Here is a 57671-nt window from a genome sequence, read left to right as displayed (position 1 = left end):
CAGGCATCAACTATTTCAATCGGCTGAACGACGGACGTCGTATATGGCTGGACGGAGAGATCGTTCCCGATATCCGTCTTCATCCCGCTTTTCGCGGTACCGTGCAATCGGTGTCGGCCCTCATGGCGCGGCAAGACGATCCGGCGTCAGAAGAGCTGCTGACGTTTCGCACAGACACGGGAACGAAAGCGAATATTGCTTATCTGATACCGGAAACGAGAGAGGATTTGTTCCGGCGGAGTCGCGGACTTAAGCTATGGTCCGACGCCACATTCGGCGTCATGAGCCGCGTGGGAGGCTTTTATCGCTCTCAGTTAACGGCGTGGTATATCGCTCGCGATCTTATTAAGGAAGAGCAGCCCTATTTTCCGCAAAAAATAGCTGACTATTACGCGTACGTCCGTGACAACGACCTGCTGCTGACAGCTGCCGGGCACGACCCGCAAGTCGACAGGACGAAGCTGGCCCATGAGCTGGGCGATTTGTACACGGCGCTGCGCATCGTTGGAGAGAACGAAGAAGGCATTATCGTCCGCGGGGCCAAAATGATTGCGACCGGCGCTCCGTACATGGATGAGATTGTCGTTTCGCCGCATAGCAAAAAGACGGGCGACGAGCAGCGGTATGCGGTAATGTTTGCGATTCCGGCGAGCCATCCCGGAGTCCATCTTATTTGCCGGGAATCGTTCGCTTCCGAACGGGAGGAGGATCACCCGCTCAGCTCGCATTTCGACGAGATGGATGCGGTGCTCGTCTTCGACGACGCGCTAATTCCATGGGAGCGGGTATTCATTAAAGACGACCCTGACGCCATCTGGAAGATTCGTTCCGACCGGATGGTCGGCGCGCTCAGCTTGCACGAAAATATTGTACGGCTTGTCAGCAAGCTGGAATTTACGGCCGCGGTCGGCAGCGAGCTGGCCGAATCTATCGGCATCAAGGCGTTCGCCCATGTCCGCGAGAAGCTGGCTGAGCTTTATTTTCAGCTCGAGTCGGTGAAGGCGCTGCTGTTGTCAGCGGAGCATCGGGCAAGCTTGCATCCTTTAGGCGTATGGGAACCTGCGCTCGAGCCGATCTTGACGGCAAAAAATTTGGGCAACCGTTACTATCCGCGGTCGCTGGAAATTTTGCAGCAGCTGTCCGGAGCGGGCATGCTGCAGGTGCCTTCGACAATTGCCGAGCTGCGCGGCCCGCTTGCTGAACAGCTGAAGAGGGCGTACAGGGGAGCAGACCGGGATGCGGAAGAGCGGGTGAAACTGCTCAAGCTGGCATGGGAATTGGTCGGCAGCCGACTTGGCGCAAGACATGAGCTGTACGAACGGTTTTACGCCGGCGATCCGGTGCGCACGTACGCGGGGCAATACGTCGAGTACGATAAGCGTCAGCTGCTGGAACGGGTTGCGGCAAGAACGACATGAGCGCCCGGAGCGCTCTCCGGCGTTCGCTTCGATTAGTGATAGTTACGGCAGCCGCCGTCTGGCTGGCGTTATGGTTCGCCGCAGGAAGCAGCTATGCCCACTCTTCGTTGACCGATGCATCCCCCGCGCCTGACAGCCGTCTTGCGGCGGCTCCGCAGGAAATCGTATTGACGTTCAACGAGCGGGTGGAGGATAAGGGTTACGCCGTACAGATCTACAATGATCAAGGGCGGCCGGTCTCGCAGGAAAAAGCGGTTTTGGACAGCGGACGCCGCTCGCTTCGTCTGCCGCTGCCGCAGCTGGCAGACGGAAGCTATACCGTTACATATCGTCTGCTCTCGGCGGATGGGCACCCCATTCGGGCGTCCTACGTGTTCGCCGTGGGCGAAGCATCGGAAAGTCGGCTTGGCTACGCTTCCGCTTCTAGGCTGCACGAGGAGCATGATCTCGCTCAAAACATGCCGTATTGGATCGTTCGCGGCCTCTATTTTGCCGGATTGCTGTCTGTTACCGGCTGGCTTGGCCTGCAAGTCTACGCGCCCGGCGCTGTGGCTCGCGATCCGTTACGCTATCGGCGGGTTGCCAAGCTGCTGATCGGCTTTCATTTGGCCGCTTTACTGCTGCTGGCATGGTCGGATTTCGGCAAATTGAGCGAGGGGCTGGCGCAAGAAAGTTTGAAGGATATGTTGCTCGGCACTTCGATCGGATTGTCTTACGCTCTTGCTTTGCCATTTGCATTAGCGGGATGGCTAACGATCGGAAGGGGCAGAGTCGTAATCACGGTCTGGATCATTGCCGTCTTTGCAGCCAAAGGCTTGAACGGGCATGCAATGGGATTTGCGGTTCCGTCCGTCACTTATGCGCTGGACATTGCGCATTTGGCCGCAGCTAGCGTCTGGGCGGGCGTTTTGCTTGCCTTTGCCATCATTGGTCCGAAACGGCTGGCGGAAAATCCGCACGCTGCCGAGAGCGGACCTGCCGCTGATGGAAAAACGGCTCCGGCTTTGCAGCTGTCGCGCGCCGCGCTGTTTGCCATCGCCGTGCTTTCCGTTACAGGCGTCGCCACTGCGGCGCTCTATACGAACGGCTTTCACCGTCTGCCGGAATCGCAATGGGGTCAGCTGATGCTCGCCAAAACGGCCGCAGTGCTGCTCGTATTGGCGACGGGCGCGGCTATTAGACGAACGCTGCGGAAACGGACGTTTCGCCGAAAGTCTCCTTGGCTGCTGTTCGATCTTGGACTGCTTGCGGCAATCGTTGGCATAACCGCTATTCTGACTTATTTGAATCCGCTGGCGGTTTCCGGCCCGCTCTTTTGGCACGAAAATGTGAAAGGCCTGCATATTGCGGCAATTATTACGCCGAATAAGGCGGGGGAAAACAATCAGTTTAACGTGTCGATCGGAGGAGGCGGTCAAGGAGGAGGGACGAAGTCGACAGCTGCCGCTCCAAGAAGTGTCACGCTTCGATTGGAGTCCGCTGATCGCCCGGATATTGCTCCGATCGACGTGCCGTTAAAGAGTGTGCCGTCGAATGGCAGTCCGGCGAGCCTGTACGATTTCCATTACAGCTCGGAAGGAAGCTATTTGTCGCTGCCGGGAAAATGGAGGCTGGAGGTGCGGGTGCTGGACGGCAAGCTGAACGAATTCACAACATCAACTGTTTTTTATAGTGAACCAAAAAAATAAAGGGGGAGTCCGAGATGGCGAAATACAGGGCGGGCGCCGCGCTTTTCGCAGCGTTTTTTCTTCTGCTGCTTGCGGGAAGAGCGGAAGCCCATGTAACCGTCTCACCGCAAGAGACGACGCAAGGAGCTTACGAGGTGTTTACAGTGCGGGTACCGACGGAAAAAGCGTCGGCAACGACGAAAGTGGAGCTGATTTTTCCGGAAGGCGTCGAGATCAGCCGCGTACAGCCGCTGGCCGGCTGGCAGTATGCGTTCCAAACCGAAGCGGGAGGCGGCGGAAAGACGTCCATTGTTTGGACGGCGGATGGACCGGGATTGGTCGAGGGCGAATTCGGCGAATTCAAGCTGCAGGGCAAAGTGGCGGATAACGCCAAAGAACTTGTGTGGAAGGCAGTACAGACGTATGCGGATGGATCAGTTGTCGAATGGGCGGGCGGCCGCGAGTCGGAAACGCCGTCATCGGTGACGGTGGTGTCTAAAGGAACGGGTGATGGGCATGCGGCTTCGGGGCATCATGCGCCGGCTGTAACGAGCAGCGGCGGAGCTGAGGGTGGCGTTTCGGTGAGCCTGTTTGCTGCTCCTGCTTTTTACGTCGCGTTAGCCGCGCTGGCAGCCGGACTTGTCGCGTTGTCGATTTCGCTTCGGCGCACTAAACGCGTGGCCTAAAACCTATTTTTTCGATGAGAATAATAAGTATAAAAATGAGGAGTGAAGAACCATGAAAAGCTTTAAAAAATGGAATGCCCGCTTGTCTAAAACGGCCGCCGTGCTGGCGCTGACCGTTGCTCTGTCCGCTTGCGGAGGTTCTCCTAATACCGGCAAAGGAGACGTTGCTTCAGGCTCCGGCCAATCAGGCTCGGAGAAGGCGGAGGTCGTCGAATTCAAGTACCCGGATAACCCGGGCTTCGATCTTGTTTATTTGGCTGACCAGCTCGGCTATTTTGACGGCACGAACACAAAGCCGAAATACGTCGGCAAAGTGGCGGCCCCGCAAATTATTCCGCTCGTTGGCACCGGCGACATAGATTTCGGCTCGCGGATGGTGCCGCTCGTCATCTCGGCCATTGCCAGCGGCGCGGATATTAAAGTCGTTTCCGCAGGCGGCAAAACGCTGGAGGAAGCGCCGCATATGAAATATTTTGTGCGCAATGACGGCAGTATCAAGGAGCCTAAGGATCTCGAAGGAAAGACGATCGGCTTCAACAGCTTTGGCGCTTGCGCCGAGTTCGTCTCGAAGAAGTGGTTTAAAGAGCATGGCGTCGATATAAGCAAAATTAATTTCCTTGTCGTTCCCGACGACAAGCAAGAGCAAACGCTGGAGCAGGGCGGCATCGATCTTGCGATCATTCATGCGCCATTCTCGGGCAAAGCGCAAGCGAACGAGAAACTGCTGAAGCTTTGGAGCGATTACGATCTCGACGGCGGTCTCGGCGGCATGGCGCCGTACAGCGTAAACGGCAAGTTTGCGAAGGAGCACCCGGAAGCGGTCAAAGATTTCGTAACGGCGATCGCCAAAACGGCTAACTGGGTTAACGACAATCCGGAAGAAGCGAAGGAGATCATTGCGAAAAGAATCGGCATCGATGTGAAATATGTCGACCGTTTCGCCTATGTCGACGATTTGATCATAACGGAGGAGCCAATCCAATACTACATCGACATTTTGGAGGAGTACGATAAAATCCCGAAAGGCAAAGTGACGGTCAAGGATGTTTACACCAACCAGTTCAACGAGTTTGCAGCGCCGAAGTCAGCGCATGCGGATAACACCAAAGACGGCGACGGCTCGGCCGCATAAGACAGGCACGCCGTTTGTAGGAGAGGAGAAGCGATTGTATGAACAAGGTTACCGGATGGACGAAAAAAGCGGTTGACCGCAGTCTGGCTATTCTATTGTTTTTTGTCGTCTGGGAGCTGCTGCCCCGGCTCGGCATCGTGAACCCCGCTTATTTAAGCCCGCCGTCGGACGTCGTTGTCGCGATCGGCAAGCTGATCGGCACCGGCGAGTTGTGGAAGCACGTGGCGGCCAGTCTGCAGCGTTCTTTGAGCGGCTTGCTGCTGGCGATTGTCTCAGGTACGCTGCTTGGCTTGCTGCTCGGCTGGTTCAAACGGTTCGAAGCGATTCTCGATCCGCTGCTGCAGCTGGCCCGGCAAGTATCGGCATTTGCGCTGTTTCCCGTATTTATTTTGTTTCTCGGCATCGGCGAGTCTTCGAAAACGGCTATTATTTTCTGGGCCTCATTCTGGCCGATCTTGCTCAATACAGTGAGCGGCGTTAAGCATGTCGAGAAGCTGCTGATTGATTCCGCCCGGTCGATGGGCGGCTCGCAATGGTTTCTGTTTTTCCGCGTCATCTTGCCAGCGGCAGCTCCAAGCATTTTTACCGGCATTCGTCTTGGGGGCGCATACTGCATCACGGCGCTCGTCGCAGCGGAAATGATCGGCTCATCGGCGGGACTCGGGTTTTATATTTTGAATTCCCAAGAAATCTTCCAAATTCCAGCGATGTATGCCGGCATTATTTTGCTCGCTATTCTAGGCCTCCTGCTCAATTACGTCCTTGCGTTGATCGAATCACGGTTTACGCGCTGGCGGAAAGGGCTGTCCAATAACGGTTGACGGCATGAGCGATACACGGAAGCGGAGGATAGGGCTGTTGTTGCCGATTTTATCGCTTTTGCTTGCCGCTATGCTTGTCTTGCAGAGCTGCGGGAAGGAAACCGCAGATTCTACCGCAGCTGTTGTCCGTCAATCGGCGGAGCCGGGCAAACTGAGGATCGGTTACAGCGGCAACAGCGCCTTAATTGGGCTGAAAGCTCGCGGCAGTCTGGAGCAAAAGCTGGCGGCGGCGCCGGCAGGCAAGGAGGTTGCCGTCGAATGGCGAGCCTTTCCCGACGAAGCGTCGCTGTTCCGGGCGGCGGAGGAGGGCCGCGTCGATATCGGCGCGGTCGGCGGCGCCGTTCCCGCGTTTCTGCACAGGGACGCAGCGCCGCTCGTCTACCTGGCTGTGGAGCCGGCCAACCCGGCGGCTTATGCAATCGTGACGCCTCTTGACTCGGATATTTTCGAGCTTGCCGATTTGAAAGGAAGGCGCGTTGCCTATGCTCCTTTTACGAATGAGCATGCTCTGCTGCTCACGGCGCTGGAGACGGCCGGTTTGAAGTCTTCGGACGTGAAGGGCGAGCAGATCGTACCTGCTGATATCTACAGCTCCATCTCGGCGAGGAAAGCAGATGTCTGGGTTGTCGGTGAGCCTGAGTTGAGCCGGATCGAAGCACTCGGCATCCGTGTCGTAGCGGACGGATCGATTGCTCCATCGCAACGCGATATTTACTTGACGACTCCTGAAAGCTTAGAAGGTCGGGAGGAGCTGTTCGCGTTGGCTCTGGACGAAATAAGCGCATACGACGATTGGGTGGGAGAGCAATTTCACGATGCAGCAGAACTGTTGTTTCTGCAAACCGGTATTTTGCATGCCGAGTGGCTCGCTTCCTTCGAGCGCAAGCCGTACGGCACGGCCCCTTTGCTTGAAGGGATCGTAAAGCAGGAGCAGGCGGCGGCGAACGAGATTGCGAGACTTGGAGGAAGAAAGCACGCAGTCGATATTGGAAGCTTTATTCGTTGAATTATTACAATCCAAGTGTAATTGTCAACGAATGGACGTTTGCTCGGAGCTTCTGCCTGTTTGTCTGTCTGTCTGTCTGTCTGTCTGTCTGTCTGTCTGTCTGTCTGTCTGTCTGGGCGGGCTCTGGGTTTTGATGCCATACTTTCAGGGGCAGTCTCAAAAGGGAAGCACGGAACGAGAAATCCTCCATAAAGCAAGTAAACATCCTGTCTCGCGTTTTATGTGGGGCGGGATGTTTATTTAGGGACAATAGTAAACGCAAAATTTCTTAAATCAGACTAGCTTTGATCGGACTGACCTGATTCATAACTCGTTCGGTTGCACCCACGAGCTGGAATAACTGCCTATCAGCATTTATTGCTTCAATTTTGACTGAATGAAGGGTAGATAACTGCTTTTTTGCAGTTATTCCAAGCCCACTTCTGACATTTGCGTTCATACCTCGGTCAATAACTGCCTTTTAGCATTTATTTGCTCCGTTTGGATTGGAAGAGTGAAAAATAACTGCCTTTTTGCAGTTAATCTTTTGAGAAAGTGAGATTTCGTAATAATCGTGCCAGCTTTACGTGCAGTGGCGGACAAGCTACGACTGTTTTTTTCAAAATGGTATAACATACTTTTGAGCCGGCCTGAACTCATCGAGCGCTGGAAGCTGTACGGTGCGCGGTCTGCTTGAAAATCGGGGCGACACACAGTTTTCGCATGACAAACGACCCTATATCCGGTATGATGAGCAATGACATTTAATAGAATATAAGTAGGAACAGGTGCCGACGATGCCGTTTCATAACATCGGTTCGGTTAAAAGGGAAGCGGGTGAAAATCCCGCGCGGTCCCGCCGCTGTAAAAGAAGAGTCCTTGTCAGAAATGCCACTGGGAAACCGGGAAGGCTGCAAGGGCGATGACGCTTGAGCCAGAAGACCTGCCTGTTTCCGAATACCATCATTCTACGAGCGATAGGAGGGTGTTTATTGGCATGCGCGCGCTTATTAAAGCCGCCCGTTCAACTAAACCTGTCGATTTCGATCGAGAGGTTTTTATTTTTTTTAGTTATAGGAAAGGGAGTTTAAGAGATGATTAAAAAACGTTTGCTATCTTGGCTGCTGATTGTAGCCGTCTTCATGTCTTTATTTTCAACTAATTTATCCGTATCGTTCGCCAACGCGGGCAGCGGGGCTCCAGAAGGATACGTCACCGTTTCGGTAGAGAAATTCACGCTGGGGCAAGGGTACATACAGGAACCGATTAAGGTTCCTTATTTTGCAGATGACAACGGAGCCTCAATTATTACTAGAGTGCTTGGCGCAGGCAATTACAAAAACACAGGAACAATCGATAGTGCTTTTTATTTATCGAGAGTAAAGGATTCAGACGGTACGCCGACGATTCCTCCTTTTATTCTTGATTTATTTAGCAATTACGGAGAGGTCTTAGGTAATAAAAATGACAGCGATTGGCTGGGTGAATTCGACTATACAAGCATGTCCGGTTGGGTGTACACCGTAAACCATGAGTTCGTCCCTTATGGATTCTCTGACTATATACCGGCAAATGGCGACGTTATTCGGACTCAGTTTACAGTCATTGGCTGGGGAGAGGATATTGGCAGTCCTTGGGGCAGCATTCAGCTTTCCGATAAAAGCGGGCTGACAGCGGCAGTTGCAGAAATAAACAGCTCGCCGGATAAAGCCGCGTTGCTGTCTCATACGGCCGTAAATGCGGCCTATGCTAACGCTTATAACGTATTAAAGGAACACGGTAACTCGCAAAGCGCAGTAGACGACGCGTTAGCAGCACTCCGCGGCGCCTTGGCGATAGCAGCCGATACGGAAGCGCCTGTTATCGCAGTTGACGGTCTAGTTCACAACGCTAAGGTAACGTCGGCTGATTTGAATTTTGGCGTCACCGCAACCGATAATGTGAGCGGAACCGTTGCCGTTGCAGTAACGCTGAACGGCCAGCCATTGACGGCTGCTAACGGTCGTTATAGCGCGCAACTGACTTCTGGAGATAACTTTATTTCGGTAACGGCCGTTGACGATGCCGGCAACCGAGCGGAGCAAACGTTTCGGGTCGTATATGAGGTAAAGCAGCTGACAGCAGTCGAGCAGCATTTGGCGGACAGTCTGAATTATCTTGTAAGAACGGTACCGAATCCGAAATTTGGATCAATCGGCGGGGAATGGGCGGTACTCTCGCTGGCTAGAGCAGGATACCCAGTTCCAGCAGGCTACTATGAGAAGTACTACGATAATATTGGTTTGTCGGTTGAGACGCTGATGAGCAAAAATGGCGGGAAGCTAGATCCAACCAAAGGAACGGAACATTCTCGTTTGATCGTGGCGCTTGCTTCAATCGGCAAAAATATCCACGATGTTGCAGGCTACGATATCAGCAATGCGCTTGGCGATTATAATTACGTAATTAAGCAAGGAATAAACGGTCCGGTCTGGGCATTGATCTCTCTGAACACACGAGACTACACTTTCCCAATCAATCCGGGCGCTGCCGTGCAGGCCAGCAGAGAAGCCTATATTTCTCGTATTTTAGAACTCGAGGTAAAAAAAGATACAGTCAATGCGGGAGGCTGGGGATTCAGTGTAATAAATCCCGATGTGGATTTGACGGGAATGACGATCCAATCGCTCGCTCCATACTACAACAGCAATGCACAGGTAAAAGCTGCAGTAGATCGCGCATTAGTGTGGCTGGAAAATACCTACCAAACAAAAGGTTATACCAGCAGCGAGAGTACCGCTCAAGTGATTGTCGCCTTAACGGCGCTCGGAATTAATCCTCACACCGATTCGAGATTCGTAAAGAACGGCAACTCGCTTATTGACGATTTGATGAAATATGCTGTACCGCAAGGCGGATTCAAACATGATTTAACTAGAGCAATTGATGGAATGGCTACCGAACAAGGAACGTATGCGCTTGTTGCATACGACCGTTTCTTGAAAGGTAAGACGTCGCTGTACAATATGTCCGATGTGACGGATTGGCCGACACCAACGCCAACGCCAACACCAACACCAACACCAACACCAACGCCAACACCGACACCGACGCCGACACCTGATCCGTCGGGGAAACATTATGTGAAGCTTTCGGTCGATAAGCTATCGATTGGGAAGGGCTATGTTGTTCCTACGCTGCGCGTCGAGTTGAAGCAAAGCGATACAGCATGGAGTTTATTGAAGCGTGTCCTGGACGAGAGTCAGATCACTTATCAAGAAACATCCTCCAATCAACATTCGTATTTGAAATCTATCGATGGCGACGGCGAATTTGATCATGGGCCGAATAGCGGATGGATGTATAGCTTGAATGGAATCTTCCCTGCAAGCAGTGCAGACCTGCAAGTGTTAAAAGACGGGGATGTTTTGCAGTGGCGCTATACGAAAGATTTTGGCAAAGATATCGGCAGTGATGACGATAGCGTCACGCTGCTTCCAGGCAACGATACGCAAGTCGTTATCCCTAACGACGGTCGTGCGTATCGTATTCCGCTGACGGCGTCGACAGATACAGGCAAAACATTAGGTATAGAAATACCGGCTAACTACCCGGAAACAGTATTTGTCGATCTGCTCCAAGGTACGGAAGTGCCTGGTATTGAGGCGTCAAAAGGCAGTACAACGGCTTTCATCCCGCAAGGGACAAAAATAACGGCAGGAAGCGGAAGCTCCATCGAGCTGCTGTCGAACGTCGTGATCGATTCTGTTCTTTCTGCGAAAATAGCGGCTATTGTTCCTCAACAAAAAGAGCTTCAAAGCGTCCTGCTCGCTTTCGCGATGGGAAGCGAGAATCGCGTGCAGTTCAGCGAATTCGTGACGCTTAAGTTTACAGGAATGAGCGGTAAAGACGCAGCCTACGTAGAGAACGGCGCAGCACATTCAATTGCGAAATTTGCGAGCGACGCAGCCGGCCGGGCGAGCGGCAACAGCGAATATGCCTATGACGACGGCAATGACCTGATCGTCAAAACGAACCATTTTACCGATTATATCGTCTACTTGGCAAATACCAAGGCAACACCAACGCCTACACCGTCACCGACGCCGGCAACGGGGACGAATCAATTCGTTTCATACTCTATCGACAAGAAAACGATTAATAAAGGGTACGTGCTGTCTCCTACTCAAGTGGAAATACGGGATGGAGACACGGTCTGGATGATACTAAAACGTATCTTGGACGAAAAGAAGATCGCTTTCGACTACTCCTTTAGCGAAGAATATAATAGCGTCTACATCAAATCCATCGCTGGTGACGGAGAGTTTGACCACGGTTCCGGCAGCGGATGGATGTATAACGTAAACGGCAAATATCCAGGTTTCGGCGCAAGCTTGTACACGCTGAAGGATGGCGACAAAGTCGAATGGCGTTATACGACGGATCTAGGGGTAGACTTAGGCGTCGATCCGAGCGGCTGGGAAACGCCAGGCCAAGATATTGCAACCAACCCTGGGGACAAAAACCCAGTCATTACGGTGCCAAAAGAAACGAAGAGCGACTACGTTCTCAACGCAACGAAGGATCTTGCCGACAAAGAAAGCGTGACGATCCAAATTCCTTCCGAAGTGAAGGCGAAAGTAGTTGTTAACGTGAAAGATGTAGCGGGGGCACTACCACAGCTCAATATTGTAAAAGGCAGCTTGTCTGCTTCCTTTGCTAAAGGGACAGCATTGAAATCCGGTCCGACCGGGCTGGAGTTCTTCACGGCTTTGGACCTGAAGGACGAGAAGCTTCAAGCGCAAATTAAAGCATCGCTTGCGAATAAAACTGAGCTGAAAGCCGTCAACCAATCGTTTGTTCTCGGCAATTCAGCCTCACCGGCAGTTCTGAGCGAGCCAATCACCGTTATGATAAATGGCGGGAAAGGCCAGCTTCCAGGCATCGTACTGAACGGCACGTTCACGCCGATCAAAATTTACGATTCCGAGGAGCAGGGCGCTAAAGCAGTGAAAGACAGCGATAAGCAAATTTATGCTTACGTTAAAGACAATCACTTGATGATTCGCACGAACTACTTGGGCGCAATCGTGACCTATACGGTGAATGAAGCGAAACAGCCGATCCGCTATTCGGATGCCGCTTCGATCTCGGCATGGGCGCAAGCCTCTATCGACCGGGCGTCCGAGCTCGGATTCGTCCAAGGCAGTGAGGGCAAATTTAAGCCAAAATCGTCCGTAACGAGAGCCGAGTTTGCTAAAATGCTGACGTCGGTATTGAATATTTCGACGACCGGCCAGACTGCGAGCTATGCGGACGTTGCATCCGGCGATTGGTACTATCCTTACGTCAATGCCGTTTCCAGCGCAGGCTACATGAAAGGCTACAACGGAAAGTTCGATCCGAACGCCGGCATTACTCGCGAGCAGATGGCTTCGACGATTTCCAGAGCGCTTCATCTGCAAGCCAATCAGCCTAACGAGCCGCTGCTCGATATGGGCGCGGTTTCGGCCTGGGCGAAAGCGGACGTTGCGTCAATTGTCGCCTCGCAGCTGATGCAGGGCGATCAGAATCGTTTCCGTCCGCAAGGTACGGTAACGAGAGAGATGGCGGCTGTCGTAGCGATGCGGGCTTACGATTTCGGGCAGGGGAACACTCCTGCCCCAACAGCGACGCCAACGCCATCACCAACACCGTCGTCGACACCATCGCCGACACCGACACCAACAGCGGCGCCAACGCAATCATCATCGCCGACGCCAGCGCCGATTGACGCTAAGCATGCGGAGGCTCAATCGCAGATTAAGAAAACAACGGCTTTCCTTCAATCAGCCGTTTCGAATCCGGTGATCGCGAGCGTTGGCGGCGAATGGACGGTCTTCGGACTCGCTCGTTCGGGAGCGAGTGTTCCGACGGCCTATTGGAACAAGTACTACAGCAACGTCGAGAAAGAGCTCAAGGAAAAGCAAGGAAAGCTGCATCATGTGAAATATACCGAGTACGACCGGGTTATTCTTGCGCTTACAGCGATCGGCAAAGAAGTCGACAATGTTGCTGGCTATAATCTGACGGAGCCGCTGGCCGATTTCGATACGGTAATCAAGCAAGGAATTAATGGTCCGATCTTTGCGCTTATTGCGCTGGACAGCAAATCGTACGACATTCCGGCTGCGAAAGCCGGCGTTAAAACGCAAACGACAAGAGAACGGCTGATCGACTTTATTTTGAACCGCGAAGTTGAAGGAGGCGGCTGGGCGCTGGGCGAGAAGCCGACGGCAGCCGATCCGGACGTTACGGCAATGGCGATCCAGTCTTTTGCACCCTACTACGGAAAGAACGAGAAAGTAAAAGCAGCAGTGGATCGCGGCCTTGCTTGGCTTTCCAAAGTACAAAAAACGGATGGCGGGTACGTAAGTGGCGGGGCTGCCAACTCCGAAAGCTCAGCGCAGGTTGTCGTCGCCTTGACGAGTCTCGGCATCGATCCGCATACGGACGCTAGGTTCGTGAAAAATGGCCGCTCGGTCATCGACGCGCTCCTTAGCTACGCTTCCGATAAAGGCGGCTTCTATCACATTCTCTCTGGAGGATCGGACAACGGCGGAGCCAAACCGGGCGAGGTCGATTTGATGGCGACGGATCAAGCGCTATACGCTTTGGTTGCTTACGATCGGTTCAAAAGCGGGAAAACCAGACTTTATGATATAACAGACGTCGTCAAGCAGTAGAATAGAGCGCAAAGCAAGGGTGGAAAGCTGCCCTTGCTTTGCTGTTTTCATGAAGAAAGGAGACGACATGAGTAAAATAAATAAAAAATGGCTGGCAGCCGTCGTTATTGCAGCCGTCCTGGCCATTGCTTTTTTCTGGGGCGGAAATAACGGGAAACCTTCTCAGCCGCCGGCAGGAGATGGAACGCCAGTCGCCGCAGTGTCGGATACGCCGCAGCCAACAGGAGATGCGGCTTCTGCCGCGTCGGAGACTCCGCCTGCCGTTTCCGAAAAGGAACCAGAAGCAGACATAGAAACGACTACACCGCCTTCTGAAACTCCGTCACCGTCTCCAAGCGACGATGGTTCGGCCAACGATCCAACTGATGATCCGGGCACCCCTTCCGCTAAACCGGGAACGGACGGAACGAAGGAGGCCATTGGAAAGCCGTCTCCTACGCCGAAACCGGAGCAGAAGGAGAGGCCGGCCGAAGGCAAACCGGCTCAACCGACCGACAAGCCGTCGAAGTCCGACGGCAGCGGCTCCAAAGGGAAGGATAAATATCAGACCGATCCGATTCCGGAAGGTAAACCGAAGCCGGTAGAGTGGCAGGATACCAAAGTTGATAAAAAGAAAAAGCTGACGGCAACGCTTTCCGTCTCGGCTGCGTCGATTCTCGATCATATGGATCAGTTCAATAAAGATAAGCTGGAGGTGCTGCCGGAAGACGGCATCATCTACAAGACGCAAAAGGTAACGTTTTACGAAGGCGAGTCCGTGTTCGACGTGCTGCTGCGCGAGATGAAAAAGAACAAGATTCACATGGAGTTCGAGATGACGCCGATCTATAACAGCAACTATATCGAAGGCATTAACAATATATACGAGTTCGATTGCGGCGAGTTGAGCGGCTGGATGTTCAAAGTGAACGGATGGTTTCCGAATTACGGCAGCAGCCGCTATGCGCTGAAGGACGGCGACGTTATCGAGTGGGTGTACACTTGCGATTTGGGGCGCGATGTCGGCGGCTATGTGGCGTCAGGGGGATAACAGATGAAAAGAGACAGTTTTTCGTCCTATCACCCCCTCGTCAATTTTGTTTATTTTGGGGCCATGCTGGCGTCTGCGATGATATTTATGCACCCGGTTTTGCAAGCTTTGTCGCTGATAAGCGCGCTTGCCTATTCGATTTTACTAAAAGGAAAAAAAGCGGCGGTCTTCGCACTCCTCTATATGCTTCCTTTATTTATCGTCATGGCGGTCGCGAATCCGGTGTTTAATCATGCGGGAGTGACCATTTTGTTTTATTTGAAGAATGGCAATCCGGTCACGCTGGAATCGATATTGTACGGAATTGCATCAGCATGTATGTTCATTACCGTGCTCATCTGGTTCTCTTGCTATAACGCGGTGATGACTTCGGATAAGTTTATTTATTTGTTCGGAAAAATGATTCCGGCGCTTTCGCTCATCCTGTCTATGGCGCTGCGATTTGTGCCTCGGTACATCGAGCAGATCAAAAACATTTCCAAAGCTCAGCGAAGCATCGGACGCCACCCGTCGCAAGGAAATCCGCTTCAGCGGGCGAAAAACGCGATGAAAATCGTTTCGATTATGACGACCTGGGCGCTTGAGAACGCGATCGAGACGGCCGATTCGATGAAAGCGAGAGGTTATGGACTGCCAGGGCGCACCAGCTTTTCTTTGTACCGGTTCGACAATCGGGATCGGATTGGTATGGCTGCGATGCTCGGCCTGCTGGCGGTTGTGCTCACGGGAGCGGCGTACGGTGAAAACTCGGCGCGCTATTTTCCATCGATTAAAATGGCTGATACAACGATGTTCAGCGCGGTTTTATATGCCGCTTACGGGCTGCTGTGCCTGCTGCCTGTTATTATTCATGTTGCGGAGGCTATGAAATGGAAATCTATCGCATCCAGGATGTAAGCTTTACATTCCCGTTGCAGGAAAAGCCGGCTTTATCCCATATCGAACTCACCATCCCAAGCGGACAATTTGTAACGATATGCGGCAGGTCGGGCTGCGGAAAAAGCACGCTGCTTAGGCAGCTGAAACCGATACTGTCTCCCCACGGCGACCGGGAAGGCGAAATCTATTATAACGGCAGACCGATCGGGGAGCTGGGGCAAAGGGAGCAGGCGTCGCAAATCGGATTCGTGCTGCAGCATCCGGACAATGCCGTCGTCACGGAAAAAGTATGGCATGAGCTGGCCTTTGGGCTGGAGAGCCTAGGCTTGGACAGTTCGGAAATCCGGCTGCGGACGGCGGAAATGGCTAGCTTTTTCGGTATTCATACTTGGTTTCACCGGAAAGTGTCGGAGCTGTCGGGCGGCCAGAAGCAGCTCCTTCAGCTCGCTTCGATTATGACGATGCAGCCGTCCGTCCTATTGTTGGACGAACCGACCTCCCAGCTTGATCCGATTGCGGCGGCGGAATTTCTCGATACGATTCGCAAAATCAATCGGGAGCTCGGAACGACTATTATCATGACGGAGCATCGTCTGGAGGACGCGCTTCCCGCCGCCGATCGGCTCATTGTACTGGATAACGGCGCGGTAGTCGCCGACGATACGCCGGGAAACGCGGGCCGAAAGCTGTTTCAGACGAAGCATCCGATTTTTGCCGCGATGCCTTCGCCGATGCAAATTTACGCGGGGGTCGACGGAAGCGGGGATATGCCCGTCACCGTCAAAGAGGGACGGCAATGGCTGGACAATTATATGGCGGCGAGAACTGGCGCTGTCCCGGATAAGGGCCAGACAAACGATGACGGAACTGCTCTCGCGGCCGTTGGTGATGCAGTGTCCAAGGCGGCTATTGGTTCGAAGTCGTCACGCGATAGCGACCGCAAGGCGAAAGAGAACCAGCATTCGCCCGCAATCCGCTTTAAGGACGTCTGGTTCAGATATGAGAAGAACGGCTCTGATATTGTAAAGGACCTTTCGTTCGAAGTGGAAGAAGGGGGCTTTTATTGTCTCGTGGGCGGCAATGGAGCCGGAAAATCGACCGCTCTTTCGCTAGCTTCAGGTATGCTTAGCCCGTATCGAGGAAAGGTGCTGATTGGCGGCCGTGATCTTGCAGCCAAGGGCGGTAAAGGTAAAGACGCGGACAGAATGACAATCGCCATGCTCCCGCAAAACCCGCAGCATCTATTTGTCAAAAAGACGGTAAGACATGATTTACTGGAGGCGTTCTCGGGTGAGCGGCTGTCTGTGGATGAGGTGAATCGAAAGGTTGATGACATCGTAGCGTTCATGGAATTGGAACCGCTGCTCGAGCGCCATCCTTACGATTTGAGCGGAGGAGAGCAACAGCGAGCCGCGCTTGCCAAAGTGCTGCTGCTGGAGCCGCGCATTTTGCTGCTGGACGAGCCGACGAAAGGACTGGACGGTCATTTCAAGGAACGGCTGGCGGGCTTACTTACCAAGCTGTGCGATGGAGGTCTGACCGTTGTGATGGTATCTCACGACGTTGAGTTTTGCGCGAAGCACGGACGAACATGCGCGATGTTTTTCGATGGAGGCATTGCGGCCGAGAATGAGGCCAAACCGTTTTTTGCCGGAAACAGCTTCTATACGACGGCGGCCAACCGGATGTCGCGGCACTTATGGAACGGCTCGGTTACAGTAGAGGATGTGATTGCCGCATGCGGGGAAGCGGTGCTGTGAGCCGCCGGACTTGGCTGTCGACGGTGCTCATCTTGATCGTTATTCCGGCGACGATTCTGATGGGCGTGTACGTGCTGAATGACCGAAAGTATTATTTTATAAGTCTGCTAATTATCCTATACACAATGATTCCATTTGCGCTCGTGTTTGAGCGGCGCAAGCCGCAAGCGCGGGAGTTGATCGTTATCGCGGTACTGTCGGCAATCGCGGTAGCGGGCCGTGCGGCTTTTTTCATGCTGCCGCAGTTCAAGCCCGTCGTCGCGATCGTCATTTTGGCTGGCGTCGCTTTCGGCGCAGAAGCGGGCTTCTTGGTCGGTGCAACTGCCGGTTTCGTCTCGAATTTCTTTTTCGGACAGGGACCGTGGACGCCTTGGCAAATGTTCGGCTTCGGCATTATCGGCTTTCTGGCAGGCTTGCTGTACGGCAAAGGACGGCTTCGCCCGACGCGATTATCGCTATGCTTGTTTGGCGGGCTTTCCACGCTAGTTATTTACGGGGGACTGCTTAACTACGCATCCATGTCGATGATGGCCTCCCATTTCTCGTGGCAAGGGCTGTTGGCGATTTACGCCTCGGGCTTCTGGTTCGATCTGGTGCATGCGATAGCAACCGTCTTCTTCCTATTCATTCTGGCGAAACCGATGCTGGAGAAGCTGGATAGAATCAAAATCAAATACGGATTAATTGAGCGTTAAATAAGGCGGTTCAGCGGCAGTGGCTACCCTTAAGCTGTATGATAGCAGGCCTCACTTACAGAGTCCTGCAACTGCGATTGCAGAAAGGGCGTAGCCGCTGCAGAGCCTGTTTGAAGGAATAAACATGAAAAAACCGGCTCGAAACCGAAATCAGAGCATGATTATAAGTGAGTGGAAGCGCTGCGGGGGAGAGGTTTCTTCCGATCGCTATTAAAGCCTGATTCCATTATTTCATAGTTGCCTGCGGTAGGAATCATGCTTTAAAAGCGAATTTAAAAGCGAACACTATCGGTTCTCCAGAATCCCTCTGCCCCTTCGCTTTTTCTCCTTTTTCATCAAGCACTGATTTTAAGTTTGAGTCGAAAAATCATATCTATTAAATAGAGCCCCGTCGTTATTGAAAACGACGAGTTCCTCTCAACAACAAAAGGACGGCCGTCGCGGCTGTCCTTTTGTTGTTCCGGTCTATTTTTTCCTGTAGCTGACTGCCGTCTGGGCGTTCTATCGTTGCTGTTTGCACGCTGTTAGGAGTGGGGCGTACTTTCAGACTTAGCTTGGCGCGGCCAGAGGGTAAAGCTGAAGCTGTATAAAAAATCGACAAGAGTAATGATTGACCAAATTTTCACGGTAGATAACAGCGCGTTCGTCCGTTCGGCATCGTTAATGAAGTAGATCATGCCAAGCAGGACGGCGCTCCCAATCAGGTAGGCGATAAAGTAGCGCGTCCAAGTACTTCGCTCGTAACTGGCATGCTCTTTGCCGTACTTGGGCTTGACTTGCGGCTCAGGCTTGGGTCCGCCTGCAAAGCGGTAGGCGAATCGGAGGTCCGCCCAGCGTATCATCCGATGACCGAAAACGATAGAGATGGCAATATATATTGCCGACAGACTGTGAATGAATGTAGCGGTTTTTCCATCCTGTAAATCGACGACCGTTGCAATAATGATGAACAGATCAAGGAGCGGGGTGCAGTAAAGCAGAACCGCGCCGGTTCGGGGCATCCGCAGGATGTAGCGGAAAAACAGACCTGCCAGCACAAGTACCCAAAAACCGATTTCGCAGGCGACTAGAAAAGCAACAATAATGGCGGCAACCTCCTTTTAAATACAGTTGTATTAAAAAGAATTTTAGCACGGTTGTATGAAAAAAAGCAAACATGATAAACTGAGTCTATGCCTAAAATAGTGGATCATGACCTGCGAAGAGAACAGCTTGCGGAAGCGGCTTGGCGTGTTATTCGCCGGGAAGGGTTGGAAGGAATATCGGTGCGCAGAGTCGCGGAGGAAGCGGGCATGTCGCTCGGTTCGCTGCGGCACTATTTCACGACACAAGCCGAGCTGCTTGCCTTTTCCATGCAACTGGTGTCCGAGCGGGTAAACAAGAGAATTGACGGCTTAGCCTGGGGTACAGATTTGCTCGGGAACGCGGAGCTGTTACTAACGCAATTTCTGCCATTGGACGAGGAGCGTCTTGCGGAAGCGGAGGTATGGCTTGCTTTTATGAGCAGAGCTTATTTTGACCAGTCTGCGAATGCGTTAGGACGGAAGGTGCACGGCGAGCTGCGCTATGCATTCGATAGCATCATCACGAGGATTGTTGAGAGCGGTTTAGCCGCCGACGGCATCGATCCCGAACTGGAAAGCAAGCGGCTGCATGCGTTTATCGACGGTTTAGCTCTGCACGGTGCTACCCGCGCAGAAAAGCTAGACGCCGAACAATCTCTCCGAGCGGTTCGCTATCATCTCAATAGCCTATTGAAATTGAAATGATTTGCGGTGGTTTTAAAACAGTAATGCTGATGTTCTGCTGGTAGCTGCTTCTAGCAGAACAATTACGTGATTACGCCTGACATATAGCAATAAGGTTGAGCACATGCAAAAAAAGAAAGATGCCCCGTTCTGGCTGAAGGGCCGAGTAGGGGCATTTTTTGAGCAACGAGTGTAGTCTAATTTCGGCTCAAGACCGAAATCATTGCTTGACTAGAAGTGAGGGGAAGCACTGCGTGTCAGAGGGTTCTTCCGATCGCCATTAAAGCCTGATTCCTTGATTTTACTGAGGTTTGCGGTAGAAATCTGGATTTAAAAGCGACCGCTATCGTTTTTCCAATTTTTCCGTCAAGCACAGATTTTAAGTTTGATCCCTAATTTCAAATAACTGCAAAAAGGCAGTTATTATTCCTTGGTTACAGATGGAAAAAGGAAATAAGTGCAAAAAGGCAGTTATTTCTGGGATGAGCAGTGATTAGTACCGGAAGTACAGAAAATAACTGCATATATGCAGTTATTGCATAGAAAAGGTGGAAATCAGAGAAAATAACGTCCTTTTTGCATTTATCTCTCAATTCGAGCCCGTATGCCCATCTATTTGCCAATGTTCAACCCGCCAAGCTCTACCTGCCGACGACTACTCACCGTCATCCAATCTCCCCTTTCAACACCAACCTGCCAGCACCGCCGCCAATCAAACCGCAACCATTCACCTAATAGCCGTCCAGTTCTTCGCCTTGCCAATACACCAGACCGGCAACGCCAGACGACCTTCTGCCAAACAAAGCCCGCATACTAAACTCGTATGCGGGCTGCGGCGTTGATAGCCGCTCCGCCACGTCTATCGCGTATTCATGCGGCGGTAGCGGAGGATGCGGCGATACATCGTCAGGCTCGGCAGCTTGGCGAATGGGATCGCCTCGGGCGTCGCGTTTACTTCCAGTATCCACGGGTGCAGTTGCCGATCGAGGGCGATGTCGAAGCCTAGCTCATGTAGAAACGGATAAGCGCCGTGCAACTGCCGCGCGGACGACAGACAGACCGCCTGCAGCTTGTTCGCGGTGCTTGTAAATCCAGAGCCGCCGGCATGAGGACGCAATACCGTAGCAACCGTGCGGATAGCTGCCCCTTGTGCGCCGTTCGTGACCGCTTTGCCTTTCTTGGCGACCCGGGCCAGCATGCCGGTCACTTGCCAGCGGCGCTTTTCATTCAGCTGCGCAACGATACGCATGTCGAAAATGCTGCCCTGATGTCTCAGCATATGAACGCCGCGCTGTACCAAATACGATTTGCCGCCGCTCTTACGGACGATGAGATGGTATAACGAATCGAAAGCGGCTTTGTTGACGATGCCGGAAGCGCTATGAAGCGAATAGCCAGACTTCGGAGCAAGCTTGTCGACGCGCATGACGCCTACGCCGTGAGAGCCGACGACAGGTTTGACGTAGACCATGCCGTAGCGATCCAGCATTGTTTTCAAAGAGGTACGAGTGAGTTGTCTTGTTTCCGGCACGAAGCGGTTCAAGTAGCCGTTTCGGGTAAGAACAACGGTTTTTCGCCATTTGTTGGCTGCGCTTCGTTTGCGGGGAGCTTTACGGATATGGGCGGCCATGATGTCCACGATTCCTCCAGTTCATCTATCGGCAGCTTTTGCGAGCAAGCCGTTTAATTACACCTTATGCTTGCCCGTTGTCGACGGAATGGACTGTCGCGGACGCCAATTGCGGCATGCTGCATACGATGAAAAAGACAATGAGCAACGGGGGAATCAAAATGCGGATTTCGTTGAACGACCCGTCCATTCGCGCCAAGCTGGAGGAAGTATGCCGGATGTATGCCTGGTACCCGGAATTGCTGGCAGAAACGGAATGTACGGAATGGGAACAGCTGCCGCTGCTGACCGACCGGCGATTGCTGCCCTATTATGAACGAGGAGAAGGCTCGGCTCAGCCAGAGTGGAACGTCTATCGCACTTCCGGCACGAGCGGTCGCAAGCGGAAAGCCATTTATTACGATGCTTTTGATGAAAATGTTTATTTATCCCATAAAACGGAGCTGTTCGGACGTTTGCTAAAAAACCTTCCGCAAGGAAGCGCCGTCCTCAGCGATATGGGGACGGGCCATGCGGAAGCGACGGCAGCTGCTGTTTTTGAGCAGCTCGGCTTCGTTTGTGAATCGATTCCGTTCGGTTTGCCGGCCTCGATGCATTTGATGAAGTTGTCCGAATGCCGGCCCGATGTATTGTATACGATGCCTTCCCTATTGGACGGGCTTTTTCGTATCGCACCGGACGGTTTTCAATGGGGCTTGCAAAAAGTGCTGCTTGTGGGAGAACCGGCTCCTCCAGCATGGCGAAAACGGGCGGCGGAGCTGCTCGGTTTGGCTGAAGCGGACATATTGGACACTTACGGCAGTATAGAAATTGGCACGATCGCTTATTACGATATAGATCTAAAAAAATATGTGCTGCTTGAAGGACTTATCGCGGAAGGAGCGTCGCCGACAGAAGTCGGATTGCCGGGCGTGGAGCTTCCGGAAGGCGAGTGCGTGCTTGTGCTTACTTCACTTGTGCGCAGGCGGTTCCCTGCACTTCGTTTTGTCACCTACGACGTCGTTCGTGGATTGCGAACGGAACAAGCGGAGGACGGGAGCTGGATAACGACGTTCGAGGCGGTCGTCAAACGGATCGGCCCTGAGCTAAAGCATGGGGAAAAAATTAGCGTCTATGATATCGAAAATGCCGTGTTCCAGCATTTGAAGCAAGCGGAAGTAAAAGTGCTTGTGAAAAATAATAGACTGAGGATTACGATTGATGCCGGAGCCCTCGTAGACGACGCCGTTCGGGCCTTGATACGTGCAGAGCTGCATGGAGCAATACCCGAGATTGGCGCTATGATTCGCGGCGGATTGCTGGAGGAAATGGATGTCCGCTTCACGGAAGGAGAGGAACTGGCGGCGATCACGGCTGCTGCCAAGTCCAAACCGAAGGCGACCGAGCTGGAGGTCGTCCCTGCCGCTCCGTTGAAACGAAAGAAGCTTTATATCGATCTGTCCGACACAGAAGACGATAACGAGAAGGCCGGATCGCACGGCGCAAAAGGAAAGATCGGCGATGACCGTTCACGATAGCTTGATAACAACGATCGGCGGCACGCCGCTCGTCCGTCTAGGCAAGTTGTTTGACGGCGCCGGTTTTGACGTGTACGCGAAGCTGGAAATGCTTAATCCGGGCGGAAGCTTGAAGGACCGGTCAGCCCGCGAAATGCTGCTGGCCGCTGTTCGCGAAGGAAAAGTAGGCCCGGGCTCTACGGTAGTCGAATCGAGCTCAGGCAACCTTGCGATCGGTTTAGCACAGCTATGCAATTTAATTGGCTGCCGCTTTATTTGCGTAATCGACCCAAGAACGACGATGGCAAACCGACGGATTTTGCAAGCCTATGGGGCAAGGCTCGATTTGGTCGAGAAGCCAGACCCGGCTACCGGCGAGTATGTACCTGCAAGACTAGCGAGAGTCCGGCGGTGGCTGCGCAAGCTGCCCGGCGCCTATTGGCCGAATCAATATGCCAATGAAAACAACGCTTATGCCCATCAGCATACGACGATGGCCGAAATCGTTTCTGACCTGCCGCGCGTCGATTATTTGCTTTGCGGCGTAAGCACATGTGGAACGCTAAGGGGCTGCATCGATTATGTTCGGCTGAATGGCATGCAGACGAAGGTTGTTGCCGTCGATGCACTGGGCAGCCTTATTTTTGATAAAAACAGCAGAGATGACACCGTCGAAAGGCTGCTGCCGGGACTTGGCGCCGGCAGGCGGCCGGAGCTGTGTCCGCCCGAAGGCGAGGGCATACATGCCGTCGTGTACGTCTCCGACCGAGATTGCGTAGAGGCATGCAGAAGTCTTGTGAGGGAGGAAGGGATACTCGCGGGCGGATCATCCGGGGGGATCATCGCGGCAGTAGAGCAGTTTCGCGAGCGGATCGAGCCGGGGGCTGTATGTGTGGTTGTGCTGCCAGATCGGGGAGAGCGCTATTTGGATACCGTATACAGTGACGAATGGGTGTTAGAAAAATTCGGGCTATCGTTCTCAGCAACGATTCGCGCTGGACGACGGAAACGAGACGGACTGCGATTGAAGGAGGAGTAGCGGCTTGCGATATATTAACGAAACCGATCTGAGGGAAATCGGCATCGATTGGGAGGCGCTTTCCTTCGTTATTCGGGAGACGGCTGCCGCTTATGCGGCTGGCGAGTGCGTGCAGCCGATCAAACCTTATTTGCGGTTTGGGGACGAACGGAATCGCATTATCGCTATGCCCGCGTACACAAGCAGGCCGCTTCGGGCGGCAGGGTTGAAATGGATCGCCAGCTATCCGGCCAATATTGAGGCGGGACTTCCTCGGGCGCATAGTATTACGGTACTCAACGATCCCGATACGGGCCAGCCCGCAGCTCTGTTCTCCGGCAGCCTGATAAGCGCGATCCGCACTGCTGCGGTGAGCGGTACGCTTCTGCGCACTCTGATTGCTTCCGGGCTAGTTGGCGGCGGGAAACCGCTAGAGGTCGCCATAATCGGCAGCGGTCCGATTGGCCGAATGCATGCTGATATGCTGCGGGAATGGATTGGGGCAAGCTATCTATCTCGCATACGCGTGTTCGATGAGCGAATAGAGGCCGCCACGAAGTTGGCGGCACAAGCAGCTTCGGCCGAAACTGGCGTTCCTGTGGAAATCGTGCCAGGATGGCGGGAAGCGTATCGCGATGCCGATGTCGTATTGACCTGCACCGCTTCGCCGACCCGTTACATTGACGAACCGGCGAAGCCAGGAGCGCTGTTGCTTCACGTTTCTCTGCGGGACTATACCGCTCCGGCGCTTGTCGGAGTTGGACCAATCGTCGTGGACAGCTGGGAAGAGGTGTGTCGGGCGGATACCGATATCGAACGGATGCACGTCGAGCTTGGGCTGGAACGCGAGGATACGATTGCGCTTTCTGACGTTCTGGCGGATGCGGGCAAAGCGTTGGCAGGAGCAAACGAAGGCAAGAGACGGGGCGGAGGTCCGATACTGTTCGCTCCGATGGGTCTTGCCGTCTTCGATATCGCGGTAGCTGCTTATTATGTAAAAGCGGCTGAACGCCTTGGCATCGGGCAACTGCTGGATTGACCGCATCACATCAAAAAGCCCCGAATCTGCCGTTATTTTCGGCGTTTCGGGGCTTTTTCTAGGTAACGGCTGCACTGCACACCTTACCGTTATTTCAGCAAATGATCGTCTTGCGGCTGCGGATCGTCGGCGATGCCTTTGGTCGAATTGCGGAATTCGCGCAGTGTATCGCCGAAGGCTCGTCCGAGCTGTGGCAGCTTCGCCGGTCCGAAAACAATTAACGCAATGGCGAAAATAATAATCAAACCGGAAATGCCAATATTGTTGAACATATCCATTCGCTCCTTTCCGTCAAATTGGACTTAGGTTGGATTCGGGTTGGCGTGGCCTCCGTCGGCCAGCCTTCTTAGTCTGGCTGCTGAATAACGCCAGGAAACGAATACGCTAATTTCGAACAGCACAATAAGCGGTATAGTCACCGAGAGATGCGAGACGAAATCGGGTGGCGAAATGCAGGCGCCGATAATCGCCAGCGCGACGTAAGCGTATTTTCGTACTGTTTTTATCCGGCCTGGGGTCAGCACGCCGATCAGCGTCAGAAAGAGCATAACGAGCGGCATTTCGAACGCAAGCCCCATTGGAAACAGGAAGCTGAGCAGGAAAGAGACAAAATGCTGCAGCCCGTACACTTCGTTCGCACCGATGTAATGATTGAGCTTGATCATAAACTGAATCATCATCGGAAGGGCTACGGCGTAGCCGAACAGGACGCCGCAGGCGAAGAGCGCAACTGAAGCCGGCACGAACCAGACGACGCCTTTCGCTTCACGGACTGTCAATCCTGGACGGGCAAACGCCCACAGATGGTACAAAATAAAGGGAAGCGTGGCCGCAAAGCCGAACAGCATTGCACATTTCATGTAGACGAGCAAGCCGTCCGACAAGGCGAACACGCTCCATTCGACGTTCAGCGATCCGAGATTCGACTGGATGAAGCGCAGCAGGTGCGGCGCTAAGTAAAGGCCGAGGCACAACGCGCCAAGGAACCAACCGGCTATATAAATCAGTCTTTTGCGAAGCTCGGTCAAATGGAGGACGACATCCTGCTGCATATCCATTTAAACCAGCGAACCTCCTTTTTCGAGATATTTCAAAATGCCTTCGGCCGCTCGGTAGGACAATGCGCCGACCGTTGCCGTCGGATTATAGCCGCTGTTATGCGGGAAAGCCGAGGCGCCGATGACAAACACATTATCCGCATCCCACATTTGCATGTAATTGTTCACCGCCGATGTGGAAGGATCGCTGCCCATGATCGCGCCGCCAGTGTTGTGCGTGGATTGGTACGGCACGATGCTGTACGAGGTAATCGCTTTGCTTGTCTCCACGAAACTCGGCTTCATCGCCTCGGCGATGCTCTTCGTTTTCTCGGCCATAAATTTGACGAGATTGCGGTCTTGCTCCTCAAATTCATATGTTAGGCGCATAAGCGGATCGCCGAAAGCGTCCTTGTATACCGGATCGAGGTCAAGAAAGTGATGACGGAAAGGCATGCTTGAGCCTTGAACGCCGACATTGACGACACGATTGGCATACTTGATCGACTGCTGCTTGAATTGCGCGCCCCAATTCGGCGTGCCCTTCGGCGTCGGATTGTTGGAGATCGGGCGAGCTCCCGTTTGCGTGAATCGGATGTTAGCGCCGTGCAAAAATTCGAGCGAGCTATGGTCGAAATTATCGCCATTAAATTCGTCAATTGAATTGCCGAGCGCCCCTGCGCCCATAAACGAATTAAATTGTTTGTCGTCGAAGTAAGCGGATGATGCTCCGCCCATAATTTGATAGGCGTAGTTTTTGCCGATGACGCCCGTTCCGGTATTCGGGTCGTACGGCTTGCCGAGCTTCGACATCAGCAGCAGACGGACGTTGGTGAAGACGTAACCGGCCAAAATGACAATGTCGGCTGGCTGCTCGAATTCTTCGCCCGTCGGCGCATTGACATAGATGACGCCCGTCGCCTTTTTGCCATTATGCAGTACTCTTGTGACATTGGCGAAGGTGCGTACTTCCAGATTGCCGGTTTTCTCGGCGACCGGCAGTACAGTAACGACAGGATCGGCCTTCGCGCCGTATTCGCAGCCGAAACGCTCGCAAAATCCGCAATATTGGCAGGCGGCGCGGGAGACGCCGTCCGCGTTCGTGTAATCCTGCGACAAATTGGCGGAAGCGATCATGTAAGGCTTGTACCCCAGCGATTTGCACGCCTCGTCGAAGAGCGTCATCCCCGGCGTCATTTTCATTGGAGGCGTCGGGAACGGCTTGGACATTTTGCCGATCAGCTCGATTGTCTCCTGCTCTCCCGATATGCCGGCCATTTCCTCCCACTTGGTGAAGTAAGGATCCAACTCGTCATACTTGATGCCCCAGTCCTGCAGCGTCATGCCCTCAGGTATTTTTTTCTTGCCGTAGCGTTCTACCGTTTTGGAATAAATCTCGAAGTCATACGGCAGAAAACGGTGGTACTGTCCGTTCCAGTGCACCCCCGCGCCGCCGAGGCCGTCGCCCAACAGGAATGAGCCGTAGGAGCGCATCGGCAGCGACCGCTTTTTTTCGTTATGGCGAAACGTTACGGTTTCCTTCGACAGATCTTGCATCAGATCGTAACGAAGCGCGTAACGGAGCTCGTCGTGAACGTGATAATAATCGGAGGTGTTGCGCGATTTACCCCGTTCCAGCCCGACGACTTTATGGCCCGCTTTAGTGAGCTCCGCGGCGATGACGCCGCCGACCCAGCCCATGCCGACGATAACGATCGGTACTTTCGGTAATTTGGTAGCCATTTTCCCGTTCACTCCTTATCCCATATTTAAATGGTTGGCCAAGCTTTGCGGCTCCAGCTTGACGAATTCGTCTTTATCGATGTAGTCGGTGTAGGCCATTTGATTGCCTGGATAGTTGCGCATCCGCCATGCATCCATATTGCGATTGCCGCTGTACAGCGGATCGGCGTACACGCCTTCGATGGTAAGCTGCCGCAGCAATTGGAAAAAGGTTGAAGAAGGTACGCCCTTCATCTTGACCTCGTCTTTTTCGAGTGCGGTTAGCACCGCATCCTGTTCTTCGGGAGTCAGTTCCGTAAACCGCTTTTGGTATTTTTCGGTGGTGTAGTCGCGTATTTTGTTCAAGCCCATTGCGATCAGCTCATGCCGTTTGAAGCCGAGTTGATAGCCTTGCGTCGCCTCTGCCTCGTGGAATGGGCCTGTCATATAATCGCGTGCGTTAATGCCCCAAGGGCCGGCCAACTGATGGTCGATGAAGAAAGCGACCCCAAGCGCCTTCGCGCCGGGACCGAGATCGTCGGCAGGAAATATTCGTTCCACTGCCGCTTCGGTAATTTGGAACTGTTCTTGCGTCATGTACATCAGCGCCTGAGTAAAGCTGACCGGCTGCTTCGTCTCCGGCTCGCCGGGCACCGCCGGGGCGTTCGGTTCTTTGCCCATCATGGAGTTGCCAATGACGCCGCCGATCAAGCCGCCAACGACCGCGCCGCCGAGCGCGGTGCCGGTATATTTCATGAAATTCCTTCTGGAGACGTCTTCGGGCTGTCCGCGGCCGTTATTTCTCTTATCGTTGTCAGTAGCCATACACGTTGATCCTCCTTAAGCAGCTTCCATAGATTTCGCTCACCGAAAGTTTTTACCTATTTGCCGAAATTCATCCACTCTAAGTAGATAAAATTGCATAAGGTGCGAAAGTATATTTTTGAATCTGTAAAAAAGCACCGTCCGCCGTATAGACAACAGCCCGCCACAGACGGAAAATAGAGTTGGATACGGCTGGAAATCCGGTCGATTGCTGAATAGAGGAGGAAGTGTCATGTCTATGCTGAAAGTGGATTTAACCGATCGTGTTGCGCTTATAACCGGAGCAACCGGGGATTTGGGGCGAGTCATGGTTCGAACATTGGCCGCTTGCGGAGCAGACGTCGTTATTCATTATTTAAGTAACGAACGAAAAGCAGCGGAGCTGAAAAACGAGGTCGAAGCGCTCGGACGGCGGGCGATAACGGTTCAGGCGGATATTACGAAGCAGGAGGAAATCGAGCGGCTGCAGCGTGAAGCGACCGAAGGACTGGGCATTGTTGATATCATCGTAGCCAATGCCGTTGTGCAGTACGAGTGGACGAGCGTGCTGAATCAGCCTGCCGCAGACTATGCCAGTCAATTTGAATCCTGTGTGATGCAGAACGTATACTTGGCAAAAGCGTTCCTTCCTGCGCTGATCGAACGAGGAACGGGCGGCAGAATGATCGGCATCAACACGGAGTGCGCGATGCAGAACTTCCCTAATCAGTCGGCTTATGTCGCGGGAAAACGCGGTATGGACGGGGTTTATCGGGTGCTGGCGAAGGAAGTAGGCGAGCATCAAATTACGGTCAATCAAGTTGCGCCAGGGTGGACTGTGAGCGACCGTGATCGTGCAACCCAAACGGAACGGAACGAAGCGTACGAAGCTTCCGTGCCGCTGAAGCGGCGCGGGACGGACCAGGAAATTGCCAATGCGGTCGCTTTCCTCGCCTCCGGGCTTGCCGATTTTATTACCGGCGCTTATATTCCGGTTAACGGCGGCAATGTTATGCCAACCATTTAGTGAAGATGGTGTGCGACCGCCGTCATTGTGCTACGTCGTGACGAACGGCGCCTTCGGTGCCATAACACGCTAAAAGAAGATGGTGTGTGACTGCCGCTATTGTGCTACCCTCTGATGCACGACGTCTTCGGTGCCATAACGCGCTAAGAGAAGATGGTGTGTGACCGCCGCTACTGTGCTTCCCTCTGATGCACGTTGTCTTCGATGCCATAACACGCGCTGGGAGAAGCGCGGAAAAGGAATACCGGCGCTTAATGACCTCCGACCTCAGACGGAGGAGCGTTGCGACCCAAGTCGGTTCTGCGACCGACCCGCCGCTGGTACAATGGAAAAGGTTAGAAATTCCATAGGTTCGGAGGATGGCTTGTATGTCTTTGAACGGAAAACAGTTTCGAAGCTGGGCTTTCGGGGTTATCGCGTTTTTCGCGTTGCTATTTGGTATCTATGCGTATTTAATGTATGGATCGCCGGATCGATTGAGAGAGCAGGGATTCGTGATGGCGAAGGAGGCAGTATTGCCTTCCTTATGGTATAACGTTCTTTGGGCGCATGCCTTGTCCGCAGGCTTGGCGTTGGCAATTGGCTGGCTGCAGTTTTTGAAGGGATTGAGAAGAGGCGGAGCGCGCGTGCATCGCATCATTGGCTACGTCTATTCATTCATGATCGTCATCGGCGGATTGACCGGTCTATATTTGGCTTTCTACGCAGATGGCGGTTGGAGCGGACGAATCGGTTTTGCGGCGCTTTCGATTTGTTGGCTTTTTACGCTGTATCACGGGTTGAAAACGATCATCGTTCATCGCAACGAAGCTGCGCACAGACGATGGATGACGTACAACTATGCGCTTACCTGCGCCGCCATTACGCTTCGGATTTATACAATTATCGCGTCGGTCGTCGGCTGGGACGATACGGACGTCACGTTCATCGTTATCGCTTGGCTTTGCTGGGTGCCGAACTTGCTCGTTGCAAGGCTCATCCTTAGAAGATCCGGGACGGGCGGCCGCCCATTCTCGTCGAACGGCAAAAGGCTCCTCCGCTAATTTTAGCGGGGAGCCTTTTCTTTTACCCTATCGTATCTGTTACGCTTTAATGACGTAGAGTCTGCTGCTTTGCTGCCAAATGCCGCCCGGCTCAAGCGTAACAAGGCCGATCTCATCCGCCGGCAAATCGACGTTCGGGGCGTTTACGAGATTGAGCTGCGGTTCAGGGCAGAAGAATTTCTTGGAAGCATTGTTGTTCCAAATCATCCATTGCTTGAACCCGGTTCCTGCATCGTAGACAAGCGTTACCTTTTCCCGGCTGTCGGTGAGTCGCATTTCATTACGCCCATTGCGAGGTTCGACGGTATAGTGGTTGTCCATCGAAGACCAGAATGGGTTGATGCCGGTCGTCCGCATCGCTTCCTCTTCGCTCGTCAGCGCTTGGAAGCGGCCGGTTGGCAGCATACGCTCGCTCATTTCCCAGCGGTTGCCGATCGTCATCGTAAATGTATAGTCGTCGGCCGAGCTGTTCGGCGCGAACGGCGCATTAATGGCCGTATGGAAGGCGATCATACAAGGCATTGCCTCGTCGCCTTCGTTATGTACCGATACATGCTGCAGCAGGCCGGTTTCATTCAACGCATAGCGCAACCGGAGCGTGAAGCGATGGGGCAGGAAGCGGTATATGTCATGCTTCTCATCAACCGCTAAGCTTAGAACGACATAGCTTTCGGTTTTCGTTACCCCGAAGTCTTCCACGGCCCAAACAGCCGTATGGGCGAACCCATGAAGATGATTGCCGGTGGAGGGCTCGTTGATTGGAAAAGAATAGGCTTTGCCGTTCCATTCGAACTTGCCGTCCTCGTACCGGTTGGGAGGAAACAGAACTGGAATGCCGTGAACGCCAGGATTGGCCTTAAACGCCGCCATTTCGTCTTCTTCTGGCTCGCGCAGAAAGCGATAGTCTTGCGAATTGTCGCGGAAAGCGATTAAGTTAGCCCCTACTTCGGGTAGAACGGCGGCTTCGTATTGATCCCATCTAAGCCATACCGCCTTCTCGCCATGGAATGATTGCTCGAATGCTTGTTTTTCAGTAGTCGTAGCCATTGCAGTAAACGGCCTCCTTCATTCATCTTTGCGATACTAGAATAACAGGACGCGGACAAACAAACAACCGCCGCCTTCCAGCTCTTGGAGCGGAAAGCGGCGGTCTGCTGCGATGCGGTTAAGGCGTGATGCGCAGCTCGTTATTGATGGCGCGTTGCGTGAACAGCTTCTGAATGACGTACTGTTTTCTTCTTGGCACGGGAAGCTGCTTCGTTTCGGAATATTCCGGTCCGAAGTAGATAATGCCGCCGGTAATCGATTTGATTTTGCCAATGTTGATGTAACAGTGCGAGCTCACTTGGAAGAAGCCGTTTTCTCCGCTGGTTAATTGTTTGAGTTCTTCGGCAGTCATTCTCTTTTTAATATTGTAATTGCTGCCGTGAAAGCTGACCAAACCAAGAGACCCAAGCTTGAAGTAAAGCACATCGGATTCCAGTTGAAAATCCTCGTAAACGTTCCTTCCGCTCAGCGTTGCATTCATCATTCCGAATTCCCCCTTTAGAAATGTGAACCACTGATTTGTTAGCGCTTACATTATAACACGGCAAAAGGAGAAAAGAAAAGAGAATTTTACATGAAATTCAGTGGATTTTCCTCTTGTATCGGTAAGGGGGTTGTGCTATGGTCACTTTATTGCAGAAACCATAGAGAAGGAGAGCTTTTGCCATGTCTGGAAATCGATTCAAAGGCCATCTTTATATCGGATCATACGGAAATGCAGCCGAGCCGACAATCCACGTATGCTCCTATGACGACGAGTCCAATGCGATAAACGTAATACAGCAAGTAACCGAAGCGGAGAACGCTTCTTTTTTAACGGTCGATTTGGTTAACAACCGGTTGTACGCGGTTAGCGAGACGGAGGAGACGGACGGACAGATCGGAGGAGGGGCGCTCTCCTATACGATCGACGAAGCGTCCGGCGAGTTGACGCCTTTAAATCGGCAATTGACGCACGGTGCTCATCCTTGCTACATAAGCCTCATTGAAGAGACGAAGGCTGTGTTGATCGCCAACTATACCGGCGGCAACGCGGCCTTATTGCCTATTTCCACCGACGGCTCGCTTGAGCAAGCTTCGTCCTTAGTAAAAGAAGCGGACGCCCCGTTGGGTCCGAATCGGGACCGTCAAGACGCGCCGCATGCGCATGCGATTGTTCCGCACGGCGGCTTCGCTTATTTGACTGACTTGGGAACGGACTCCGTTCATCGATACGCTGTATCCGAAGGAAAGCTTGTTTTGCGGGGCACAGACAAGGTGCATGCCGGAGCGGGCCCGCGCCATATCGTTTTTCATTCCGGGCTGCCTCGTGCATATGTCGTCAATGAGCTTGATTCGACGGTAACTGTTTTTGAGGTGGACAGAGAGAGCGGAGGGTTGAATCTGTTGCAGACGCTGTCCGCTTTGCCGGAGGGCTACGAAGGGGCAAGCTTTGCCGCCGATATTCACTTAGCGGCTTCGGGCCGTTTCTTATATACTTCCAACCGAGGTCACGACAGCATTGCCGTATTTGCCGTCGATCCCGAAGACGGAACGCTTGCCTCGCTTCAGCATGTATCGTGCGGCGGCCAATTTCCGCGCAATTTCACGCTGACGCCAGACGGAAGCGGACTTCTCGTTGCCAATCAGCATTCTGGCTCGGTTATCGGATACACAGTTGATCAGGAGACCGGATTGATCGGTGAAGAAGGCAAGCTGCTGCTGGAAGTCTCAGCGCCGGTATGCTTGCAATTCGGACATAAGGCGACCGTGTAACGGGAAAGGAAAGGGATGCAGCGATGTCAGTCGCCCAGAAACCCCTGGCCGCTACAGCGGCTAAGCAGGGAGCGGTTTTTTCCATTTTATTCGCAGTCAGCTCGGTTCATTTGCTCAACGACTCTATGCAGTCGATCGTATCGGCGCTATTTCCGATATTCGAGGCTTCGCTAGGCTTGAAGCTTGGACAAATCGGCTGGATCGCTTTTACGTTAAACATGACTTCCTCTATATTGCAGCCGGTTGTTGGTCTGTTATCGGATAAGAAACCGGCGCCGTGGATGCTTCCAGCAGGAATGGCTTGCAGTATGATCGGCATGCTAGGCCTTGCTTTCGCGCCTAGCTTCTGGACGCTGCTGCTTGCGGTCGTGTTCGTCGGTTTCGGCTCAGCCGTGTTCCATCCAGAAGGCTCCCGCGTCGTCTATTTTGCGGCTGGCGGCCGGAGGGGGCTTGCTCAATCCATTTATCAAGTGGGCGGCAATTTCGGGCAAGCGCTCGCGCCGCTTATGACGATTTATATTTTCGTTCCGCTCGGACAGCGCGGGGCGGTGTTTGGGGCCTTTTTGGCGGTGGCGGCCATTATGATCTTGATGCGTGTCGTGCCTTGGTACGGCAAACAACTGGCTGAGCTCGGCAAGCCTCAGAAGGCGAAGAAAGCATTGTCGCAATTGGACGTCGCACCTTACAGCAATAAAATCGTGGCTTTTGCGCTTGTACTGCTGTTGGTACTCGTCTTTGCGAGATCTTGGTACGCGGCCGGCCTCGGCAATTTCTATCAATTTTTTCTGCAGAAAGAATACGGGTTGTCGATCCGGCAGGCGCAGGTGCCGCTCTTCCTGTTCATGATCGCAGGCGTTCTTGGCACTTTTTTCGGCGGCATATTGGCCGACCGGTTCGGACGCAAGCGTATGATGCTGTTCTCGATCGCTGGTTCCGCACCGTTTGCGCTGCTGCTGCCGCACCTGCCTCTCGCATGGGTGTATCCGACGATTGTGGTGCTAGGTTTTATTCTTCAATCGGGCTTCTCGGTCAGCGTCGTATATGCGCAGGAACTGATGCCGGGCAAGGTCGGAATGGCTTCCGGACTCATTACGGGCCTCGCTTTCGGGATGGGCGGACTAGGTTCGATCGTATTCGGTACGGCGGCCGATCATTACGGCTTGGCCGATGTTATGATGGCTGCAAGTTTTCTGCCGCTTGCCGGGCTGCTGTCCGTATTTTTGCCTAAGGATCGCAGATAGTGGTTGAAAATTAAGTGCGATTGTGCTGCAACGGTGATTACTAGTGTGCAAGTTCAAGTGCCAGTGCGAGTACGATTGTAAGTGCAAGTTCGAGTGCCAGTGCCATCCCCGTCATTGTACTGTTTCTTAACAAACGTACCGCCTTCAAATTCGTATCGCAAGTCGTGAGAGGTGCGCATAGTTTTTGTGGGAATAATTGTATGGTATAATAGGGATGTGGAGTTTTTGTGCGGTGCTTGGCTCATTAGTGGTCAAATGGAATGAGTAACGAGCCATCGCGGTGAAAGGGGCGATACGTATGAGTACTGAATCGGGAAAGCTAGATAGGTGGGATTCATTAGCAATAGGCGTGACAATCTTTCTGACAACCACGGCTTACTTTGTTATCTATCGTTTCGTTTTACCGCGGTTGGCCGTCTTGTACGAGTGGAAGCTGACGTGGCCGGCCGGTCTCCTAGTTGTTGCGCCGTTAGCGGTGTTCTCCGTTCTTGCGTTTATTTGGTTCCGTAAGATGGCAGCAATATTAGGAAAGCCGATGAAGCGGGATTGGATCCTGCTGGCGATTATCGCTGTACAGTTAGTCGTCCTTGCTGGACCATATTATACTCTTACTAAATTGCATCAAAATGGGGAAAATGCTACCTACAGCTATAACGGCTGGGTCAGCCAGCTGGAAAATCGGCAAAAGATGCTGCCAGATCTGTTGAAAAATCATGATCTCGAGAGTAAGGAACGGTTGGAAATCGTCGACCTGCTGGGGGCGCCTAGCGACCCTTACGATTATCAGCAGGGCGAGCAGTTCCTATATTCGCTGGGAAGCGGCGGAAAGCTCGTGATCGATTTTCAGGATGATCGGGTGAGCGGGTACGAGATCGTGAAACGATAGTTGAATTGATGGTTGAATTGATAGTCGAATTGATAGTTGAATTGACGGGGGCCTGAGAGGGCGGGTTTGGACTTGTTTGATTTGGTCAGGTCGTCTGGGCTAGACTAGCCTGGCCTAGTCTAGTTTAGTCTAGTCTAGTTTAGTTTAGTTTAGTTTAGTCTAGGTTGTGCTGGACTTTAGAATTGTTTAGAACGAGAAAACCTAGTGCCTTGGAGCAAGGCGCTAGGTTTTCTTCTGTTGTTGGGATGATGGGGCAGGTCGCTGTAAAGGTGATTCGCGTTGCTTGATGCCATGGCCTCTCTAACGGGTTAGCTTGAAGCAATAACTGCAAAAATGCAGTTATTTTTCCTTCAACATATAGTAACTGGTTGAATAACTGCGGAAATGCAGTTATTTTTGCGATATCCCTACAAATAACGTTGTAGGTCTTGAAATAACTGCCAAATGGCATTTATTTCTTCAACTTGATCTAAAATCGAGAAAATAACTGCCGAATTTCAGTTATTCCCTAATTTAACAGTAAAAAAGAACAAGCAACACATAGTATAACTGCCTAAGGGAAGTGACGGAGTATTCTTTTTTCGATTCAGTGATGGATTCTCCAAGTTTATATCATTCATTAAATGGGAAATAACTTAAAAATCTAAAGTTTAATAGATGGCCTCTAATAACTATGAAACGATAACAATTGACAAAGTTTGATAAAATAAGGTAATATGTAAATAAATATTGTAGCGAAGCACGCTGAAACCCAAAAGGTTTTTTTGCGTGCTTTTTTTGTTAATCTAACGCGGGAAACCGCATAAATTCAATAGTTTAGAAGGACGGGGATCAGTGATGAAGAAGAAATGGACGATTATTGCACTGAGCACAACGCTAACGCTGACTTTAATAGCGGGGGGATTTGCAGCTAATAACGGAAACATACAGGCTGCGCAATCGGCTCCGTCTTTTCGCGATTTGTCGGGCCATTGGGCGCAAGCGTCGATTGATATCGCGGTGAAGAACGGAATCATGAAGGGCTATCCGGATGGCACGTTCAAACCGGAAGGGCTAATAACAAGAGCGGAATTGATGAAAGTATTGGCGGTAACTGTTGCATTGAACGTAGACGAGCCTACTGCCGGAAAGCCCTGGTATACGGCCTATCAGAATGCATTGTCACAAGCCGGAATTCAACTGGCAAGTGACTTTAGTGGGGATGTGAATAAGCCGGCCACCAGATTAGAGTTGGCGAAGCTATCGGTGAGAGCGTCCAATGCCGATTATCGTAGCAAGAAGTTGTCTAGTGACGAGCTTTTATTTCGTGCGGTGAATGCAGGATTACTGTCGCGTACTGGTGCCAAAGCGGAGTCGATTGAGCCAGCGGGAACAACTACTCGTGCACAGGCCGCGGTTTTGGCTGCTAGATTGCTGAAGCTAGAAAAAGGTGAGAAACTGGCGGTCGACCAAGGTGCCTCCAGTGCCGCGGAAATGGCTTGGCATAAGCACAACTTCATTACAATGATTGGACAAGAAGATATGGTGAAACTGCCATATTCGATCACTATTAATCCTAGATATAAAGTGACGATCGAAGGGTTGACAATACTCGATCCTGCTGACAAACAAGGATATTTAATAGAGTATTTAGAAGGCGCCCAATATGGTGGAGAAGCAGATCCAACTAAAGGAGGATATGTTTTTGCCTATAAACTTAAAGGGGAGAGTCTAGGTTTAAATCCAGGTCATGATCAATTAATCCGAAACAGCTTTTATATGTTAAGGGAAAGAGATTATGGAGACGTAACATTAAATCGTAAATATCATTTTAGGGACGGAAAATTAATTGACAGAACTGGCTTATACGAAAATAAAACTTTTTTAAATCTTGAGAAAAAGGGGACCATTGGATATGACTATTATTACACTTTTGTCAGTAAATCGTACGTAAAGGATCAGATTAAACAATACGGTGGATTCCCTATACATCTTGAAAAATTCTCAGGAAATTTAGGTGATATTAATAATCAAATTTTTTTAACGGCGGTGAAAGATAAGTGGGCAAAATAACCTATAAATCTCTGCTATCGTCTTTGTTGCTTGTGTCACTCCTTATGGGGATACTTCCAAAATTTAGTTCAATCGCTGCGGCGGCTGATGCTACCGTGATAGTTCCTCAAAACATTAAATTTTCGGAACGGTTCAGTCATTCATCATCATTAACTGATGTAAAAGTAGAGTTAGATATTCCAGAGGGATATAAGCCTAAATCATATCAATTGTGGATGCAGGTCGCAAATGGAGATGATTTGAATCTAATACAGCGAGGTACTACTTTTGATTTATCCGGAAAAACATTGAATTTAAAAAGTGTACCGGGAACAAAGGTTCAGTTATCTTCCTCTGGGAAGACTTCAGAAATGTATTATATAGTCACTAGGCGATCCAACGGGACTGAATGGATTGTCGGAAACAGCAGCAACGGAGGGGGAACATACTATATTACTCCTCCAAAAAATGATCCTTGTTGGGTAGGCTCGAAAACAGAATGTCCTGGTCTTCTTCAAATCAAAGATAATACAGGACGAACGATTGAAAGCAAGGTTCGTAGCACAAAATCTTCACTGTCCGGAAAAAATACAACGGGATATGCTATTGAAGAAAGTTTTGAATTTCAAGGGCCGTCTCTTTTTGATTTTAAATACGGAAGAAATGAATCAGTTAATAAATCATCTACAATTGCTTCCTCAATAGCGATTACTAAAGCGACTCCAATTGGTAAATTTCATCAGGTGTTGTTCATTGGAAGCGGAAACCCCGGCTATGGTAGGATTGAGGTTGCAGTCCCTTTAGATAGCAGTAACACGGATGTAGGCGAGATACAGTGTACAGGATGTACAGGAAACATTATCGCTCAGAAATACCTCATGAATACCTTAACAGACTGGTCTGCCGAAACCTACTTCTACGAAGGCGAAGTCCGCGTTACCTACGAAAAACTTCCTCCAAAAGACAAGCCGCTGGTGGAATGTTCTTGCCTTGCGGAGCCATCGAACAAAAAGTTTGAAAATTCAGATATTTTAACGAAGTCAACATTGACCGCTTCTGTGACGCAAAAGGGAAGCCTGCGCGTGAAGGAGTGGAAGGTCTACGGCAGGCTGCAAGATGGCTCACAGCTGCAGACGCAAACATTAACAAGCTCCGACAGTGTGAAATTCCCGTTCTCATTTACAATTTCAAAAAACAAACTCGACAACTTAGATACCTATACGGAAACCTACGTGATGCGCGCCGTTGTCTTTTTCACTGATGGCAGCACCGCAGAGAATGTCATCGAATGTACGACAACTGTGACGAAGCCGGGTGCGACGCCTACTCCTGCACCAGGACAACCTACTCCCGAACCAACGCCAACACCTCCGGCTCCAATTGAGGCTAAAATTCGATTCAGCCCGCCACAGATTTTTACAGGCGAGAAATCGACGCTTATCAACGAGTCTAAGGGCAACATCGTGAGCCATGAATGGGGATTTTCAAGCAATCTCGATCCGTTAGTTCCGGATAAGAATGCATACGAGATTGGAGAATTGACCTTCACCGAAAGTGGTCCATATGAAGCTGAATTAAGCCTGACAGGAAGCGAGGGGCAAACCGATTCGGATACGGCCACGCTGATTGTTATCGACCCAAAGCCTGTGGCAATCGTAGCTGGCATTCCGAGAGCGATTCAAGGACGGCCATTGAAAGCTCCGTACAATCTGGACCAGTCGTATACACCGTTGGCCAGCCGGGGCGTAACGATCGATCATACAAAAGATGAGAAGCGATACAAAAAGCTCGAAAATACAAACTACCTCCCGGGCTTCCCAGTCGATTACGCGCCAAATGATTTAGGCCAATATTCGATTGAAGGTAAAGTATACGACAGCCAAGGACGCGTAAGCGATTGGGGATCGATGATTCTTGAAGTTGTTCCAGATGAGCCGCCAATCGTTGAAATTTCCGTGCAGCCGGAAACCTATCGAGGCATCGACACGACGATATTTGTGAATGCGGACAGCCCTGACGGTGATCAACTCGTAAGCATGATCGTTGAAGAACGATTCGATAGCAATTATGACAGCAATTTCGAAGACGAGTCATGGCGTACGATCTACACTGGTCCATACAAAACCGAATTCAATAAAAAATACACTTCGGTCGGCAAGCGTCAGTATCGTGCAACGGTGACAGAGGATTACGGGCTTTCTGGCAATTCTACTACCGTGCAGATCGATGTTATCAACCAAATGCCTTTCGTAGATTTTGATCCAAAAGGCATTACTCAGCAGCCGGGCGACGACAGCGGTCCGCCGGTCGTCCAATACGCGCCAGAATCGATTTATCGCTCGTGGTCGCTGAAAAAGCCGTATGTTGGCGGCAACGACCAAAAGATTGGCTGGAAGTTTGGGACGAACGCAATCAGTACGAAGAACGCCAGAGAAGCCGAATTTTACAATAACTATCCCAACCTTGGCGATGGCCCGAATGGACGCTCGCAGAACAATTTGACCGACAATCCGACTACTTTGCCGTCTTGGGCTTTTGACACCACAAGCGTGACATACGGCGGCGGTTATCGAAAAGAATTGCTTCCAAAAGTTTTTAATGGGAATCGGATGGTGTCTCATGATATCGAGGTTAAATCGGATTACTCTCAAGTACCGTCAAAAACCTATTATAGATATATCATAAACGTTCATAATGCGAGGACAGGAAATGTGCTTAACACGTTTATGACCCCGTACAATGAAGGCGGGTACCAGAAAATTTTGACGGCGACCGATCCCGGCGATTTAATTTACTATGTTACGCCTGATCGAATTATGGGATACGATCTATCAGGCACGATAAAAAAGGAAATCCCATTGCCTCTCAATTACAATTTGACAACTTACAACCATAACTTAGCATTATCCGATGACGGGAAGTTCCTATACGCGGTTTATTCCACAAGTAACGGTGATGTCGGAAACTATACTTTTGATGTTAGAGCAGCCAAGTATTCCATGACTACCGGAGTTCAGCTTTGGGACATCAAAGTCACAACCCATAACTTTTGGGGCGCTATAGGGAATAAAACTGATATCTTATCGAAGAACGGCAATTTATATATCGGCTATCAATATGCAACGTATTCTTGGAGCGGCGGGGCTCCGCGGGGCATCGGACTTGCCTATGTCGACGCTAACGGCATCTTGCAATACCATCATCATTTTGGATATGGCAGCATGTCGGCACCAGTTGTGTCCGACGATGGTCAATTGGTTTATTTACAAACGTGGGAAAACGACGGATTTGCGGAATGGACGGGCTCTTACCTATTTAATCTGCAGACAAAGACGTACGCAGCCGATTTCGGCAGCCGTTACCGTACTGACGACTGGAAACTCAGTCGAAACATGTTTGTTCAGAATCCGCTCGTATTGCCTGATTCAAATGTTTTGTACGGAAATCAATTGCGGAATAAGTACTTTGGCGTCATTGGCGCTTATGGTCAAGGTCAATGGTTGAGCGGGAGGACATTACCGCGGAGGCCGGTCGTACAATCAAATGGAAGAGTGTTAACTGTCGGCATTAAAGAAATTGGTGTTGGCGTCAATAAATTCAGCATTATGGAAAACCATGCCACAGCGCACGATTTCGCTTACGATTTGCCGTTTAATGCCGAGGGGACCAGTTCCATCACTACCAATATTACGCCGGATGGATCTATTTATCTGCTAACTGTTCATTCAAATGGTTTTATCGGACCGGGGTTGGCCGACGACTATCTCGACAACATGAACAGCAGATATATCTATGTTACTCCTTTTGTCCCTCGTACGGAGGGTGCCGGAGGCGTTGTCGGTGAAATCGACCCCAATACGGTTCGAATCTCGAACAAAACGTGGGGTGGACTATTCTACGATCCGTTTACGAAGATGAAAAATCAGGTGCTAGAATTCCAAGCATCGATCAATCATCTATCGGACAACGAAGGAACAATCGGGGCGGCGATCCGCATTCAGGATGAGAAAAATATGTACAGCGTCGAATGGACTAATAACACGCTAACGTTATATAAGGCGGAAAATGGATCGAAAACCGCATTACGTCAAATCGGCTTAACTCGCTCCCTTTTCCAAATCTATCAATTCAAGCTCGAGGCAATGGGCAGCGATATATCTGTGACCGTCAATGGGCAAAGGCTGCTTCAGGCCGCCGACAGTCGATTCTCTAACGGATCGGCAGGGATTATGTCGCTAGGCCAGCAGCAGGCTGCTTTTTCAAATGTGAAGCGAACCAATTTCGGCGATATGATACCGGAAATCATCTATAATGCCGTTCTAATCGACGATCCGATTCAGTACGACAAGCTATTCGGCGATCCGGAATTCGATCCGATTGGAGCCGAATCTTGGACATACGATCATGACCCGAATGCTTTGGCACAACCGCTCGGCTTCAGCCAGCACAACGGAAAAACCTACGCTAGTGCGCTCGGCTCGCTAGAAAAACCAGGGCTTTATAACATTACCTATTTTGCATTCGATAAGCCGGGAGCGCCGAATTACGAGAAGCAGTCCAATACGGTCACGAAACCGTTGATTGTTCATAGACGACCAGTCGCAAAGCCTTCCGTTCGTTTTACCGGCATCGTCTATCCGGATGGAGAAGTACTGGATTATCTCGCAAATGACCAATCCTATGACCCGGACGTGCCGAATCGACTGGAAGACAGAGTATTCCGCACTAGATGGGCCGATGAAGAAAAGTGGACCACGGGGCAGCGCCGCCTGTACGGTCGGCCAGGCATAGAACTTATTATTCAAGAGCAGGTGAAAGACATTCATGGCGCTTGGAGTTACTGGGAAGAAACTCGCGTGTACAAAGAAAAGCTTCCGCCGGTTAATCAAACGAAGCCGCGCATGACGATCACGGTACCAAACGGCACTATGACTAGTCCAACCGTCTATGTAACGGACCCGACCGTTCATTGGATTTATCGAGACAACGAGAACGATCCGCAGGAAGAGTATCAGCTTTTCTTCACCTATGTCGATACCGGCAAGCCGGCCTTTTTTACACGAGGAATAGGCGACGACCTTAGTTATGAAATTCCGCAGGGAACCATTGAGCCGGGTCGGGTTGTGAAGGTGCATGGGAATGTGTTTTCGAACGGCGCATGGTCTGATGACAGTAACATCGTCTACTTTGTTCTCAATCGGCCGCCTGTGACACGGTTGCTTAGCATGAACGGAACGAAGGCGTCCGAACCAATCTACACGAACAATAATCGGCCGCAGCTGCGCGTAGCTGTTGCTGACCCGGAAAATCATCCGATTCGCTATGTTGATTACGAGGTGTTTTTCAATGCAAGCGGCAATAAAGTAATCGATACAGAAACGGCAACAAATGTGCTCAGCTATACGCCGCCTACTCCGCTGCAAGAGGGACTTCACAACTGGCGAGCGCGGGCCAACGATACTTATATGTGGGGACTTTACAGCGAAAACGGGTACTTCTTCGTCGATACGGTGAAGCCGGATGACGTCGATGAACAGCTCGACATTAAGCCGACATCGGTAAAAGTAACTTGGAACCCGTTCAAAGACGCTGCTCCTTCTTCTGGCCATGCAACAAGGACGTTCTTCATGCAGCAGGTCAACGCAGACCGGTCTGTAACGACCATCGACCTTAATAATGACGGCACACCGGAATATAGCCTGCCGCTGCTGCTTGGAACGAATGCCGTAGAGGTCAAGAATTTAAGACATGGCCAAGAATACCGTCTGACAGTGATTGATTACGACCGGGCTGGAAACGAGGGGCATTACGCTTATATTTATTTTGTAACTAATCGTCCGCCGACTGCTGATCTCGATTGGTCGCCAAAGCCGGTTTACGAGGGTGACCGCCTGACGATTCGGACATTGGCGAACGACCCCGACCTTGATGAGCTGTCCGTGCGGTATACGATCCGTAATCCGGCGGGAATAACGCAAAGCTTTAACTATACTTTTAAAGCTCCTTATCCTGATACCGGACCGCAGCTGCGAGTGGAGCAGCCGGGACAATGGCAAGTCGAGTTAATGGTAAGCGACGGCATTGCGGAGCCAGTCGTTGTCACGAAAGCAATTGAAGTGCTGCCGTTGTCCGTTACGGGCGAGGTAAGACATACGCCGCTCTGGGATCAGCATCGGAGGGAATACAACAAGAGCAAGTCGGGGGATGAGCAGTCTCCGCGAGGCTACGACGTTTTTTGGGCGGGCGAGAAATTTGTGCTTCGAGCAACGACGACCTTGACTGGGACGGAGACGAAAGCAGAGCGAGTAGAGGTGCAAATGAATTCCTTCTCCGCCAAGCTGGCGACCAGCGATGCTTCAGGGACGAATTGGGCTGGCGAGCTATGGGAGGAGTCGTTTGAAAAGCTGAAGAACGGACCGCTGACATTTATTTTTACGGCCTACTACAATAACGGGACAGTGAAGCGGGACGAAGTGACGGTTACGATCGACGGTACGATATATGATATTTTGGGCGTTCACCGGGTGAGATAACTGTCATAGCCAGGGCAATAAATTCAGCACAAAATTCAATGCAAAAAAGGCTTCCACAAGGTTAATGCGACAGCAGCTCGCATAAGCCTTGGAGAAGCCTTTTTCCGATTTTAGCTTGATTTCATTTTGTTGAAAAAATGATTAATCGCATAGTAAGCTGCACCGCGTACGGCCGATTGATCCTGCAATTCAGCGAATAGCAGCTTCAGCCGTTCCCGGTGATACGGCAGCGTACGCCTAGCGACGGAAGCCTCAATCGATTCGGCGAGCCAAGCTTTGGCGCGGCTCATCCGGTTGCCGATGATAACAACTTCGGGATTGAAGATATTCACGATACTCGAAATGCCCGCCCCCAAATATTCGCCGATCGAGCGGAACAGTGCGCGGACCTCTTCATTACCGTCTTCCGCGGCTTGAAGCAGCTCGTCCAAACTGTCGAAGCCGAGCTTTTCAGCCCGTTCAAGCAGGGCATTCTCGGATGCGTACAGCTCCCAGCAACCTTCATTGCCGCAGCTGCACGGCTTGCCGTTGAACTCGATGGACAAATGGCCGAGCTCACCGGAAAAGCCGGAAGCGCCTTTGTACAGCTCTTTGTTCAAAATAATACCGGTTCCAATCCCGATGCCCACGCTGACATAAATTTGATTGGCAACTCCTCGTCCGGCACCGTATTTCTGCTCGCCCTGCGCGCCGGCATTCGCCTCGTTGTCAATCGTGACAGACACACCGAATCGTTCCTCCAGCAAACGCTGCAGTTCGACTTTTCCCCATTTCAAATTCGGCGCGAACAACATGGTGCCTTTATCGTCAACGATGCCGGGAACGCCTGCGCCGATGCCGACAATGCCGTAAGGGCTTGGAGGGGCATCAGCGATAAGCCGTTCGATGCATTGATTCAACTGCTCCAACGTAAATTCCTGCTGCTGCTTTTTCAGCGTCAGCTGCGTCTCGGAAATAACATTGCCTTCTAGATCGGTCAAGACGCCGCGAATATAATTGACGCCGAGATCGATGCCGACCGCATGTCCCGCTTTGCCGTTAAAAAGCAGCATGACCGGCTTGCGACCGCCGCTCGATTGGCCAGGGCCGATCTCCAGCACGAGATGGTTATCGATCAAATCTTGAACGAGACTTGATACGGTCGCTTTGTTAAGACCCGTTAATTCGGAAATTTGCGCTCGGGAAAGCGGAGCGTTTTTCAGCACGGCTTCCAGTACGATTGCCGTATTTATTCGTTTAATGAGCGTTAAGTCGCCCGTCGTCGTTACTTTCAACAGCAGTTTCCTCCGTCCGTTAAACCGTTCACAGCCATTGTACCATGAAATTCGTTGCTCAAGACATTAGGCTGAACTGGCGGTGTTTAGTGAAAAGTATAGCATAAAACACTTAGTTTGTTTACTGAACAAACTAAATAGTGCGGGGATTTTAATTTTAAGTGGAAATACAGGGGGATTGCCTACAAATTGCTCATAATCTGAATATATCGACAAAATATTAATCTCTAGATTGGCAAAATTTATTGGGAAAAGAGGGTAGCCCGAATCGAAATAAGGAAAAGCTGATGCGGCTGGATGGATAGCGAGAGGGGAAGATACTCCTGAAATACATCACTGCCACCCTCGGATTTAGGTAGACTCAGATATTCGCATAAAGGCTGCAGCCAAGTAAAATAATGGCCCTCACACGAGAAGAGAGGGCCTATTTAATGGGTGCTATTGATATAAGAGCCAGAGCAGAGAAAATGAAGCTGATAAATAACTGTCTATTCTTGGCGTAATTTGGTAGAATATAAGTGGATTATACTAAGAAGGAGCTGTTATTTTGAAAAAGCTAGTCATCATTGGTTTGTTTTTATTTTCAGTAATTGTTCTTCCTGCATGCTCGAGCAAAGGGGAAGAAAGCAATCTCACTCTGGAACAATTTATTAAAGCTTATACGGACGCTGGGGTTGAAGTTGATCCGAATGAAAAACAGAACTATCAAGCTGTTAATGCAAAAGATGGTGTGATTTTTTACATGGATCTCAAACCAGTGAAGATATACGAATTTGAATCAGTTAAGGCTCTGAATAAGCAGGCCAAAGAAGATGAAATTGTTAATGGATGGAAGAAAAATGGTAAGTTTGCATTACATACTAGTTCTGAACCGGCTATAGAGATATTCAATAGTGTCAAGTAAACGCCCTTCTCGGGCGTTTTTTATTTGCCAAGAGAAGGAGAAAGCTAATGACCACAGTAAGTCGGACCTATGATATCTCAGAAGATGGATGGAGAAACTTTCAAACCATTATGGTTGCTAAATCAGCAATTTGCAACAGGAACCACAATAGAATGTATTTTTAAGTATCCTTTGTTTGTTTACTAGACAAACTAAGTTTGATCATGTTATGCTTTACGTGAGCGTTTTCATAAAATGATTTCACCACAATGAAGGAGGCAATCCATTCATGAGTTATTTCGCAAACATTGGCAAAATCCAATTCGAGGGCAAAGGCTCCGACAATCCTTTCGCTTTTAAACATTACAACCCGAATCAAGTCGTGCTGGGCAAAACGATGGAGGAGCATCTCCGCTTCGCCGTTGCTTACTGGCATACGTTCAATGCGAACGGTACCGATCCGTTCGGCGTAGGCACAATGGTGCGCGGTTGGGACAAATACGACGGCCTTGACCGTTCGAAAGCTCGCGTTGAAGCAAACTTCGAATTCCTCGAGAAGCTCGGCGTTCCATACTTTGCTTTCCATGATGTAGATATCGCTCCTGAGGGCGCTACGTTGCAGGAAACGAACAAAAACTTGGACGTTATCGTCGCTATGATGAAGGACAACATGAAAACTTCGGGCAAAAAATTGCTCTGGAATACAGTTAACATGTTCTCCAACCCGCGTTACGTTCATGGCGCAGGCACAGCCGTTAACGCCGACGTATATGCTTACGCTGCGGCTCAGTTGAAAAAAGGCCTTGAGGTCGGCAAAGAACTGGGCGCTGAAAACTATGTTTTCTGGGGCGGCCGCGAAGGCTACGAGACGCTGCTGAACACGGATATGGGCTTCGAGCTCGACAACCTGGCGCGTCTGTACCATATGGCAATCGCATACGCAAAAGAAATCGGCTTCGATGCGCAATTCCTGATCGAGCCTAAGCCGAAAGAGCCAACAAAGCACCAATACGATTTCGATGCAGCTACGACGATTGCATTCCTTCAAAAATACGGCTTGAAAGATCATTTCAAGCTGAACCTGGAAGCCAACCATGCGACGCTCGCTGGCCATACATTCGAGCACGAAATTCGTACAGCCGCAATCAACGGCATGCTTGGATCGCTTGACGCGAACCAAGGCGATTTGCTGCTCGGCTGGGATACGGACGAATTCCCTACCGATCTGTACTCCACTACGCTGACTATGTATGAAGTATTGAAAGTGGGCGGTATCGGACGCGGCGGCGTCAACTTCGACGCAAAAGTGCGTCGCGGTTCGTTCGAAGCCGATGACTTGTTCCTCGCTCATATCGCAGGCATGGACAGCTTCGCATGGGGCTTGAAAGCTGCAGCTAAGCTGATCGAAGACAACGTGCTTGACGGCATTGTTGAAAACCGCTACCGCACCTTCAAAGAAGGCATTGGCGCGGATATCGTATCGGGCAAAGCGACGCTTGCTTCACTGGAGCAATACGCACTGCAAAACAACCCGATCAAGAACGAGTCGGGCCGTCAGGAACGTATCAAACTTGTGCTGAGCGAAGTTATTTTCAGCGTATAAGCGGGAGGCAGCTGAAGGACATGAGTTACGTCATTGGCGTCGATCTGGGTACGAGCGCGGTCAAGACGCTGCTCGTCGATCGGAACGGCAAGGTAGCGGCGGAATCGACCCGCCCTTACCCGCTGTTCCATGAGCATACCGGCTGGAGTGAGCAGAAGCCGGACGATTGGGTAAGCGCTACGCTTGAAGCAATGAAAGAGCTGACGGAAGCGAACGGCATTTCCGCGGATCAAGTGGAAGGAATTAGCTTTTCCGGTCAAATGCACGGGCTGGTGCTGCTGGATGAAGCGGGGAATCCGATCCGCAACGCAATTCTGTGGAATGACACGCGTACGACTGCGCAATGCCGCGAAATCGAGCGGACGCTCGGCGACAAGCTGCTTGGCGTGACGCGTAATCCGGCGCTGGAAGGCTTTACGCTGCCAAAAATTTTGTGGGTTCGCCAGCATGAGCCGGACGTTTTCGCGAAAGCGGCGTTGTTCTTGCTGCCGAAAGATTACTTGCGTTACCGGCTGACCGGCCAGCTTCATATGGATTATTCGGATGCGGCGGGAACTTTGCTGCTTGACGTAGCGGAGAAGCAGTGGAGCGAGGAAGTGCTGGCGGCATTCGAGTTGCCGACCAGCTTCTGCCCTCCGCTCGTCGAATCCCAAGGGCAGACGGGGACGCTGCTTGCCGAGGCTGCCGCGGCCACTGGGCTGACGGAAGCAACCAAAGTGTTCGCGGGCGGAGCCGACAATGCTTGCGGCGCGATCGGCTCCGGCATTTTGTCCGAAGGACTGACGTTATGCAGCATTGGCACGTCCGGCGTTATTCTGTCCTATGAGAATGACAAAACGAAAGATTTTCAAGGCAAGGTCCATTTCTTCAACCACGGCAAAGAGGACGCTTATTACACGATGGGCGTTACTTTAGCCGCAGGATACAGCCTCAGTTGGTTCAAAAAGACGTTCGCGCCGAACGAATCGTACGATCAGCTGCTTGCAGGCATCGATCAAGTGATGCCGGGCTCCGGCGGACTGCTGTTCACACCTTATCTGGTGGGCGAACGGACGCCGCATCCCGATCCGAATATTCGGGCGAGCTTTATTGGAGCCGACGGGTCACACGAGCGCATCCATTTTGCACGCGCGGTAATGGAAGGCATTACGTTCTCCCTGAACGAATCGCTTGATTTGTTCCGCGCAGCAGGCAAAGAGGTCCAAACGATCGTGTCGATCGGCGGAGGCGCGAAAAATCCAGTGTGGCTGCAAATGCAGGCTGATATTTTCGGCGCACCGGTCGTTGCTCTTGAGAACGAGCAAGGTCCGGGGCTCGGCGCAGCTATGCTAGCGGCATACGGCTGCGGGTGGTTTACAAGCTTGGAGGAATGCGCCGAGAAATTCGTTAAGCATGCGCAGACATTCGAGCCGAATCCGGAAGCGGTTGAGGTTTACAAAGGTCTGTTCCGTATTTATCAGCAAGTTTACGGGCAAACGCGCGAGTTGAATCAAGCGCTGGCTGCCTACCGAAATTAGTCGTTAATCCTTTTTCCAATCCATTTGCGAGTTGTCGCCGTTTCTCCGCTTGTCCGGAGAAGCGGCTTTTTTTTTACAGGAATACGGGCTCCTCATCAAAATCAGTTCTTGACTGAAAAGTAAAGAGCAGCGGAGGGGCAGAGGGATTCTGGAGAAACGATAGTGGTCGCTTTTAAAGCCAGATTCCTACCACAACCTCAATAAAATAAAGGAATCAGGCTTTAATGGCGATCGGAAGAACCCTCTGAACCGCAGCGCTTCCTCTTACTTCATGTCAAGCACTGGTTTCGAGTTTGAGGGTGAAAACGAACGAAGTCCAACCAACTCCGCCTCTGAAGCCGGTAAGACCGGTACAAACCGAGTTAAATGAAAGAAATGCGTAAGATATACTAACGTGATGTCTGGTTATGCCCGCTGCGTAGGCTTTACGGTTCAGTAGGATCCGTCACTATCTCTTGAAACTGCTCCATATCGTTTCCGGTTTCACCCCGAGCTCTCCGGCGATTAGCTCAGCAGTCAGCCGCTGAGGCTTTTTTATTTTGCCATTGCGAATTTTGGAGATGGTCGTAAGTGAAATTAACGTCGACTGGGCGAGCGAGGTTGCCGACATATTCTTGTTCAACATGAGCATTCGCAGCTTATAGGAGGAATCCTCGTCCTCAAGGTTCAAATTAAGCTGGGTCAAAATGATTGAAAATCCTTTAAAGCTTCTGTTGCCCCAATAAAAAGGCTTAATGACGGCGGAAGCCAAATACGTTTTGTCGCCGATTGTCATTCGCAGCTCCGTTTGCTCGGTCGTTCCGGTTTTACGGACGTTCTCCATAAGCCGGCGAAGCGGCTTGCTGCTGTCTTCGCCGACATAGTCGAACATACATTGGCCGACAAGGCTGGAGGTGCGGTGTTTGATCGGCGTATAGTAACGTTTGGCGTCAACGATTTTGAACCGCTCGCTTACATTCAAAGTCATGACGATCGTGTTATCCTGCGAAAAGTCATCGATCCACTTCTCCTCCGTCAGATCCTTGCAGGTCACGATATAGCAGGACAACCCGTCCTGATCCAGCTTCCTCGAGGCGATTCGGACGGGCGTGTGCATGCGATGCCGGGTAACGAGCTCCCAGTCTGCAGAAGACTCCTCTTCCTCTTCGGTTAGTTTCGTCATCAGCGCGTTGAATGGGAAGCCTTCCTTCAGCAGGCCATTCGGATCGACGTCGGTCAGTTCGTGTTTCTTATAGCCGGTCAATTTCGTGAAGGCTTGATTAATGTCGCGGATATACCAGCGATTGTGTTCGAATTCGACGATGAGCATCGGTTCCTCAAGCATATAGAAAATGTCGTACATCTAGATGATCACCATCCTTGACGTAGTTTAGGTCATATATAGGGCATGTTCATGTCCGATTAATGTTAGATAATATTACATAAAATCTGATACAATAATTATAGTAGAAAAAAAGGAAATGACAATACCTTTTCGCATGTAGACGCGAACGAAAATGGGACAGACTATAGGAGCGACATTTTTTGCTCACAAATTGGAAGGAGGCGATGCGGATGAGTTCGGCGATTTTGTTTGATTTTGCAGATGAGAAAAGCGCGGCCCTCGCTTGCGACACGCTGCAGGAGCTGGGCTATGAGCCGATGCAGCATGAAGGAAACCGGGTACATATCCATGTCGATGGAGTAGATCTAACGTCGGCGCTCGAAATTGCTCAGGCGCACGGAGGTAGTCTTGTCGAACAAGCGGCTATTCGCGACGAAGCTATTACCGATACTGCCTATTCCTTGAATGCGATCACGATTCCGGCGCATGTCGTCAACGAGGATATGGCGGATGAAGAGGAAGGGCTTCGCAACCGGAACGAAGACGCCGAGGAACAGCGGGAATCATTCGACCCGGATGACGGTAGTTACGACCATTTCTTCGTATAACGAAAAAAGACGGGAGGCGGCTGCCCGGATATGACCGAGTTAGCCGCCTCTCGCCTTATCTAATTAAGGTTTACCAACGAGGCGTTCTCCGCTGCGTTTGTGCCGGCCAGATGGCCGGTTGTAAAGGCAGCCGTTATATTATAGCCTCCGGTATACCCGTGAATATCGAGTACCTCTCCGCAAAAGTATAAGCCCTGCATAAGCTTCGATTCCATCGTTTTCGGATCAATCTCTTTCAAGTGGATGCCTCCGCCTGTCACGAACGCTTCCTCAATGGAAAGGGTACCGTTTATCGCGACGGGAAAGTTCTTGATTCGTTTGGAGAACTCAAGCCACGGTCCTTTTGGAATATTGTCATACGTAATGTCCCCGTTAATGCCTGTCTGCTTCAACAACAGCTCAAGTATGCGCTCCTGCATGTAGTTGCGGAGAACGTTCTTAATTGCTTTCTTCGGTTCTTGCTTCGCCAAACTTATCGTTTCATCATAAATTTCCGCTTCCGAACGTCCAGGCATCAGATCGATTGTCACGAGCGCTGTTGGATGAGAGAGATCCGGCTCAGCCTCCTTGCGCTTTTTCAATTCCTTGACGACAAACTGGCTGCAGCGCAGCGCCGCCGGCCCTGAAAGGCCGAAATGGGTGAAAATCATATCGCCTTCATGCTGAACGATCCGCTTTCCTTTGGCATTCCAGACGGATAGCGTCACATCGCGCAGCGAGATGCCCTGTAAGTCTTTGTTCCGAATCCAAGGCTCCTCCGAAGTGAGCGGCACCTCTGTCGGGTACAGATCCGTAATCGTATGACCGGCTTTTTTTGCCCAAGGGTAGCCGTCTCCGGTAGAACCGGTTTTCGGCACCGATTTTCCGCCTGTTGCCACGATAACCGTTTTGCCGGCCAGCTTATCTCCAGATGCAAGACGTACGCCTCGTACGCGGCCTTCCTCGTAAAGTACTTCCTTGATGGGCATATTGACGCGAATTTCCACACCCTGCTCTTTTACTTTGCTTAACAAGGCGTCGACGACGGTTTTTGCTTTATCCGAGACCGGGAACATCCGTCCCCGATCTTCCTCTTTAAGCGCGATGCCCATTCCTTCGAAAAACGCGATAATTTCGCGGCTGCCGAACTGATTGAGGGCGCTGAATAGAAACTTCCCGTTACCCGGAATGTTACGGATGAGCTCGTCCAGCTCGCTGGCGTTCGTCACGTTGCAGCGGCCGCCTCCTGAAATCCCAAGTTTCCGCCCCAGCTTGTCTCCTTTATCGATAAGCAGCACAGAAGCGCCGTTCCCGCTTGCGGCGACCGCCGCCATCAGCCCGGACGGCCCGCCGCCGATTATAATGACATCGTACATGTTTACACTCAGCCTTTCTTATGCAGGGCTCAACAGTCCTGCGATGATGATTCTCATTGTAACATTGATTGCCTCTCTTTTTGAAATAAACAATCATTGCATCTTTCTTGCGCTATAATGAGAATTAATTACCAAATGGAAGGTGGGTTGTCGGGTGATGCGTTCGGAATGGGCACTAAACGGCAAGAACGGTTCGAATTTGTATACGAGAGAGTGGCTCCCGGATACGGATGAGTCTTTGCTGCAGGGAGCCGTCGTTCTGCTTCACGGGATGGGCGAGCACGGGGAGCGATACGCGCATGTGGCCGAGCGGCTGACTGATGCGGGATTTGCCGTGCTAGCTATGGACCAGCAAGGACACGGACTTAGCGAAGGACGAAGGGGGCATTTGTCTTCCATTCAGGACGCGGCGGACAACGCATCTTTATTAATAGAAGAAGCGGCGGAGAGGCATCCCGGACTGCCTTTGTTTCTTTATGGGCATAGCATGGGCGGAAATGTGGCGTTGAATTGCGCGCTGCGGAATAAGCCGGAAATTGCCGGTCTTGTGCTGACGAGCCCTTGGCTGAGGCTTGCCTTTGCGCCGTCGGCTTTCCGGATATGGGCGGGCAAACAGCTGGCCCGGCTTGCGCCGCATTTTCCGCAATCGACCGGCTTAAAACCTGAAGACTTGTACCGATCCGGTTATGGTCCCGTTTCTCCGATTGAAGGCGACAACTTATGCCATACGACCATTACGGTAGGGACATTTTTGGAACTGCGGGATGCGGGGGAATGGGCGATACATCACAGCGATCGGCTGACGGTTCCTACCTTGCTGTTGCACGGTAAAGCGGATCGGATCACGTCCTTTGAGGCCAGTCGGGAGGCGGCGGATCGGATGGGAAAGCAATGCGATTTTCGCGGCTGGGAAGGCGGTTTTCACGAGCTGCATAACGATCTGGAGGCCGAATCGGCCATTTCTTCGATTATTGGATGGCTGAAACAACAATTGTAAAAAAAGGTTGTTTGTGATTTAATCGGACTAACAGAATAAATTAGATATTTTTGTAATAAAAGATAACATCATGAGATTTGGTCAGCTTGGGAGATGATTCGAAAGCGGTTAGGGGAGATTGGTCTTCTGTGCTAAAAGATCTGCTGATTCAATTCATCATTTCTTTATTGCCTATATTCGCCTTTCAAGTTTGGAGCAGCATGGACCGCGGATGGCGGAACATTCCCGTATTCCTAGGCTTGTTAAGTGGTGCTGCAATGGTCCTCTGCATGGTTGTGACGACAGATTACAGCAGCTTTGAGGTGGATTTCGGATTAACGCCTTACTTAATCGGTTCGTTATACGGGGGCGTGTATGCGCTTGCTGCGTTAACGTTTCTATATGCGCTGATTCGACTTCCGATGATGGATTCGACATGGGAAATCGTGACGTTTGCCATATTTATTTTCTCGTATATTCCGGTCGTATTTATGATGACCCGGCGTTTCCAGCGGGCTTCCCACCGGAAGAAGCAAAAGCTTGGATTGATAATCGCCTCTGTGTATTTGTTGTATCACACACTAGCCATGATTGGTTATATAATTGCGAACAGCCTGACCTGGACGATGGATATGGTGTTTACGTACCTGCTGACGGCGGGAGGATCGCTGGCGGCGGTTTGGATTTCTATTTTTGTTGTGGAAAGCCTGAAGGAAAATAAACAGCTTCATTACGAAGTTCGCCGCATATCTGTCAATCACCGAAGAGAAGTCGAGAAGCTTCAGCAATTTATCGATGAAATGTCGATTGCCGTCATTCTCGTCAATCACCATGGGCGGATTACGAATGTGAATGAAATGGGCTATCGCCTGTTTCTCAACCACTCCAACATACGGGAGCGCTCCGAGGTGGTGGGCAAATATTATACGGCCTTTTTAAATCCGATCCGACAGGATGGCGACATTCGTCTGTTGTATGAAGCGCTCAAAGGAAATCGCATGCAGCTGGAGCCGAAAATGGAAGATGGCCGCATGCTGCTCAAAACGGCGTTCTGCATTCGGAATCTTCCTAACGGAGCAATTACGGGAGCTGCGATTATTGCGCAGGATGTAACGGAGCTGACTATGCTGCGCAACGAGGTTGGGCGCATGGAGAGACTTAGTCTGGTCGGTCAAATGGCTGCCAGCATTACGCATGAAATCCGCAATCCGATGGCGGTTATTCGCGGCTTCGTGCAGCTCATGCGCGAGCGCAGTCCGGAAAGCCAGCAGGAATATTACAGAATTGTGATGGAAGAGCTTGATCGGGCCAATACGATTATTAGCGACTTTTTGTCGCTCGCTCAAAATCGGGTGCTGTCGATGAGCAAAGCCTCGTTAAACGATATTATTAAAGAATTGCTGCCGTTGCTCGAAGCCGACGCTCATATGAGAAATCAGACGATTGAGCTGGACTTGGGCGAAATACCGCCTATTATGTTGAATGACAAAGAGATTAAGCAACTGCTGCTCAATATAGCCCGCAACGGGATGGAAGCAATGGGTGATAAAGGCACGCTGTGGCTGCGCACTGTTTTTGACGAAACAAAGAAGGGCATCGCTTTGTACATAAAAGATGAAGGCGTAGGCATTCCGGAGGAACAGATGGATCGTTTATTCGAGCCGTTTTTCACGACCAAATCGCGAGGAACGGGCTTGGGCTTGCCGCTTTGCTTAAGTATAGCTGAACGGCATAACGGCCGGATCGACGTCGAATCGGAAGAAGGAAAGGGAACGACATTTATCGTTTCGTTCGCAGTTGAATAGCGATCGCCTTCGGCGCGCGTTATAGCGCTGAAGACGCCGTGCGTCAGGACGCAGCGCGATAGAGGCGGTAGCACGCATTTCTTTGTGAGTTAAAAAGCGTTTTCCTAATTTCGGCATATCGTACCTCCTATAAGTGCATACTACCGTTGAACTAGCCGATTGAGGGCTGCGGCGCTGCCGTCGTTCCGTTTCGGCAATATGGTGAGGAGGGCATGTCGATGACACAGCAAAAAAACGGCGCCGAGTCGGCTCAAGCGCCGGCCAAGCGCGGATCGAAGGCGGCTCCCGGCGAGCCGGGCTTCGACAAGAAGCTGGACGGACCGAACCGCCCTTCGACTTAAAGAGGAGCGGCATGGTCTATCGGGACGATCCGGAGCTTGATCCATACGAAATCTCCTTCCTGCCTCAATTCCGTAAAGGTAGGGGCAGGAGGGAGCCTTTCGTCAATGCGTACGGCGTCGTAATCGGCGATCATGAATACGATTCGCCAAATTCGCCGTTAAACGATTGGAGCATCGATACTGATCCGTCCATTATGGCCGGGGACGAATGGGTCCATCCCTATAAGGATATCGGCTTTACGACGGAGGCGAACAGAGCCTGGTTCGAACGGGGCAATGCTCCCGATCCGGGCTTCATGATGCATCCTGACAAGGATGCTGCCAATTCGTCGTTAGCGGCCCAGCCGCCAACGGACGAACAGGCGGCGGACAAACGGCAACCGGAGCCATAGGCTTCGGTTGCTTTTTTTAAGCAGATGCCTTAGTTAAGCAATGATAATCGCAGCATGCAGGTATGCCGTCTTGATAAAGCTGGGGCCCCAGCCGTTTACACTTGCCGGAGCGAGAGGTATAATAATGACGAAACTTTAGTCATTCCAAAAAAGGAGATGTTACAATGTCGATGTCTTTTGAAAGATATATGTTTGATATGATCCAACCGATGCGCGACGATCTTACTCGCGTAGGTATCCAGGAGCTGCGCACGCCGGAGGAAGTGGAAGCTTCCATTCCGGGAGCTAAAGGAACGGCGCTTGTCGTTGTCAACTCCGTATGCGGATGCGCAGCAGGCCAAGCTCGTCCGGGCGTAGCGCAAGCGCTGGAGCACGAAATTACACCGGATCAACTGTTCACCGTCTTTGCCGGCCAAGATAAAGAAGCGACGGCGAAAGCTCGCGAATACTTCGCACCGTATCCGCCAAGCTCGCCTTCCATCGCCTTGATGAAAGACGGAGAGCTCGTGCATTTTATCGAACGCCATCAAATTGAAAACCGTTCCGCCGATGATATCGCTGCCGATTTAACGGATGCGTTCGACCGGTTCTGCCGTTAATCAGGAGGAGCTATGAGCTTACAAAGCGAAATTATCGAACGGCTTGGCGTCAAGCCGGTAATCGATCCGGAGGCGGAAATCCGCAAGCGCGTCGACTTTTTGAAGCAATACGTACGTCAGTCCGGGACTTCTGGGCTGTTGATTGCCATCAGCGGCGGCATCGACAGCGCGGTTGCGGCTGGTCTTTGCAAGCAAGCGACCGACGAGCTTACAGCGGAGACGGGCAAGGAGCATATCACCCTTGGCGTGTTCCAGCCGTACAACGAGCAGTCCGATATTTCGGATAGCTATGCTGTTGCCGAAGCGTTCAAGCTTACGCATAAAGCCGAGACCAATATCGGCGAAGCGGTGGACGAGATCGCACTGGAGGTCGAGCATTCGTTCAAATTGCTCGGCACGCCGCGCCATCTTAGCCGTGGCGGCAAAGGAAACGTGAAAGCGAGAACGCGTATGGTTATGCAATATGCACTCGCTTTCGACATGAACCTGCTAGTCGTCGGTACTGACCATGCTTCGGAAGCCATTACCGGCTTCTACACGAAGTGGGGCGACGGAGCAGTCGACATCACGCCGCTCAGCTCGCTGAATAAGCGTCAAGTTCGCCAACTGGCCTCCGTGCTCGGCGTTCCGCAAAGCGTTCTCGACAAAGCGCCGACGGCCGGACTCTGGGACGGTCAAACGGACGAGGGAGAGCTCGGCATTCTATATGACGAGAACAGCGCGTATTTGGAGGGCAAGGATATCGGCGCGGAAGCGAAGGAAAAGCTGGAAAAGCAATATTTGAAAACCGAGCACAAGCGTTCCCCGATACCGGGAATTTAACGGTTGTCGCTCTACAACGAACGAAGAACTTTCCGTTTGAAAGCGGAAAGTTCTTTTTTTGTTGGTTATTTTTAAACGGAGTGTTGATTTGAAACGAAAATAATAACCAGTAACCGCTCTTTAAAAGAGCGGCAAGACTGTCCTAGAAAGCTCGCACAGTCCTCCAACTGTAAAAGGCCAGCCGCAACAGCGCCTTGTTTGAAAGATGAAGGGGGAAGGCCCGTACATCAAATCGATGCATGATGGATTGTCAACATTAAATTAGACAGCTTTTTTAAGGGCTACATGGCGATACTGGACAGGTGTCATGTACCCCAGTGATCCATGAATTCGATGCT

General features: G+C 51.4%; 43 protein-coding genes and 1 riboswitch (1 of these 44 running past the window's edge). Of the genes, 32 read left to right on the top strand and 11 right to left on the bottom strand.

The annotated features are described in order from the left end of the window. The 11 genes from ACFVTB_RS20740 to ACFVTB_RS20690 form a co-directional block, all read left to right on the top strand. A protein-coding gene (locus tag ACFVTB_RS20740; RefSeq protein WP_387753404.1) for a 4-hydroxyphenylacetate 3-hydroxylase family protein crosses the window boundary here: on the top strand, positions 1-1418 show its 3' portion. 7 nt of this gene lie to the left of the window's left edge; only the last 1418 of its 1425 coding nucleotides appear in the window; the start codon falls outside the window, past its left edge; it ends in the stop codon at positions 1416-1418. Between the two features lie 35 nt (positions 1419-1453). Then, a complete protein-coding gene (locus tag ACFVTB_RS20735) occupies positions 1454-3106 on the top strand; it encodes a copper resistance CopC/CopD family protein (RefSeq protein WP_387753401.1) in 1653 nt (550 codons plus the stop codon). Positions 3107-3120: 14 nt separating this feature from the next. Continuing rightward, the gene (locus tag ACFVTB_RS20730) at positions 3121-3771 is read left to right on the top strand and encodes a YcnI family copper-binding membrane protein (protein WP_387753399.1); all 651 of its coding nucleotides are present in this window, start codon (positions 3121-3123) and stop codon (positions 3769-3771) included. 52 nt (positions 3772-3823) lie between these two features. Next, positions 3824-4903, top strand: coding sequence for an ABC transporter substrate-binding protein (locus ACFVTB_RS20725; protein ID WP_387753397.1), 1080 nt, complete (start codon positions 3824-3826; stop codon positions 4901-4903). A gap of 38 nt (positions 4904-4941) precedes the next feature. Then, entirely contained in the window at positions 4942-5724 is a 783-nt protein-coding gene (locus ACFVTB_RS20720) for an ABC transporter permease (protein ID WP_387753395.1), read from the top strand. Positions 5725-5761: 37 nt separating this feature from the next. Beyond that, positions 5762-6730, top strand: coding sequence for an ABC transporter substrate-binding protein (locus tag ACFVTB_RS20715; protein WP_387753392.1), 969 nt, complete (start codon positions 5762-5764; stop codon positions 6728-6730). Positions 6731-7478: 748 nt separating this feature from the next. Beyond that, positions 7479-7674, top strand: a riboswitch (cobalamin riboswitch). 129 nt (positions 7675-7803) lie between these two features. Further along, positions 7804-13413, top strand: a complete 5610-nt coding sequence (locus ACFVTB_RS20710; protein WP_387753389.1) for a DUF4430 domain-containing protein — start codon at positions 7804-7806, stop codon at positions 13411-13413. Positions 13414-13480: 67 nt separating this feature from the next. After that, entirely contained in the window at positions 13481-14443 is a 963-nt protein-coding gene (locus ACFVTB_RS20705; protein ID WP_387753386.1) for a DUF4430 domain-containing protein, read from the top strand. Between the two features lie 3 nt (positions 14444-14446). Continuing rightward, positions 14447-15340, top strand: a complete 894-nt coding sequence (locus tag ACFVTB_RS20700) for an energy-coupling factor transporter transmembrane component T (RefSeq protein WP_387753384.1) — start codon at positions 14447-14449, stop codon at positions 15338-15340. Continuing rightward, positions 15313-17082 (top strand): ABC transporter ATP-binding protein, encoded by a 1770-nt coding sequence (locus ACFVTB_RS20695; protein ID WP_387753381.1) that lies wholly within the window; start codon positions 15313-15315, stop codon positions 17080-17082. Before ACFVTB_RS20700 ends, ACFVTB_RS20695 begins: the two co-directional genes overlap by 28 nt. Continuing rightward, entirely contained in the window at positions 17061-17777 is a 717-nt protein-coding gene (locus ACFVTB_RS20690; protein ID WP_387753379.1) for an ECF transporter S component, read from the top strand. Before ACFVTB_RS20695 ends, ACFVTB_RS20690 begins: the two co-directional genes overlap by 22 nt. A gap of 524 nt (positions 17778-18301) precedes the next feature. Here the strand turns inward: ACFVTB_RS20690 and ACFVTB_RS20685 are convergent. Further along, positions 18302-18862 carry a hypothetical protein gene (locus ACFVTB_RS20685; protein WP_387753570.1) on the bottom strand — a complete coding sequence of 187 codons (561 nt, stop codon included), beginning with the start codon at positions 18860-18862 and terminating at the stop codon, positions 18302-18304. An 87-nt stretch (positions 18863-18949) separates the two neighbouring features. On the opposite strand from ACFVTB_RS20685, the gene ACFVTB_RS20680 reads away from it, so the two are divergent. Next, on the top strand, positions 18950-19546 hold the full coding sequence (locus ACFVTB_RS20680; protein ID WP_387753376.1) for a TetR/AcrR family transcriptional regulator: 597 nt from the start codon (positions 18950-18952) through the stop codon (positions 19544-19546). A gap of 838 nt (positions 19547-20384) precedes the next feature. Here ACFVTB_RS20680 and ACFVTB_RS20675 read toward each other — a convergent pair. Then, a complete protein-coding gene (locus tag ACFVTB_RS20675; RefSeq protein WP_387753567.1) occupies positions 20385-21155 on the bottom strand; it encodes a YheC/YheD family protein in 771 nt (256 codons plus the stop codon). A 128-nt stretch (positions 21156-21283) separates the two neighbouring features. Here ACFVTB_RS20675 and ACFVTB_RS20670 point away from each other — a divergent pair, with 128 nt between their 5' ends. From ACFVTB_RS20670 to ACFVTB_RS20660, 3 genes are read left to right on the top strand one after another with little or no spacing between them, the layout of a single operon-like run. Continuing rightward, positions 21284-22672, top strand: coding sequence for a phenylacetate--CoA ligase family protein (locus tag ACFVTB_RS20670; protein WP_387753374.1), 1389 nt, complete (start codon positions 21284-21286; stop codon positions 22670-22672). Beyond that, positions 22656-23690, top strand: coding sequence for a 2,3-diaminopropionate biosynthesis protein SbnA (sbnA, locus tag ACFVTB_RS20665; RefSeq protein WP_387753372.1), 1035 nt, complete (start codon positions 22656-22658; stop codon positions 23688-23690). The genes ACFVTB_RS20670 and sbnA overlap by 17 nt, the downstream gene beginning before the upstream one ends. Before the next feature lie 4 nt (positions 23691-23694). Next, a complete protein-coding gene (locus ACFVTB_RS20660) occupies positions 23695-24708 on the top strand; it encodes a 2,3-diaminopropionate biosynthesis protein SbnB (protein ID WP_387753369.1) in 1014 nt (337 codons plus the stop codon). Between the two features lie 89 nt (positions 24709-24797). Here ACFVTB_RS20660 and ACFVTB_RS20655 read toward each other — a convergent pair whose 3' ends face one another. Genes ACFVTB_RS20655 through ACFVTB_RS20640 form a run of 4 tightly spaced genes read right to left on the bottom strand, consistent with a single transcriptional unit; the run spans position 24798 to position 28292 of the window. Beyond that, on the bottom strand, positions 24798-24980 hold the full coding sequence (locus ACFVTB_RS20655) for a twin-arginine translocase TatA/TatE family subunit (RefSeq protein ID WP_387753366.1): 183 nt from the start codon (positions 24978-24980) through the stop codon (positions 24798-24800). Between the two features lie 30 nt (positions 24981-25010). Beyond that, positions 25011-25766, bottom strand: a complete 756-nt coding sequence (tatC, locus tag ACFVTB_RS20650; RefSeq protein ID WP_387753363.1) for a twin-arginine translocase subunit TatC — start codon at positions 25764-25766, stop codon at positions 25011-25013. Then, the gene (locus tag ACFVTB_RS20645) at positions 25767-27488 is read right to left on the bottom strand and encodes a GMC family oxidoreductase (protein ID WP_387753361.1); all 1722 of its coding nucleotides are present in this window, start codon (positions 27486-27488) and stop codon (positions 25767-25769) included. Positions 27489-27503: 15 nt separating this feature from the next. Then, positions 27504-28292, bottom strand: coding sequence for a gluconate 2-dehydrogenase subunit 3 family protein (locus ACFVTB_RS20640; RefSeq protein ID WP_387753358.1), 789 nt, complete (start codon positions 28290-28292; stop codon positions 27504-27506). Positions 28293-28533: 241 nt separating this feature from the next. On the opposite strand from ACFVTB_RS20640, the gene ACFVTB_RS20635 reads away from it, so the two are divergent. Next, entirely contained in the window at positions 28534-29298 is a 765-nt protein-coding gene (locus ACFVTB_RS20635; RefSeq protein ID WP_387753564.1) for an SDR family NAD(P)-dependent oxidoreductase, read from the top strand. A gap of 368 nt (positions 29299-29666) precedes the next feature. Further along, a complete protein-coding gene (locus ACFVTB_RS20630) occupies positions 29667-30341 on the top strand; it encodes a DUF2306 domain-containing protein (protein WP_387753355.1) in 675 nt (224 codons plus the stop codon). 39 nt (positions 30342-30380) lie between these two features. Here the strand turns inward: ACFVTB_RS20630 and ACFVTB_RS20625 are convergent, their stop codons facing one another. Both ACFVTB_RS20625 and ACFVTB_RS20620 read right to left on the bottom strand, forming a co-directional pair. Continuing rightward, positions 30381-31388 (bottom strand): aldose 1-epimerase, encoded by a 1008-nt coding sequence (locus tag ACFVTB_RS20625; protein WP_387753353.1) that lies wholly within the window; start codon positions 31386-31388, stop codon positions 30381-30383. 118 nt (positions 31389-31506) lie between these two features. Then, on the bottom strand, positions 31507-31872 hold the full coding sequence (locus tag ACFVTB_RS20620) for a LytTR family DNA-binding domain-containing protein (RefSeq protein ID WP_387753351.1): 366 nt from the start codon (positions 31870-31872) through the stop codon (positions 31507-31509). Between the two features lie 182 nt (positions 31873-32054). Between ACFVTB_RS20620 and ACFVTB_RS20615 the strand changes: the two genes are divergently transcribed. The 5 genes from ACFVTB_RS20615 (at position 32055) to ACFVTB_RS20595 (ending at position 43834) form a co-directional block, all read left to right on the top strand. Next, positions 32055-33143, top strand: a complete 1089-nt coding sequence (locus tag ACFVTB_RS20615) for a lactonase family protein (protein ID WP_387753348.1) — start codon at positions 32055-32057, stop codon at positions 33141-33143. A 23-nt stretch (positions 33144-33166) separates the two neighbouring features. Next, positions 33167-34384, top strand: coding sequence for an MFS transporter (locus ACFVTB_RS20610; RefSeq protein WP_387753346.1), 1218 nt, complete (start codon positions 33167-33169; stop codon positions 34382-34384). Positions 34385-34682: 298 nt separating this feature from the next. Further along, entirely contained in the window at positions 34683-35270 is a 588-nt protein-coding gene (locus tag ACFVTB_RS20605; RefSeq protein WP_387753343.1) for a hypothetical protein, read from the top strand. A gap of 837 nt (positions 35271-36107) precedes the next feature. Then, on the top strand, positions 36108-37322 hold the full coding sequence (locus ACFVTB_RS20600) for an S-layer homology domain-containing protein (protein ID WP_387753341.1): 1215 nt from the start codon (positions 36108-36110) through the stop codon (positions 37320-37322). Between the two features lie 1061 nt (positions 37323-38383). Beyond that, entirely contained in the window at positions 38384-43834 is a 5451-nt protein-coding gene (locus ACFVTB_RS20595) for a hypothetical protein (RefSeq protein ID WP_387753338.1), read from the top strand. Between the two features lie 110 nt (positions 43835-43944). On the opposite strand, the gene ACFVTB_RS20590 is transcribed toward ACFVTB_RS20595, so the two are convergent. Further along, positions 43945-45111: an ROK family protein gene (locus ACFVTB_RS20590; RefSeq protein WP_387753561.1), complete on the bottom strand. Its 1167-nt coding sequence runs from the start codon at positions 45109-45111 to the stop codon at positions 43945-43947. A gap of 544 nt (positions 45112-45655) precedes the next feature. Between ACFVTB_RS20590 and ACFVTB_RS20585 the strand changes: the two genes are divergently transcribed. The 3 genes from ACFVTB_RS20585 (at position 45656) to xylB (ending at position 49111) form a co-directional block, all read left to right on the top strand. Next, positions 45656-46012 (top strand): hypothetical protein, encoded by a 357-nt coding sequence (locus ACFVTB_RS20585; protein WP_387753336.1) that lies wholly within the window; start codon positions 45656-45658, stop codon positions 46010-46012. A 268-nt stretch (positions 46013-46280) separates the two neighbouring features. Then, the gene (gene xylA, locus ACFVTB_RS20580) at positions 46281-47594 is read left to right on the top strand and encodes a xylose isomerase (protein WP_387753333.1); all 1314 of its coding nucleotides are present in this window, start codon (positions 46281-46283) and stop codon (positions 47592-47594) included. Positions 47595-47614: 20 nt separating this feature from the next. Next, on the top strand, positions 47615-49111 hold the full coding sequence (gene xylB, locus ACFVTB_RS20575) for a xylulokinase (protein ID WP_387753330.1): 1497 nt from the start codon (positions 47615-47617) through the stop codon (positions 49109-49111). A 448-nt stretch (positions 49112-49559) separates the two neighbouring features. On the opposite strand, the gene ACFVTB_RS20570 is transcribed toward xylB, so the two are convergent. Next, complete coding sequence (locus ACFVTB_RS20570) at positions 49560-50453, bottom strand: helix-turn-helix domain-containing protein (protein ID WP_387753327.1); 894 nt, start codon at positions 50451-50453, stop codon at positions 49560-49562. A 212-nt stretch (positions 50454-50665) separates the two neighbouring features. On the opposite strand from ACFVTB_RS20570, the gene ACFVTB_RS20565 reads away from it, so the two are divergent. Further along, positions 50666-51043 (top strand): hypothetical protein, encoded by a 378-nt coding sequence (locus ACFVTB_RS20565; RefSeq protein ID WP_387753324.1) that lies wholly within the window; start codon positions 50666-50668, stop codon positions 51041-51043. A 59-nt stretch (positions 51044-51102) separates the two neighbouring features. Here the strand turns inward: ACFVTB_RS20565 and ACFVTB_RS20560 are convergent, their stop codons facing one another. Further along, a complete protein-coding gene (locus ACFVTB_RS20560) occupies positions 51103-52398 on the bottom strand; it encodes a BaiN/RdsA family NAD(P)/FAD-dependent oxidoreductase (RefSeq protein ID WP_387753322.1) in 1296 nt (431 codons plus the stop codon). 157 nt (positions 52399-52555) lie between these two features. On the opposite strand from ACFVTB_RS20560, the gene ACFVTB_RS20555 reads away from it, so the two are divergent. The 6 genes from ACFVTB_RS20555 to nadE all read left to right on the top strand — a co-directional run bounded on the left by ACFVTB_RS20555 (position 52556) and on the right by nadE (position 57333). After that, complete coding sequence (locus ACFVTB_RS20555; RefSeq protein WP_387753319.1) at positions 52556-53395, top strand: alpha/beta hydrolase; 840 nt, start codon at positions 52556-52558, stop codon at positions 53393-53395. Positions 53396-53523: 128 nt separating this feature from the next. After that, entirely contained in the window at positions 53524-55179 is a 1656-nt protein-coding gene (locus ACFVTB_RS20550; protein WP_387753317.1) for an ATP-binding protein, read from the top strand. Between the two features lie 218 nt (positions 55180-55397). Next, positions 55398-55520: a hypothetical protein gene (locus ACFVTB_RS20545; protein ID WP_387753314.1), complete on the top strand. Its 123-nt coding sequence runs from the start codon at positions 55398-55400 to the stop codon at positions 55518-55520. An 11-nt stretch (positions 55521-55531) separates the two neighbouring features. Further along, positions 55532-55912 (top strand): DUF3905 domain-containing protein, encoded by a 381-nt coding sequence (locus ACFVTB_RS20540; RefSeq protein ID WP_387753311.1) that lies wholly within the window; start codon positions 55532-55534, stop codon positions 55910-55912. Positions 55913-56076: 164 nt separating this feature from the next. Next, positions 56077-56511, top strand: coding sequence for a BrxA/BrxB family bacilliredoxin (locus tag ACFVTB_RS20535; protein ID WP_387753309.1), 435 nt, complete (start codon positions 56077-56079; stop codon positions 56509-56511). 12 nt (positions 56512-56523) lie between these two features. Beyond that, complete coding sequence (gene nadE, locus ACFVTB_RS20530) at positions 56524-57333, top strand: ammonia-dependent NAD(+) synthetase (protein WP_387753306.1); 810 nt, start codon at positions 56524-56526, stop codon at positions 57331-57333. Positions 57334-57671: the final 338 nt, after the last annotated feature.

Source organism: Paenibacillus sp. NPDC058071 (assembly GCF_042885235.1).
In the GTDB taxonomy this organism is placed as follows: domain Bacteria; phylum Bacillota; class Bacilli; order Paenibacillales; family Paenibacillaceae; genus Pristimantibacillus.
Note: the sequence above shows the minus strand (reverse complement) of the source record. Positions and strands in the feature narration are given on the sequence as shown.

Coding starts and splice junctions, on each gene's coding strand:
- ACFVTB_RS20690 (WP_387753379.1), top strand. CDS start 17,061: ATGCGGGGAAGCGGTGCTGTGAGCCGCCGGACTTGGCTGTCGACGGTG.
- ACFVTB_RS20565 (WP_387753324.1), top strand. CDS start 50,666: ATGAGTTCGGCGATTTTGTTTGATTTTGCAGATGAGAAAAGCGCGGCC.
- ACFVTB_RS20600 (WP_387753341.1), top strand. CDS start 36,108: ATGAAGAAGAAATGGACGATTATTGCACTGAGCACAACGCTAACGCTG.
- ACFVTB_RS20730 (WP_387753399.1), top strand. CDS start 3,121: ATGGCGAAATACAGGGCGGGCGCCGCGCTTTTCGCAGCGTTTTTTCTT.
- ACFVTB_RS20705 (WP_387753386.1), top strand. CDS start 13,481: ATGAGTAAAATAAATAAAAAATGGCTGGCAGCCGTCGTTATTGCAGCC.
- ACFVTB_RS20620 (WP_387753351.1), bottom strand. CDS start 31,872: ATGATGAATGCAACGCTGAGCGGAAGGAACGTTTACGAGGATTTTCAA.
- ACFVTB_RS20725 (WP_387753397.1), top strand. CDS start 3,824: ATGAAAAGCTTTAAAAAATGGAATGCCCGCTTGTCTAAAACGGCCGCC.
- ACFVTB_RS20645 (WP_387753361.1), bottom strand. CDS start 27,488: ATGGCTACCAAATTACCGAAAGTACCGATCGTTATCGTCGGCATGGGC.
- tatC (WP_387753363.1), bottom strand. CDS start 25,766: ATGGATATGCAGCAGGATGTCGTCCTCCATTTGACCGAGCTTCGCAAA.
- ACFVTB_RS20655 (WP_387753366.1), bottom strand. CDS start 24,980: ATGTTCAACAATATTGGCATTTCCGGTTTGATTATTATTTTCGCCATT.
- ACFVTB_RS20625 (WP_387753353.1), bottom strand. CDS start 31,388: ATGGCTACGACTACTGAAAAACAAGCATTCGAGCAATCATTCCATGGC.
- ACFVTB_RS20675 (WP_387753567.1), bottom strand. CDS start 21,155: ATGGCCGCCCATATCCGTAAAGCTCCCCGCAAACGAAGCGCAGCCAAC.
- ACFVTB_RS20720 (WP_387753395.1), top strand. CDS start 4,942: ATGAACAAGGTTACCGGATGGACGAAAAAAGCGGTTGACCGCAGTCTG.
- ACFVTB_RS20555 (WP_387753319.1), top strand. CDS start 52,556: ATGCGTTCGGAATGGGCACTAAACGGCAAGAACGGTTCGAATTTGTAT.
- ACFVTB_RS20640 (WP_387753358.1), bottom strand. CDS start 28,292: ATGGCTACTGACAACGATAAGAGAAATAACGGCCGCGGACAGCCCGAA.
- ACFVTB_RS20710 (WP_387753389.1), top strand. CDS start 7,804: ATGATTAAAAAACGTTTGCTATCTTGGCTGCTGATTGTAGCCGTCTTC.
- ACFVTB_RS20570 (WP_387753327.1), bottom strand. CDS start 50,453: ATGTACGACATTTTCTATATGCTTGAGGAACCGATGCTCATCGTCGAA.
- ACFVTB_RS20695 (WP_387753381.1), top strand. CDS start 15,313: ATGGAAATCTATCGCATCCAGGATGTAAGCTTTACATTCCCGTTGCAG.
- ACFVTB_RS20560 (WP_387753322.1), bottom strand. CDS start 52,398: ATGTACGATGTCATTATAATCGGCGGCGGGCCGTCCGGGCTGATGGCG.
- nadE (WP_387753306.1), top strand. CDS start 56,524: ATGAGCTTACAAAGCGAAATTATCGAACGGCTTGGCGTCAAGCCGGTA.
- ACFVTB_RS20610 (WP_387753346.1), top strand. CDS start 33,167: ATGTCAGTCGCCCAGAAACCCCTGGCCGCTACAGCGGCTAAGCAGGGA.
- ACFVTB_RS20630 (WP_387753355.1), top strand. CDS start 29,667: ATGTCTTTGAACGGAAAACAGTTTCGAAGCTGGGCTTTCGGGGTTATC.
- ACFVTB_RS20670 (WP_387753374.1), top strand. CDS start 21,284: ATGAAAAAGACAATGAGCAACGGGGGAATCAAAATGCGGATTTCGTTG.
- ACFVTB_RS20680 (WP_387753376.1), top strand. CDS start 18,950: ATGCCTAAAATAGTGGATCATGACCTGCGAAGAGAACAGCTTGCGGAA.
- ACFVTB_RS20605 (WP_387753343.1), top strand. CDS start 34,683: ATGAGTACTGAATCGGGAAAGCTAGATAGGTGGGATTCATTAGCAATA.
- ACFVTB_RS20615 (WP_387753348.1), top strand. CDS start 32,055: ATGTCTGGAAATCGATTCAAAGGCCATCTTTATATCGGATCATACGGA.
- ACFVTB_RS20540 (WP_387753311.1), top strand. CDS start 55,532: ATGGTCTATCGGGACGATCCGGAGCTTGATCCATACGAAATCTCCTTC.
- ACFVTB_RS20535 (WP_387753309.1), top strand. CDS start 56,077: ATGTCGATGTCTTTTGAAAGATATATGTTTGATATGATCCAACCGATG.
- ACFVTB_RS20545 (WP_387753314.1), top strand. CDS start 55,398: ATGACACAGCAAAAAAACGGCGCCGAGTCGGCTCAAGCGCCGGCCAAG.
- ACFVTB_RS20700 (WP_387753384.1), top strand. CDS start 14,447: ATGAAAAGAGACAGTTTTTCGTCCTATCACCCCCTCGTCAATTTTGTT.
- xylB (WP_387753330.1), top strand. CDS start 47,615: ATGAGTTACGTCATTGGCGTCGATCTGGGTACGAGCGCGGTCAAGACG.
- xylA (WP_387753333.1), top strand. CDS start 46,281: ATGAGTTATTTCGCAAACATTGGCAAAATCCAATTCGAGGGCAAAGGC.
- sbnA (WP_387753372.1), top strand. CDS start 22,656: ATGACCGTTCACGATAGCTTGATAACAACGATCGGCGGCACGCCGCTC.